Origin of the sequence: Pseudomonas sp. S49 (genome assembly GCF_009866785.1) — a bacterium.
GTDB lineage: Bacteria > Pseudomonadota > Gammaproteobacteria > Pseudomonadales > Pseudomonadaceae > Aquipseudomonas.
Genome location: NZ_CP019432.1, coordinates 1,222,604 through 1,280,274 on the forward strand (window position 1 = coordinate 1,222,604; position 57,671 = coordinate 1,280,274).

49 protein-coding genes and 3 pseudogenes (2 of these 52 running past the window's edge) are annotated in these 57,671 nt (G+C 59.0%); 29 read left to right on the forward strand and 23 right to left on the reverse strand.

Annotation, left to right across the window (positions count from 1 at the left end; all coding sequences use genetic code 11):
* The 3 genes in view from PspS49_RS05230 to PspS49_RS05240 are tightly spaced (at most 11 nt apart) and all read left to right on the forward strand, a layout consistent with a single transcriptional unit that may run on beyond the window.
* On the forward strand, window positions 1-126 hold the final stretch of the coding sequence (locus tag PspS49_RS05230) for an amino acid ABC transporter permease (protein WP_150749501.1). It extends 1,056 nt beyond the left edge of the window; only the last 126 of its 1,182 coding nucleotides appear in the window; its start codon lies beyond the left edge, outside the window; its stop codon occupies window positions 124-126.
* A gap of 10 nt (window positions 127-136) precedes the next feature.
* Window positions 137-1,231: an amino acid ABC transporter permease gene (locus tag PspS49_RS05235; RefSeq protein ID WP_007949911.1), complete on the forward strand. Its 1,095-nt coding sequence runs from the start codon at window positions 137-139 to the stop codon at window positions 1,229-1,231.
* Between the two features lie 11 nt (window positions 1,232-1,242).
* Window positions 1,243-2,007: an amino acid ABC transporter ATP-binding protein gene (locus PspS49_RS05240; RefSeq protein WP_038357653.1), complete on the forward strand. Its 765-nt coding sequence runs from the start codon at window positions 1,243-1,245 to the stop codon at window positions 2,005-2,007.
* Between the two features lie 53 nt (window positions 2,008-2,060).
* Here PspS49_RS05240 and PspS49_RS05245 read toward each other — a convergent pair whose 3' ends face one another.
* Window positions 2,061-2,549 (reverse strand): type II toxin-antitoxin system MqsA family antitoxin, encoded by a 489-nt coding sequence (locus tag PspS49_RS05245; protein ID WP_034154577.1) that lies wholly within the window; start codon window positions 2,547-2,549, stop codon window positions 2,061-2,063.
* Entirely contained in the window at window positions 2,546-2,857 is a 312-nt protein-coding gene (locus PspS49_RS05250) for a type II toxin-antitoxin system MqsR family toxin (protein ID WP_127925922.1), read from the reverse strand. Before PspS49_RS05250 ends, PspS49_RS05245 begins: the two co-directional genes overlap by 4 nt.
* 145 nt (window positions 2,858-3,002) lie before the next feature.
* Here PspS49_RS05250 and PspS49_RS05255 point away from each other — a divergent pair, with 145 nt between their 5' ends.
* The 7 genes and pseudogenes from PspS49_RS05255 (at window position 3,003) to PspS49_RS05280 (ending at window position 7,038) form a co-directional block, all read left to right on the forward strand.
* On the forward strand, window positions 3,003-3,683 hold the full coding sequence (locus tag PspS49_RS05255) for a FadR/GntR family transcriptional regulator (RefSeq protein WP_160038404.1): 681 nt from the start codon (window positions 3,003-3,005) through the stop codon (window positions 3,681-3,683).
* Window positions 3,673-4,977, forward strand: coding sequence for a CynX/NimT family MFS transporter (locus PspS49_RS05260; RefSeq protein ID WP_077571231.1), 1,305 nt, complete (start codon window positions 3,673-3,675; stop codon window positions 4,975-4,977). The genes PspS49_RS05255 and PspS49_RS05260 overlap by 11 nt, the downstream gene beginning before the upstream one ends.
* Before the next feature lie 209 nt (window positions 4,978-5,186).
* On the forward strand, window positions 5,187-5,657 hold the full coding sequence (locus PspS49_RS05265; RefSeq protein WP_007909058.1) for a nuclear transport factor 2 family protein: 471 nt from the start codon (window positions 5,187-5,189) through the stop codon (window positions 5,655-5,657).
* Window positions 5,658-5,696: 39 nt separating this feature from the next.
* The gene (locus PspS49_RS05270; RefSeq protein ID WP_008083651.1) at window positions 5,697-5,999 is read left to right on the forward strand and encodes a GIY-YIG nuclease family protein; all 303 of its coding nucleotides are present in this window, start codon (window positions 5,697-5,699) and stop codon (window positions 5,997-5,999) included.
* Between the two features lie 8 nt (window positions 6,000-6,007).
* Window positions 6,008-6,235: pseudogene (locus PspS49_RS29775) on the forward strand (phage portal protein); the annotation flags it as partial.
* Window positions 6,236-6,393: 158 nt separating this feature from the next.
* Window positions 6,394-6,621, forward strand: a complete 228-nt coding sequence (locus PspS49_RS05275) for a hypothetical protein (RefSeq protein ID WP_160038406.1) — start codon at window positions 6,394-6,396, stop codon at window positions 6,619-6,621.
* Window positions 6,622-6,780: 159 nt separating this feature from the next.
* A pseudogene (locus PspS49_RS05280) lies at window positions 6,781-7,038 on the forward strand (ogr/Delta-like zinc finger family protein).
* Between the two features lie 33 nt (window positions 7,039-7,071).
* Here the strand turns inward: PspS49_RS05280 and PspS49_RS05285 are convergent.
* Window positions 7,072-7,455 (reverse strand): hypothetical protein, encoded by a 384-nt coding sequence (locus PspS49_RS05285; protein ID WP_127925926.1) that lies wholly within the window; start codon window positions 7,453-7,455, stop codon window positions 7,072-7,074.
* A 533-nt stretch (window positions 7,456-7,988) separates the two neighbouring features.
* Here PspS49_RS05285 and PspS49_RS05290 point away from each other — a divergent pair.
* Entirely contained in the window at window positions 7,989-8,924 is a 936-nt protein-coding gene (locus PspS49_RS05290) for a glutathione S-transferase family protein (protein WP_123451880.1), read from the forward strand.
* A 102-nt stretch (window positions 8,925-9,026) separates the two neighbouring features.
* On the opposite strand, the gene PspS49_RS05295 is transcribed toward PspS49_RS05290, so the two are convergent.
* Together PspS49_RS05295 and yejK are read right to left on the reverse strand one after the other, a co-directional pair.
* Window positions 9,027-9,377: a glutaredoxin family protein gene (locus PspS49_RS05295; protein WP_160038408.1), complete on the reverse strand. Its 351-nt coding sequence runs from the start codon at window positions 9,375-9,377 to the stop codon at window positions 9,027-9,029.
* Window positions 9,377-10,381 carry a nucleoid-associated protein YejK gene (gene yejK, locus PspS49_RS05300; RefSeq protein ID WP_150749497.1) on the reverse strand — a complete coding sequence of 335 codons (1,005 nt, stop codon included), beginning with the start codon at window positions 10,379-10,381 and terminating at the stop codon, window positions 9,377-9,379. Before yejK ends, PspS49_RS05295 begins: the two co-directional genes overlap by 1 nt.
* A gap of 395 nt (window positions 10,382-10,776) precedes the next feature.
* On the opposite strand from yejK, the gene PspS49_RS05305 reads away from it, so the two are divergent.
* Window positions 10,777-11,058, forward strand: a complete 282-nt coding sequence (locus tag PspS49_RS05305) for an HU family DNA-binding protein (RefSeq protein WP_003221909.1) — start codon at window positions 10,777-10,779, stop codon at window positions 11,056-11,058.
* A 192-nt stretch (window positions 11,059-11,250) separates the two neighbouring features.
* Here PspS49_RS05305 and rlmF read toward each other — a convergent pair whose 3' ends face one another.
* Window positions 11,251-12,270 carry a 23S rRNA (adenine(1618)-N(6))-methyltransferase RlmF gene (gene rlmF, locus PspS49_RS05310; protein WP_160038410.1) on the reverse strand — a complete coding sequence of 340 codons (1,020 nt, stop codon included), beginning with the start codon at window positions 12,268-12,270 and terminating at the stop codon, window positions 11,251-11,253.
* A gap of 210 nt (window positions 12,271-12,480) precedes the next feature.
* On the opposite strand from rlmF, the gene PspS49_RS05315 reads away from it, so the two are divergent.
* Both PspS49_RS05315 and PspS49_RS29780 read left to right on the forward strand, forming a co-directional pair.
* Window positions 12,481-12,888, forward strand: coding sequence for a hypothetical protein (locus tag PspS49_RS05315; protein ID WP_127925930.1), 408 nt, complete (start codon window positions 12,481-12,483; stop codon window positions 12,886-12,888).
* A gap of 273 nt (window positions 12,889-13,161) precedes the next feature.
* A pseudogene (locus PspS49_RS29780) lies at window positions 13,162-13,383 on the forward strand (IS4 family transposase); the annotation flags it as partial.
* 217 nt (window positions 13,384-13,600) lie between these two features.
* Here PspS49_RS29780 and PspS49_RS05325 read toward each other — a convergent pair.
* The 4 genes from PspS49_RS05325 to PspS49_RS05340 all read right to left on the reverse strand — a co-directional run bounded on the left by PspS49_RS05325 (window position 13,601) and on the right by PspS49_RS05340 (window position 19,021).
* Entirely contained in the window at window positions 13,601-16,447 is a 2,847-nt protein-coding gene (locus tag PspS49_RS05325; protein ID WP_160038414.1) for a valine--tRNA ligase, read from the reverse strand.
* 193 nt (window positions 16,448-16,640) lie between these two features.
* Window positions 16,641-17,036: a DNA polymerase III subunit chi gene (locus PspS49_RS05330; RefSeq protein WP_102900610.1), complete on the reverse strand. Its 396-nt coding sequence runs from the start codon at window positions 17,034-17,036 to the stop codon at window positions 16,641-16,643.
* 8 nt (window positions 17,037-17,044) lie between these two features.
* A complete protein-coding gene (locus PspS49_RS05335) occupies window positions 17,045-17,473 on the reverse strand; it encodes a DNA polymerase III subunit chi (RefSeq protein ID WP_127925935.1) in 429 nt (142 codons plus the stop codon).
* A 57-nt stretch (window positions 17,474-17,530) separates the two neighbouring features.
* Window positions 17,531-19,021 (reverse strand): leucyl aminopeptidase, encoded by a 1,491-nt coding sequence (locus tag PspS49_RS05340; RefSeq protein ID WP_077571238.1) that lies wholly within the window; start codon window positions 19,019-19,021, stop codon window positions 17,531-17,533.
* Window positions 19,022-19,597: 576 nt separating this feature from the next.
* On the opposite strand from PspS49_RS05340, the gene lptF reads away from it, so the two are divergent.
* The 8 genes from lptF to pdxJ all read left to right on the forward strand — a co-directional run bounded on the left by lptF (window position 19,598) and on the right by pdxJ (window position 28,007).
* The gene (gene lptF / locus PspS49_RS05345; protein WP_095050952.1) at window positions 19,598-20,719 is read left to right on the forward strand and encodes an LPS export ABC transporter permease LptF; all 1,122 of its coding nucleotides are present in this window, start codon (window positions 19,598-19,600) and stop codon (window positions 20,717-20,719) included.
* Complete coding sequence (lptG, locus tag PspS49_RS05350) at window positions 20,712-21,773, forward strand: LPS export ABC transporter permease LptG (protein ID WP_122843205.1); 1,062 nt, start codon at window positions 20,712-20,714, stop codon at window positions 21,771-21,773. Before lptF ends, lptG begins: the two co-directional genes overlap by 8 nt.
* Window positions 21,774-21,945: 172 nt before the next feature.
* The gene (gene lepA, locus PspS49_RS05355; protein ID WP_038357686.1) at window positions 21,946-23,745 is read left to right on the forward strand and encodes a translation elongation factor 4; all 1,800 of its coding nucleotides are present in this window, start codon (window positions 21,946-21,948) and stop codon (window positions 23,743-23,745) included.
* Window positions 23,746-23,750: 5 nt separating this feature from the next.
* Window positions 23,751-24,605: a signal peptidase I gene (gene lepB, locus PspS49_RS05360; protein WP_127925937.1), complete on the forward strand. Its 855-nt coding sequence runs from the start codon at window positions 23,751-23,753 to the stop codon at window positions 24,603-24,605.
* A gap of 169 nt (window positions 24,606-24,774) precedes the next feature.
* A complete protein-coding gene (gene rnc / locus PspS49_RS05365; RefSeq protein WP_016986099.1) occupies window positions 24,775-25,464 on the forward strand; it encodes a ribonuclease III in 690 nt (229 codons plus the stop codon).
* Window positions 25,457-26,359, forward strand: coding sequence for a GTPase Era (gene era / locus PspS49_RS05370; RefSeq protein ID WP_016771562.1), 903 nt, complete (start codon window positions 25,457-25,459; stop codon window positions 26,357-26,359). Before rnc ends, era begins: the two co-directional genes overlap by 8 nt.
* Before the next feature lie 166 nt (window positions 26,360-26,525).
* Window positions 26,526-27,215, forward strand: a complete 690-nt coding sequence (gene recO, locus PspS49_RS05375) for a DNA repair protein RecO (protein ID WP_160038416.1) — start codon at window positions 26,526-26,528, stop codon at window positions 27,213-27,215.
* 48 nt (window positions 27,216-27,263) lie between these two features.
* Window positions 27,264-28,007 carry a pyridoxine 5'-phosphate synthase gene (pdxJ, locus tag PspS49_RS05380; RefSeq protein ID WP_160038418.1) on the forward strand — a complete coding sequence of 248 codons (744 nt, stop codon included), beginning with the start codon at window positions 27,264-27,266 and terminating at the stop codon, window positions 28,005-28,007.
* A 124-nt stretch (window positions 28,008-28,131) separates the two neighbouring features.
* Here pdxJ and mltF read toward each other — a convergent pair whose 3' ends face one another.
* Complete coding sequence (gene mltF, locus PspS49_RS05385; protein ID WP_127925939.1) at window positions 28,132-29,592, reverse strand: membrane-bound lytic murein transglycosylase MltF; 1,461 nt, start codon at window positions 29,590-29,592, stop codon at window positions 28,132-28,134.
* A gap of 285 nt (window positions 29,593-29,877) precedes the next feature.
* Between mltF and purL the strand changes: the two genes are divergently transcribed.
* Both purL and PspS49_RS05395 read left to right on the forward strand, forming a co-directional pair.
* Complete coding sequence (gene purL / locus PspS49_RS05390; RefSeq protein ID WP_160038420.1) at window positions 29,878-33,774, forward strand: phosphoribosylformylglycinamidine synthase; 3,897 nt, start codon at window positions 29,878-29,880, stop codon at window positions 33,772-33,774.
* A gap of 5 nt (window positions 33,775-33,779) precedes the next feature.
* Window positions 33,780-34,091 carry a YqfO family protein gene (locus PspS49_RS05395; protein WP_042607740.1) on the forward strand — a complete coding sequence of 104 codons (312 nt, stop codon included), beginning with the start codon at window positions 33,780-33,782 and terminating at the stop codon, window positions 34,089-34,091.
* A gap of 477 nt (window positions 34,092-34,568) precedes the next feature.
* On the opposite strand, the gene PspS49_RS05400 is transcribed toward PspS49_RS05395, so the two are convergent.
* The 9 genes from PspS49_RS05400 to PspS49_RS05440 form a co-directional block, all read right to left on the reverse strand.
* Window positions 34,569-35,585, reverse strand: a complete 1,017-nt coding sequence (locus PspS49_RS05400; protein WP_160038422.1) for an IS110 family transposase — start codon at window positions 35,583-35,585, stop codon at window positions 34,569-34,571.
* Window positions 35,586-35,930: 345 nt separating this feature from the next.
* A complete protein-coding gene (locus PspS49_RS05405; RefSeq protein ID WP_160038424.1) occupies window positions 35,931-41,681 on the reverse strand; it encodes a membrane-targeted effector domain-containing toxin in 5,751 nt (1,916 codons plus the stop codon).
* A gap of 233 nt (window positions 41,682-41,914) precedes the next feature.
* Window positions 41,915-43,630 carry an N-acetylglucosamine-specific PTS transporter subunit IIBC gene (gene nagE, locus PspS49_RS05410; RefSeq protein ID WP_160038426.1) on the reverse strand — a complete coding sequence of 572 codons (1,716 nt, stop codon included), beginning with the start codon at window positions 43,628-43,630 and terminating at the stop codon, window positions 41,915-41,917.
* A gap of 23 nt (window positions 43,631-43,653) precedes the next feature.
* Window positions 43,654-46,167 carry a phosphoenolpyruvate--protein phosphotransferase gene (ptsP, locus tag PspS49_RS05415; RefSeq protein ID WP_160038428.1) on the reverse strand — a complete coding sequence of 838 codons (2,514 nt, stop codon included), beginning with the start codon at window positions 46,165-46,167 and terminating at the stop codon, window positions 43,654-43,656.
* Between the two features lie 135 nt (window positions 46,168-46,302).
* Window positions 46,303-47,325, reverse strand: a complete 1,023-nt coding sequence (locus tag PspS49_RS05420; RefSeq protein ID WP_150749489.1) for an SIS domain-containing protein — start codon at window positions 47,323-47,325, stop codon at window positions 46,303-46,305.
* Window positions 47,306-48,412, reverse strand: coding sequence for an N-acetylglucosamine-6-phosphate deacetylase (gene nagA / locus PspS49_RS05425; RefSeq protein ID WP_160038430.1), 1,107 nt, complete (start codon window positions 48,410-48,412; stop codon window positions 47,306-47,308). Before nagA ends, PspS49_RS05420 begins: the two co-directional genes overlap by 20 nt.
* Before the next feature lie 22 nt (window positions 48,413-48,434).
* On the reverse strand, window positions 48,435-49,166 hold the full coding sequence (locus tag PspS49_RS05430) for a GntR family transcriptional regulator (protein WP_127925946.1): 732 nt from the start codon (window positions 49,164-49,166) through the stop codon (window positions 48,435-48,437).
* A gap of 283 nt (window positions 49,167-49,449) precedes the next feature.
* Window positions 49,450-49,965 (reverse strand): L,D-transpeptidase family protein, encoded by a 516-nt coding sequence (locus PspS49_RS05435; protein ID WP_127925947.1) that lies wholly within the window; start codon window positions 49,963-49,965, stop codon window positions 49,450-49,452.
* Between the two features lie 87 nt (window positions 49,966-50,052).
* A complete protein-coding gene (locus PspS49_RS05440; protein ID WP_127925948.1) occupies window positions 50,053-50,604 on the reverse strand; it encodes an NUDIX hydrolase in 552 nt (183 codons plus the stop codon).
* A gap of 147 nt (window positions 50,605-50,751) precedes the next feature.
* On the opposite strand from PspS49_RS05440, the gene PspS49_RS05445 reads away from it, so the two are divergent.
* From PspS49_RS05445 to purT, 5 genes are all read left to right on the forward strand, one after another.
* Window positions 50,752-51,351 carry a CoA pyrophosphatase gene (locus PspS49_RS05445; RefSeq protein WP_034154815.1) on the forward strand — a complete coding sequence of 200 codons (600 nt, stop codon included), beginning with the start codon at window positions 50,752-50,754 and terminating at the stop codon, window positions 51,349-51,351.
* 47 nt (window positions 51,352-51,398) lie between these two features.
* The gene (locus PspS49_RS05450; protein WP_007954617.1) at window positions 51,399-51,923 is read left to right on the forward strand and encodes a gamma carbonic anhydrase family protein; all 525 of its coding nucleotides are present in this window, start codon (window positions 51,399-51,401) and stop codon (window positions 51,921-51,923) included.
* On the forward strand, window positions 51,920-52,132 hold the full coding sequence (locus PspS49_RS05455) for a DUF1289 domain-containing protein (RefSeq protein ID WP_160038432.1): 213 nt from the start codon (window positions 51,920-51,922) through the stop codon (window positions 52,130-52,132). The genes PspS49_RS05450 and PspS49_RS05455 overlap by 4 nt, the downstream gene beginning before the upstream one ends.
* Window positions 52,133-52,470: 338 nt before the next feature.
* Entirely contained in the window at window positions 52,471-52,938 is a 468-nt protein-coding gene (locus PspS49_RS05460) for a VUT family protein (RefSeq protein ID WP_016986366.1), read from the forward strand.
* A gap of 100 nt (window positions 52,939-53,038) precedes the next feature.
* On the forward strand, window positions 53,039-54,220 hold the full coding sequence (purT, locus tag PspS49_RS05465; protein WP_016986367.1) for a formate-dependent phosphoribosylglycinamide formyltransferase: 1,182 nt from the start codon (window positions 53,039-53,041) through the stop codon (window positions 54,218-54,220).
* A 120-nt stretch (window positions 54,221-54,340) separates the two neighbouring features.
* Here the strand turns inward: purT and PspS49_RS05470 are convergent, their stop codons facing one another.
* The 3 genes from PspS49_RS05470 to ccsA all read right to left on the reverse strand — a co-directional run.
* Window positions 54,341-55,657, reverse strand: a complete 1,317-nt coding sequence (locus PspS49_RS05470; protein WP_160038434.1) for an MFS transporter — start codon at window positions 55,655-55,657, stop codon at window positions 54,341-54,343.
* A 303-nt stretch (window positions 55,658-55,960) separates the two neighbouring features.
* Complete coding sequence (locus PspS49_RS05475) at window positions 55,961-57,202, reverse strand: transporter associated domain-containing protein (RefSeq protein WP_160038445.1); 1,242 nt, start codon at window positions 57,200-57,202, stop codon at window positions 55,961-55,963.
* Window positions 57,203-57,214: 12 nt separating this feature from the next.
* On the reverse strand, window positions 57,215-57,671 hold the 3' portion of the coding sequence (gene ccsA / locus PspS49_RS05480; protein WP_150749483.1) for a cytochrome c biogenesis protein CcsA. Its footprint extends 356 nt past the window's final position; 457 of the gene's 813 nt are visible here — the last part of the coding sequence; its start codon lies off the right edge, out of view; its stop codon occupies window positions 57,215-57,217.

A 57,671-nucleotide genomic window follows, 5' to 3' on the forward strand; every position in this document is an offset into this window, starting at 1 on the left:
CTTAACCAGACCGGTCAGGCGATCGAAGTGATTGCCATCACCATGAGCGTGTACCTGGCGATCAGTATCAGCATTTCCCTGCTGATGAACTGGTACAACAAGCGCATTGCGCTGATCGAGCGGTAAGGAAAAGCGCATGAGTACTCATACTTTCAAACCCGACATGCCCCCACCGAACAGCAGCATCGGCGTGGTGGCGTGGATGCGCGCGAACATGTTCTCCAGCTGGCTCAACACCCTGCTGACGCTGTTTGCGTTTTACCTGATCTACCTGGTGGTGCCACCGATCCTCAGTTGGGCGATTGTCGATGCCAACTGGGTCGGCACCACCCGCGCCGACTGCACCAAGGAGGGCGCCTGCTGGGTGTTCATTCAGCAGCGTTTCGGCCAGTTCATGTACGGCTATTACCCGACGGAACTGCGCTGGCGCGTCGACCTGACCGTGTGGCTGGCGGTGATCGGCGCGGCGCCATTGTTCATCTCGCGTGTGCCGCGTAAAGCGATCTACGGGCTGAGCTTCCTGGTGTTGTACCCGATCATTGCTTTCACCCTGCTGCACGGCGGTTTCGGTCTGACCCCGGTGGCGACCAGCCAGTGGGGCGGCCTGATGCTGACTCTGGTGATCGCCACAGTCGGTATTGCCGGTGCGTTGCCGCTGGGGATTGTGCTGGCGCTGGGTCGACGCTCGAACATGCCGGCGATTCGTGTGGTCTGCGTGACCTTCATCGAATTCTGGCGCGGCGTGCCGTTGATCACGGTGCTGTTCATGTCTTCGGTGATGCTGCCGCTGTTCCTGCCGGAAGGCATGAACTTCGACAAGCTGCTGCGGGCACTGATCGGCGTGATCCTGTTCCAGTCGGCCTATGTCGCCGAAGTGGTGCGCGGCGGTCTGCAAGCGATTCCCAAAGGTCAGTACGAAGCGGCTGCGGCGATGGGCCTCGGTTACTGGCGCTCGATGGGCCTGGTGATTCTGCCGCAAGCCCTGAAGCTGGTGATTCCCGGCATCGTCAACACCTTCATTGCGCTGTTCAAGGACACCAGTCTGGTGATCATCATCGGCCTCTTTGACCTGCTCAACAGCGTCAAGCAAGCCGCTGCCGATCCGAAATGGCTGGGCATGGCCACCGAAGGCTACGTGTTCGCCGCCCTGGTGTTCTGGATTTTCTGTTTTGGTATGTCGCGCTATTCCATGCATCTGGAACGCAAGCTCGACACTGGCCACAAGCGTTAGGAGTTGTGTAAATGAGTGAAGCAATCAAAAAGCCTGCAGGTCCTGAAGGCATTATTCAGATGCAGGGCGTCAACAAGTGGTACGGCCAGTTCCACGTGCTCAAAGACATCAACCTCAACGTCAAACAGGGCGAGCGTATCGTCCTGTGCGGGCCGTCGGGTTCCGGCAAGTCGACCACGATTCGTTGCCTCAATCGTCTGGAAGAACACCAGCAGGGCCGCATCGTCGTCGACGGCGTGGAACTGACCAACGACCTCAAGCAGATCGAAGCGATCCGCCGCGAAGTCGGCATGGTGTTCCAGCACTTCAACCTGTTCCCGCACCTGACCATTTTGCAGAACTGCACCCTGGCACCGATGTGGGTACGCAAGATGCCCAAGCGCAAGGCCGAGGAAATCGCCATGCATTACCTGGAACGCGTACGCATTCCAGAGCAGGCGCATAAATTCCCGGGGCAATTGTCCGGCGGTCAGCAACAGCGTGTGGCAATCGCCCGTGCCCTGTGCATGAAGCCGAAAATCATGCTGTTCGATGAACCGACTTCAGCGCTCGATCCGGAGATGGTGAAGGAAGTGCTCGACACCATGATCGGTCTGGCTGAAGACGGCATGACCATGCTTTGCGTGACTCACGAAATGGGCTTTGCCCGGACTGTGGCGAACCGTGTGATCTTCATGGACAAGGGTGAGATCGTTGAACAGGCGGCGCCGAATGACTTCTTCGATAACCCGCAGAATGAGCGGACGAAGTTGTTCTTGAGTCAGATTTTGCATTGATGGTTTGTGTGTAAATCAAACCCGGCCTTGTGCCGGGTTTGTTTTTTTGTGGGTCAGGAAACGGTGAGGGTTTCGTGTTCCTTGTGTACGGTGTGCGTGAAACCTCGCAGGTCTGCGCCTTCAGCCAAGGTCTGGATATCGACGAGCATGTAGGGATGACGATCCAATAGACGCATCAGCAGCACCAATGCTTTGGGTGGAAGTAACTCGCCGCGTTCGTAGCGAGAGAATGCGTTATGCCCGCCACCAGAGAGCAGTTGCACCGTCTCTTTCTGCGTCAGGTGCAATTTGCGTCGAATACGTTTCATCTCGGCGCCGATCATTTGTCTGCCAGCGAGAACCAGCTCGTCACCGGCATCACAATAACGCTCAGCACTATCGGTGTCGAAATCCCATTCCACTTCACCGCACTTCTGGCACTCCCAACCAGATAAATCGTCTACTCGGCGCTCCATGCCTTTGACACTCAGGGTTTCTCCGCGACCCTGGAAATGCCTCATTCCCTCACGTGCACCGCAGCTGACACATTGCTGGGTTTTCATGGGTTTTTCTCCTTGAAGGAGATTACCGGTGGGCTGCCGCCGGGGCGGTAGGTCACCTTGATGTAAATCTCCTGATCTCGTGAATTGATGTGATACCCGTCTTGCCAGATTCGATGATCGTCATAAGTAGTCATCGATTTGTACAACATCCTGGTTTGTAGCTCGAAAACGATCTCTAGCATTTCGCTGAGGTTGAAGCCGAGCTTCTCCGCTGATTTGACCGAAGCTTTGGTGAAAGCTTTTTGACCCAACCGCCTCACCTCAGCCTTGATCACCGCCAGCTCATAATGGGGTGTGTTCTTTTCCATAAGAAACCAAAACCCTGTCCCTGAAATTACCCTTAAAGGGTAATTTTCACCAATCGAAAATACCGCTTCATGTGTCTCCGATTGACCCTAGGTGGTTGCCGTCCTACACGAGTCTGACTAACATGTCAGAAAATTCATCCTATGATTGGATGAAAGGGCGAATCCTACGTCAGACATTTCTCCACTCATCAAACGATCCCTGGTCGATCAGGCCCTGGATCAGCTTCGTCAGCGCATCAACAGCGGTGCCTGGCAGGTCGGCGAGCGATTGCCGACAGAGCCCGAGCTCTGCGCCGAGTTGGGCATCAGCCGCAACACCGTGCGCGAAGCCATGCGCGTGCTGGCGTTTTCCGGACTGATCGAGATTCGTCAGGGCGATGGCAGTTACCTGCGCGCAGTGGTCGATCCGATGGATACCCTGAAAGCGCTGTCGCAATGCTCGCTGGAACAGGCACGGGAAACCCGCCACATCCTCGAAGTCGAGGCCATCGGCCTGGCGGCGTTACGTCGTACTGAAGAAGACCTCGTCGCATTGCGCGAGGCGCTCGGCACCAGCGGCAGCCACTACCACGGCGACCTCGACACCTATATTGCCTGCGATCTGGTGTTCCACCGCCGGCTGGTCGACGCCGCGCACAACCCGACCCTCAGCGAGCTGTATCGCTATTTCTCCAGCATCGTCGGTGCGCAATTGCGCCAGACCCTGAACATCGTCCCGCGCCGTCAGGAAGTGTTCGACCTGCACATCGCGTTGCTCGATGCGGTCGAGCAAAGCGACCCGGAACGGGCCAAAGCCCTGTCGAGGCAGTTGATCAATGAACCTTGAAACCGAGAAATCCATGTCCCGCAACGAGATATCCACAACCCCCAAGCGCACGGCAGAACTTGAAGAACTGCTGATCGACGCCGAGGCCGATGACGAACAAGTGCAACAAAGCCATCCGCTGGTGCGCCGGCCGTGGTTGTTGCTGCTGGGTCTGATTCTGGTGGCGCTGAATTTGCGCCCGGCGCTGTCGAGCATGGCGCCGCTGCTCAGCGACGTATCCAAAAGCCTCGGCTTGTCGGCGGCTCAGGCCGGTCTGCTGACCACGTTGCCGGTGCTCTGCCTCGGTTTGTTTGCACCCTTGGCGCCTATTCTGGCGCGACGTTTTGGTGCCGAGCGGGTGGTGTTGGGGATTCTGCTGACACTGGCTGGCGGGATCATTTTGCGCAGCAACTTTGGCGAGATCGGCTTGTTCGCCGGCAGCGTATTGGGTGGCGCGAGCATCGGCATCATCGGTGTTCTGTTGCCGGGAATCGTCAAGCGCGACTTCGCCAAACACGCCGGCACTATGACGGGCGTCTACACCATGGCGTTGTGTCTGGGCGCGGCGATGGCGGCCGGTTCCAGCGTGCCGTTGAGTGAGCATTTTGGTGGCAGTTGGGCGATGGGCCTGGGCTTCTGGGTGATTCCGGCGTTGGTTGCAGCGGTGTTCTGGCTGCCGCAAGTCGGGCAGAAACATGGCGCGCACAATGTCGCCTATCGCGTGCGCGGTCTGCTGCGTGATCCGCTGGCCTGGCAGGTGACCTTGTACATGGGCCTGCAATCGTCGCTGGCCTACATCGTCTTCGGCTGGTTGCCGTCGATTCTGATTGGGCGTGGACTGACACCGACTCAGGCCGGTCTGGTGTTGTCCGGTTCGGTGATCATTCAACTGGCCAGCTCGTTGGCCGCGCCATGGCTGGCCACGCGTGGCAAGGATCAGCGTCTGGCAATCGTGGTGGTTATGGCACTGACCCTCGGCGGTCTGTTCGGTTGCCTGTATGCGCCGATCGAAGGCCTGTGGGGCTGGGCGATTCTGCTGGGTCTGGGGCAGGGCGGTACGTTCAGTCTGGCGTTGACGTTGATCGTGCTGCGTTCGCGGGATTCCCATGTCGCGGCGAACCTGTCGAGCATGTCTCAGGGCTTCGGTTACACCCTCGCGTCCATGGGGCCGTTTGCGGTCGGCGTGGTGCATGACTGGACCGGCGGTTGGAATGCGGTGGGCTGGATCTTTGGCATCATCGGTACTGGTGCGATCATCGCCGGGCTTGGCGCCGGGCGTGCGCTGTACGTGCAAGTGCAAAGCGAAAAAATCTGAATGCACTGATTTTAAATGTGGGAGCGAGCCTGCTCGCGAAGGCGATTTTACATTCAATATCTGTGTCGACTGACACGCCGCTTTCGCGAGCAGGCTCGCTCCCACATGGGTTTTGCGTGCTGCAGGTATTCGGTGTGCGAATGCCGATAGTGTTTCTGCGCATTGCGGATTATCGTGCTGGCAATCTGTACCTATTTTGGAGATTGCCCATGAGCGAAGCCCACGCCGCGTTGATCACCCGCTTCTACCAGGCCTTCCAGCGCCTCGATGCCGAAGCCATGGCCGCCTGCTACACCGATGACGTAGTGTTCAGCGACCCGGCCTTCGGCGAACTGCGCGGGCGCGATGCCGGCGACATGTGGCGCATGCTCACCACCCGCGCCAAGGATTTCTCGCTGACCTTCGACAATGTCCGCGCCGATGAGCGCAGCGGCGGCGCGCATTGGGTCGCGACCTACCTGTTCAGCCAGACCGGCAACGTCGTGGTCAACGATATCCAGGCCCGCTTCGTGTTCCGTGACGGCAAGATCTGCGAGCACCACGATCACTTCGACCTGTGGCGCTGGTCGCGTCAGGCGCTGGGTTTCAAGGGCCTGCTGCTGGGCTGGACGCCGTTGGTGCGCAACGCCGTGCGTGCACAGGCATTGAAGGGACTGAAGGCATTTCAGGCCGGTCGCTGATAAGATCGCCGCCTGTTTCCTACACGTCTTGATCCCGAAGTGACCAGTCTTAGCGAAAAATCTGTCGATGTCGCCGAACCGGTGAGCAAGTCCTGGTTCGTCTACCTCGTTCGCGCCGCCAATGGTTCGTTGTACTGCGGGATCAGCGATGATCCGGTGCGCCGTTTCGCCAAGCATCAAAGCGGCAAAGGCGCGCGGTTCTTCCTCTCCAGCCCGGCAATGGCGCTGGTCTATACCGAGTTGTGTCGCGATAAAAGCGATGCGCTGCGCCAGGAGCGGCTGATCAAAAAGCTGCGCAAGAGCGCCAAGGAATGTCTGGTCGCGTCTTATCAGTCTGACTGATTGCAACAAAAGACGAGTTCGAGCGCATCAAGAACATCACGCGCAATGACGTGATCGCGGCGTGGCGAATGAACGCAGCGCTGGGGGGGATGCCAGAGAATGCGGCGGGGTTTGGTGATATCGAGAAAATAGATCGGGTTTATATAAATAATTAGATACGACCGATTAGCCAGTTGTTCAAGCAGATGAACAGATCTCTGCGACATGACAGGCAAATTTATTGGTCGGATTTATAGTAAATCAATTATATTAATAGAAATTTAAATCGCAAAATCAACTAAAGACCTGTCAGGTTTGACAGTGGTTTTGATCTTCTTTTAATGACAGGCTAAAGGCTCCAGTCTTACCAATACTAAGACTTTAATTTAACTGGCTAGTGCTTAGGAGCTTCAAAATGTCGAAGACAGCAGAGTTTCCGATCGTGAAAACAGTTGATACGGAGGTGTCCGTTAGGGATAAGTTTGCGAAAGACTATGGGGTGTCTACTCCAATAGTTGAGGTTCGTCTCGACTGGGCGCGAAACATGGCCACGGTTGTTTATGATGATATTCAGCTTAGCGCGCGTGGAGTTGGAACTTACAGCGCGTCCTCAATAGAAAAAACGAAAACTATCAAAAGATGATTGTATTCTTATCTTTTAGTGTTGGTTTGTCGGTGGGTGCAGAGTTTGCATTTATCAATTAGCGTGTGCTGCTGTTTTTAAAGGCTTTAGGGGTAAGTTGACGAGGAGTGGATTTAATGGTGTTAGAATTTAGGTTTGGTCACGTCTGAGTCGGTCTAAATGATGGTGAACTGCAAAGCCTGTGATGAGAAAGGTCGGATTGTTTCTCGAGAAGAGCTTTCATTGGAGTTCGCTCGACTTTACTGTCAGTGCGGTTCGACTGCATGTGGGCATACTTGGGTCACTAATCTTACATTTTTACGCACACACTCAATCCGCCTGCTCAAGCAGTTGATCGCCTACTGTTCGACCGACTACGAGCTTTACCACGCGAAAAAACAACATGATTTATTTGAGCAACTTAGGTCTTTACTATAGTGGCGAGAGTACACCTCTCGCCACTAATTTCATTTACTCAGTGGGTACTAATTTATCCACAACCTGATTGACTGCCATCTCGGCCACCATGACGATTTGCGCTATGCCTTGCAGTGTTTTACGGCGGGGCCCTTCTAACTGGCCGGCAAAATCATTGAGCATCACACTCGCCGATCCCAAGGTTTCGCACGCGTCGACCAACAGGGATTCGGCGTCCGATTGCGGGTTGGCCATGTAGAGGCGGTTGGGTTGATAGGGGGTGTCCATGATCCGGGCCGTGGGTGGACCTAAATAATGGTCGAGTGCGCGTTCGGCGGCTTCGTTGAGTTTTCTCGAATCGGGGGATTCGTATGGCGACGTCGGATGGGTGATGGTTGCCGAGTCTATGACCGGTGGGTTTGGCGTTACTTTAAACATGGTGACTAACCTCTTTGAGGCCGCAAGCCCTAAGCCGCTAAGCGAAAGGGTGGCGGCTATGCGCAAGTTAGCGGACCGGTAGTCACCAAAACCCGGCGCACCCGAAGGTGCCATGCGCACAGCCACCATCAAGTGCAGGCGAATGCCCGACTGGATAGACATGTGCAACCGTAGTGACTAGCTGAGCCGCTAAGCTCGATCACTGGAAATCAGTGACGGTTCCAAGTTACGCAGCCAGTCCAAGGCGCACAAGCCGGCGGATTCTGGCGTACGCGTAGGCAGCGGCGCAAGAATTTGTGGGCCTTTGCGCGTAACACTGAGTGTCTTTAAACGAATTATAAAAATAGCGTGTAATTACCGACGAGTTCCAAGACTTTATCTGTCAGGCAATGCCCTGATGCCATGTCTCGGTACCGCGATCACGGCAGAGCTCTTATCAATCTGACTGATCAGTTCCCATCAGGCAGATCTGTAGGCTGCTAAGCAAATGCACGCTAAGCTGCTGGCTCACTATCTGAGCGGCGGAGCCGAGCATGTCCGAGTTGATTCTGCATCATTACCCGACCTCTCCATTTGCCGAGAAGGCCCGCCTGCTGCTGGGCTTCAAAGGCTTGTCGTGGCGCTCGGTGCATATTTCGCCGGTGATGCCGAAACCGGATCTGACCGCCCTGACCGGTGGCTATCGCAAGACCCCGGTGCTGCAGATTGGCGCTGATATCTATTGCGACACCTCGCTGATCGCCCGTCGTCTGGAGCAGGAAAAGGCGTTGCCGGCGTTCTTCCCCGAAGGTCAGGAGTTTACCGCCGCCAGTTTTGCCACATGGGCTGACTCGGTGGTGTTTCAACATGCGGTGAGCCTGGTGTTTCAACCGGAATCGGTGGCGGTGCGCTTCGCCAAGTTGCCGCCGGAAGCGATCAAAGCTTTTATTGCCGACCGCGCTGGTCTGTTCAGTGGTGGCAGCGCCACGCGTTTGTCTGCTGAACAAGCCAAGCACCAGTGGCCGACGATCATGGCGCGGCTGGAGCAGCAGTTGCAGCGCGAGCAGGGCGACTTCCTGTTCGGCGAACCGTCGATTGCCGACTTTGCACTGGCGCATCCCATGTGGTTCCTGAAGGCCACGCATGTCACGGCTCCGCTGGTGGATGAGTATCCGGCGGTTGCAGCCTGGTTGGGCCGAGTGCTGGGCTTTGGCCATGGCGCAGCCAGTGCGATGACGTCGGAAGAGGCGCTTGAGGTAGCGCGTAACGCGACGCCAGCGGCATTGCCGGATGAGCAGTTCGTTGATCCGAACGGCTTCAAGGCTGGGCAGCAGGTGGCAATCGCCGCGACCGATTACGGAGTTGATCCGGTGGTGGGTGAGTTGCTGTTTGCCGGTAGCGAAGAGTTGATCATTCGTCGCGAAGACGAGCGTGGCGGTGTGGTGCATGTGCACTTTCCGCGTTTTGGTTTCCGCATCGAAGCCCGCTAAAGCTCCATTGTGGGAGCGAGCCTGCTCGCGAAAGCGGTATGTCGGACAACAACAGTGTTGAATGATCAGCCGTCTTCGCGAGCAGGCTCGCTCCCACATTGGTTACTTCAGGGCGGCGAGGATTTCGTCCGGGTCAAATCCGCGAATCAACGTACCGTTCACATCAATCAACGGAATCCCGCGCCCACCCAATGCCTCGTACGCCTTGCGCGCCTCGGCATCCTTCTCGATGTCGAACTCCTTGAAGGGAATGCCCTTGCTGTCGAGAAAGCGTTTGGTCTGCTTGCAGTAGCCGCACCAGTCGGTGGCGTAGAGCACGACGTTGGCTTGGGCCCGCGTCTGCTCTGCAACCATCTGCGACGGATTGAACACCCGCTCGATCTTGCCCCAGTTCTGATAGACCACGACCACCAGCAGAACCAGCGCAACCTTCTTCAGCACTTTGCCGAGCATCAGTTACGGCGCTTCAGCTGATCGGTGAGCGACGTTGGCAGGCCTTTGATCACCAGCGTGCCCGCCTCTTCGTCGTACTCGATCTTCGAACCCAGCAGGTGCGCTTCAAAGCTGATCGACAGGCCTTCGGCGCGGCCGGTGAAGCGGCGGAATTGATTCAGGGTGCGTTTGTCCGCCGGAATCTCGGGCGACAGGCCGTAATCCTTGTTGCGGATGTGATCGTAGAAGGCTTTCGGGCGTTCTTCGTCGATCAGCTCGGACAACTCTTCCAGACCCATCGGTTCGCCGAGTTTGGCCTGGCTGCTGGCGTAATCGACCAGGGTTTTGGTCTTCTCGCGAGCGGATTCTTCCGGCAGGTCTTCGCTCTCGACGAAGTCGCTGAACGCCTTGAGCAGCGTGCGCGTCTCGCCCGGGCCGTCGACACCTTCCTGGCAGCCAATGAAGTCGCGGAAGTATTCCGACACCTTCTTACCGTTCTTGCCCTTGATGAACGAGATGTACTGCTTGGACTGCTTGTTGTTCTGCCACTCGGAGACGTTGATCCGCGCCGCGAGATGCAATTGGCCGAGGTCGAGGTGGCGCGACGGGGTCACGTCCAGCTCGTCGGTCACCGCCACGCCTTCGCTGTGGTGCAGCAGGGCGATGGCGAGGTAATCGGTCATGCCTTGCTGATAGTGGGCGAACAGCACGTGGCCGCCGACTGACAGGTTCGACTCTTCCATGAGCTTCTGCAGGTGTTCGACCGCGACTTTGCTGAACGCGGTGAAGTCCTTGCCGCCGTCCATGTATTCCTTCAGCCAGCCGCTGAACGGGAACGCACCGGATTCCGGATGGAACAGACCCCAGGCTTTGCCCTGTTTGGCGTTATAGCTCTCGTTGAGGTCGGCGAGCATGTTTTCGATGGCTGCAGACTCGGCCAGTTCCGTGTCACGGGCGTGTAGAACTGCGGGCGTGCCGTCGGGTTTTTTGTCGATCAGGTGGACGATGCAATGACGGATCGGCATGGGCTTCTCGGCTGTTGGAAGGGAGGAGGGCAGGCTCCCCCGAAAAAGCGCTCAGTGTACCGCAACCACTGGTTTTGGCGCGGGTTGTAGGGCAAAACCGGGGCGCGCACTGGCGCTTATGCAGTTTTTTACCGATTTAGCGCAATAAAGCTGACCAAATGGGTAGCTAGAGGCGGATATTTCCCCGGCTCTGTGCTAGTTTTGCCCGGTCTTACGCGAAGTCACTGCGTTAAGCGTGCAATCAGCATTTGTCAGGTCGAACCAAACCCTGATTTCGGTATCTATAACCCGACTCGTCGTGGTTATCGCCGAGGGTGCCAGATCCAGAAGATCGGGCTCGATGGCTGACACTGCACTCTGCAATCCATATGAATTTGATAGGGAAGGAACACTACATGGCTCTTACTAAAGACCAACTGATCGCCGACATCGCTGAAGCTATCGACGCGCCGAAAACCACCGCGCGTAACGCTCTGGACCAACTGGGCCAAATCGTTGCCGATCAGCTGGAAAACGGCGGCGAAATCACCTTGCCAGGTATCGGCAAGCTGAAAGTGACCGAGCGTCCTGCCCGCACTGGCCGTAACCCTTCGACTGGCGCTGCCATCGAAATCCCTGCAAAGAAAGTGATCAAGCTGGTTGTGGCCAAAGGCCTGACCGACGCTGTGAACAAGTAAGACGCAGCGATAAAAAACCGTGCTCCGGAGCGATCCGGGCACGGTTTTTTTGTGTCTGCGATTTGATGGCTGAATCGCAGGGCCAATGTGGGAGCGAGCCTGCTCGCGAATGCAGTGGTTCAGTCTCCTTCAATATCGACTGCTATACCGCCTTCGCGAGCAGGCTCGCTCCCACAGGGGATCTTCGGTTTCTTAGCGAACCCAGCGCTCGCGGCGCCAGATCTGCTGTTCGGACTTGGTCTGGAACGTCCAGGCGACGAAACGGCTTTGCTTCTGACCTTGGGACATCTCCACCACTTGGCTTTCCAGCACGCCGGCCTTTTTCAGCGCGGTTTCGATGGCTGGCAAATTCGAAGCCTTCGACACCAGCGTACTGAACCACAGCACCTTGTGCTGGAAGTTCGCGCTCTCGGCGATCAGTTGCGTCACGAAACGCGCTTCACCGCCTTCACACCACAGCTCAGCCGATTGGCCACCGAAGTTCAGCACCGGCAGTTTGCGTTTCGGGTCGGCCTTGCCCAGTGCGCGCCATTTGCGCTCGCTGCCCTTGGTCGCTTCGTCCATCGAAGCGTGGAACGGCGGGTTGCACATGGTCAGGTCAAAGCGCTCACCCGGCTCCAGCAAGCCGATCAGGATGTGCTTGCGGTTTTCCTGCTGACGCAGCTGGATGACTTTATTCAGGTCGTTGGACTGAACGATGGCGCGGGCAGCGGCCACGGCGGTCGGGTCGATCTCCGAACCGAGGAAGTGCCAGCGGTATTCACTGTTACCGATCAGCGGATACACGCAGTTGGCGCCCATGCCGATGTCCAGCACGTTGACGATCGCGCCGCGTGGCACCTTGCCGTCGTTCATGCTGGCCAGCAAATCCGCAAGGAAGTGCACGTAATCGGCACGGCCCGGCACCGGCGGGCAGAGGTAGTCTGCCGGGATGTCCCAGTGTTGAATGCCATAAAACGACTTGAGCAGCGCCCGGTTGAACACTCGCACCGCATCGGGACTAGCGAAGTCGATGCTTTCCTTGCCGTAAGGGTTGGTGATCACAAACTTCGCCAGTTCCGGCGTGGTCTTGATCAGCGCCGGGAAGTCGTAACGACCCTGATGGCGATTGCGCGGGTGCAGGCTGGCCTTTTCACGCGGCTCGGCGGTCTTGGCCGGGGTCGCGGTGTCAGGCTTCTTGCGCGCAGGTTTGGGTGTGCGGGGGGCGTTCATGGGCGTGGTCGATTCGGGTATGGCTGAAAGTGGCGGGTATTGTCCCACATCTAATAACAAGCCAGTCCGTAATGTTGGTGGATGTTCTTTTATATAGCTAAATCATATGAATAACTGTCATTTCTGACAGTTGTAAGGCGCTTTCGCTCCTTGTTTACTGAATTTGCACAAACCAGTGCAAATAAAATCCAATGACACAAGGAAGCTATCATGACTGGCGCAATCACATTTCCGGATGCAGATCTCGACGTTGACCCTAATCAGCCATATCTCAATTGCAACTCGAATCCCATGCAGGGATTAAAAGTTGCAATCGGCCCCCTCAGAGATGTACAGGTCGGCGCGGTATTGAATATTTCCTGGGAGGGGTTCGAAGACAAAGAGTCAACGAAACCTGTTAAGGGAACATTGAATTCCGTGACTCATTTCGTAACCGAAGATGATCGCGAGAAAGGATTTGTCGTGAAGATAGGCGATTATTTTCAGCACCTGAAACCTATCCGGAGTGGCTGGGGGAAGGCCTCCTATACGATTAATGGTGCTGGAATTATTGACGCAAGTCTTAGGGTTTACTTGATATACCCGTCAGGTGATTTCTGTGATGAGGTAACAGATTGAGAAAGAAGCAGGCCATCAGGCCTGATGCCGATCAGTTAAGCCTCTTTGCTTGACCTTTGGCCGCAAGAAATCAAAATCCGATGCCTGTAACCGGCATTGGATTTTTTTATGCGTCTCGCTCGGGCATTGGAACTGACCCACAACATCGCCTCTACCCCTAGCGCCATTGAGGGGTGGATTCTTTGCTCGATCCTGCACTGGTCGAGCAGGCACTGGAACAGGCCGGCTTAGCAACCCTGCGCAAGCGGCTGTTGCCCTTGGAAAGGCACTGAGCGGCATTGGCTGATGCCGTTACGCAAAGGGACGCAGTACGAAGTTATTCAGCGTTTGGGACGTCAGGATGCGGTGGTCTCGTTAAGCACTTCGCCGCAGGCCCGCAAGCAATGGCCGGGATTACCAGAACGCCTGACCGCAAGACTCCTGAGCAAAACCGTCAAGGGCAAGGTCTGTCAGATTTTGACGTCGATGGCCGATCCACTGCATTTCCCATCCGATGGGCGTCTCCGTCGACCGCTCCGGGAACATTGCCAATAATTTTGGCCGAACGGCATGCTTCAGCGCCGCACTACGTGCTGCCGCATCGACGTGAGGAGCGCGCATATCCTCGGGCGATTCGGCTGAAATCACCGAAGTATCCGATCAAAAAAATGCCAGTCAGCTTAACTGACTGGCATTAGGCCGTTGTAGCCGCCCTTTTTAAAGCGATTTGCCGTTACAGGCTGGCAATCCGCGCGTGTTGCTCGGCCAGTTTGCCCAGGGCTTGTTCAGCCTCGGCCAGTTTGGCGCGTTCCTTCTCGATGACTTCGGCCGGGGCCTTGTCGACGAAACCGGCATTGGACAGTTTGCCGCCAACCCGCTGGACCTCGCCCTGCAGACGCAGGATTTCCTTGTCCAGGCGTGCCAGCTCGGCGCCCTTGTCGATCAGACCGGCCATCGGCACCAGCACTTCCATCTCGCCAACCAGCGCGGTGGCGGACAGCGGTGCTTCTTCACCAGCCTGTAGAACGGTGATCGATTCCAGACGCGCCAGTTTCTTCAGCAGCGCTTCGTTCTCGGTCAGGCGGCGCTGGTCTTCAGCGCTGACGTTCTTCAGGTAGATCGGCAGTGGCTTGCCCGGGCCGATGTTCATTTCGCCACGGATGTTACGCGTGCCGAGCATCAGTTCCTTGAGCCATTCGATATCGTCTTCGGCGGCCGGATCAATGCGCTCTTCGTTGGCCACTGGCCACGCTTGCAGCATGATCGTCTTGCCCTGAATGCCGGCCAGCGGCGCGATGCGCTGCCAGATTTCTTCGGTGATGAACGGCATGAACGGGTGCGCCAGACGCAGCGCCACTTCCAGTACGCGTACCAGCGTACGGCGAGTACCGCGCTGACGTTCAACCGGCGCATTCTCGTCCCACAGCACTGGCTTGGACAGTTCCAGGTACCAGTCGCAGTACTGGTTCCAGATGAACTCGTACAGCGCTTGCGCCGCCAGGTCGAAACGGAACTGATCGAGTTGACGGGTCACTTCGGCTTCGGTGCGTTGCAACTGCGAGATGATCCAGCGATCCGCCAGCGACAGCTCGTAGGCTTCGCCGTTCTGGCCGCAGTCTTCGCCCTTGTCCAGAACATAACGCGCGGCGTTCCAGATCTTGTTGCAGAAGTTGCGATAGCCTTCAACACGGCCCATGTCGAATTTGATGTCGCGACCGGTCGAGGCCAGCGAGCAGAAGGTGAAGCGCAGGGCGTCGGTGCCGTAGCTGGCGATGCCATCGGCGAACTCGTCGCGGGTCTGCTTCTCGATCTTCTTCGCCAGTTTCGGCTGCATCAGGCCGGAGGTGCGCTTCTGCACCAGGTCTTCCAGCTCGATACCGTCGATGATGTCCAGCGGGTCCAGGACGTTGCCCTTGGACTTGGACATCTTCTGGCCCTGGCCATCACGCACCAGACCGTGCACATAAACGGTCTTGAACGGAACTTGCGGCGTGCCGTCTTCGTTCTTGATCAGGTGCATGGTCAGCATGATCATCCGGGCAACCCAGAAGAAAATGATGTCGAAGCCCGTCACCAGTACGTCGGTGGAGTGGAATTTCTTCAGGAACTCGGTCTGCTCAGGCCAGCCCAGGGTGGAGAACGTCCACAGACCAGAACTGAACCAGGTGTCGAGTACGTCGTTGTCCTGTTGCAGTGCAACGTCCGGACCCAGGTTGTGCTTGGCACGCACTTCGGCTTCGTCGCGACCTACATAGACCTTGCCCGACTCGTCGTACCAGGCTGGAATCCGGTGGCCCCACCACAGCTGGCGGCTGATGCACCAGTCCTGGATGTCGCGCATCCACGAGAAGTACATGTTTTCGTACTGCTTCGGTACGAACTGGATGCGACCGTCTTCAACGGCGGCAATTGCAGGCTCGGCCAAAGGCTTGGTCGACACGTACCACTGGTCGGTCAACCACGGCTCGATGATGGTGCCGGAGCGGTCGCCTTTCGGTACTTTCAGGCCGTGGTCGTTGACGCTGACCAGCAGGCCGGCGGCGTCGAACGCAGCAACGATTTGCTTACGCGCTTCAAAACGCTCAAGACCGGCGTATTCAGCCGGAATCGCGCCGTCGATGCTGTCGTTCAGCGTGCCATCAAGGTTGAACACCTGCGCTGCCGGCAGCACGTTGGCGTTCTTGTCGAAGATGTTCAGCAGCGGCAGGTTGTGGCGCTTGCCGACTTCGTAGTCGTTGAAATCGTGGGCCGGGGTGATTTTCACGCAACCGGTGCCGAATTCAGGATCGCAGTAATCGTCGGCGATGATCGGGATGCGGCGGCCAACCAGTGGCAGCTCGACAAACTTGCCGATCAGGGCCTGGTAGCGCTCGTCGTTCGGGTTCACCGCAACGGCGGAGTCGCCGAGCATGGTTTCCGGACGGGTGGTCGCGACAATCAGGAAATCGTTGCCATCAGCGGTTTTCGCGCCGTCGGCCAACGGGTACTTCAGGTTCCACAGGAAACCTTTCTCGTCGTGGTTTTCCACTTCGAGGTCGGAAATCGCCGTGTGCAGTTTGGTGTCCCAGTTGACCAGGCGCTTGCCGCGATAGATCAGGCCGTCTTCGTGCAGGCGTACGAAGGCTTCTTTAACCGCTTCCGAGAGGCCGTCGTCCATGGTGAAGCGCTCGCGGCTCCAGTCAACGGACGAGCCGAGGCGGCGGATCTGACGGCTGATGTTGCCGCCGGACTGATCCTTCCATTCCCAGACTTTCTCGAGGAATTTTTCACGGCCCAGATCATGGCGATTCTGGCCCTGGGCTTCGAGTTGACGCTCCACCAGCATCTGCGTGGCGATACCGGCGTGGTCGGTGCCCGGCTGCCACAGGGTGTTACGACCCTGCATGCGGCGGAAACGGATCAGGGCGTCCATGATCGCGTTGTTGAAACCGTGACCCATGTGCAGGCTGCCGGTGACGTTCGGCGGCGGGATCATGATGGTGTAGGAGTCGCCCGCGCCTTGCGGGGCGAAGTAGTTCTCGGACTCCCAGGTGTTGTACCAGGAAGTTTCAATGGCGTGCGGCTGGTAGGTCTTATCCATGCGCGGCGGGACCCTATTGGCATTAATTCAGGAAAAGCCGACGAGTATAGCGGGGCATGGGGCCGAGGGCGAGCGGGGCGGGCCCGGAGGGGAGCTAAATGTAGGAGCTGCCGAAGGCTGCAATCCCTTGACTTCGGTTTTTAAAAACAAGATCAAAAGATCGCAGCCTGCGGCAGCTCCTACACGGGGCGCGTTATTCGTACTGGCTGAGGAGCCGTTCCATGCGCGCATCGAGACGGCGTTTGATTTCGGTTTCGATGTGCGGCGCGAAGTCGTCGATCACGTCTTGCATGATCAATTGCGCGGCGGCGCGCAGTTCGCTGTCGAGGTGGAGCAGGGCGTCCGGGCCTTTATCCACAGGTGCCGCCGGTTGTACGGCGGGTGTCGGAGCTGGCGCGGGTGGTGGTTCGACAGCGGCCGGCTCGTTGCCAACCGAATCGAACAGCATCGGAATCTGTTCCTGTTCACCGTCATCGACCGTATCGGTCAGCAGCGGTGGTTGCAGGTTGTCATCGCCGAGCAACTGGCGGATCGATTCGAGATCGTCCAGCAGATGTGCGGACTTTTGCTGCGGTTTCGGAGTGTCCATTGGAATGCTCAGAGTCGCTGTAAACGGTGATCTTGCAGAGGATAGCCCTGTTCGCGGTAGAAACGGAAACTCTCCCGCGCGGCCGCTCGAATCGTCGGATCTTCCACTACCACTTCCGCCACTCGGGCGAATTTGCTGGCGAAGCCCGGGACTTTCAGGTCGAGATTGACCAGCAAATCCTGATGCTGACCGCAGTCCTCACCCAATCCCAACACAATCAAACCGTCCGGTTCGCTGTCGGCCGGGCCATGCGGCACGAAGGTTTCGCCCTTGAATGCCCACAGGCGCGCATCAAGATCGTCACGCTGAGCCGCGTCGCTGCAATGCAGGTAGATGCGGTGGCCCATGCGCCAGGCTTTCTCGGTGAGCTTGCAGGCAAAGTCCAGACGAGCCGAAGGGTCAGCGCTGGGCAGGATATAGAAGTCGACTTTGGTCATTGCGGTTCCAGAGCAGCAAGCGGCGTCACCCGAAAGTGACGCCGCGCGTCAGCGGGTTCAGGCTTTGGCGCGATCCAGCAGGTACTGGGTCAGCAGAGGCACCGGACGGCCGGTTGCACCTTTGTCCTTGCCGCCGCTGGTCCATGCGGTGCCCGCGATGTCCAGGTGCGCCCAGTTGAGGTTCTTGGTGAAGCGCGACAGGAAGCACGCGGCGGTGATGGTGCCGGCTTTCGGCCCGCCAATGTTGGCGATGTCGGCAAACGGGCTGTCCAGTTGCTCTTGGTACTCGTCGAACAGCGGCAGTTGCCAGGCGCGGTCGTCAGCGGCTTTGCCGGCGCTGAGCAGTTGGTCGATCAGTTCGTCGTTGTTGCCCAGCAGGCCCGAGGTGTGGGCGCCCAAGGCAACGACGCAAGCGCCGGTCAGGGTGGCAATGTCGATCACTGCCTGCGGCTTGAAGCGCTCGGAATAGGTCAGCGCGTCGCACAGCACCAGACGGCCTTCGGCGTCGGTGTTGAGGATTTCCACGGTCTGGCCGCTCATGGTGGTGACGATGTCGCCCGGACGGGTTGCATTGCCGCTCGGCATGTTCTCGGCGCAGGCGAGGATGCACACCAGGTTGATCGGCAGTTTCAGTTCAAGTACGGCACGCAGGGTACCGAACACGGACGCCGCGCCGCCCATGTCGTACTTCATTTCGTCCATGCCGGCGCCTGGTTTCAGGCTGATACCGCCGGTGTCGAAGGTGATGCCTTTGCCGACGAGGGCGTACGGCTTCTCGGATTTCTTGCCACCGTTGTATTGCATCACGATCAGGCGCGGCGGTTGCTCGCTGCCTTGGCCGACGGCGTAGAACGAGCCCATACCGAGGGATTTGATCTTCTTCTCGTCGAGGACTTCGACTTTCAGATCCTTGAATTCTTTGCCCAGATTCTTGGCTTGTTCACCGAGGAACGTCGGGTGGCAGATGTTCGGCGGCAGGTTGCCCAGGTCGCGGGTGAAGGCCATGCCATTGGCGATCGCGGTGGCGTGGTTCACGGCGCGCTGCACTTCGGCTTGCGCGGCCTTGATGGTCAGCAGGGTGATTTTCTTCAGCGCGCGCGGTTCGGCTTTCTGGCTCTTGAACTGGTCGAAGGTGTATTCGCCGTCCACCAGAGTTTCCGCCAGCAGGCGGGTTTTGCCGTAGCTGTCACGATTTTTGACAATGACTTCATCCAGCGCCAGCACGGCGTCGCTGCCACCCAGACCCTTGAGGGTGTTGAGGATGCCGGCAACGATTTTGCGGAACGGACGGTCGCCCAGTTCTTCATCCTTGCCCACGCCGACCAGCAGCACGCGCTCGGCTTTGAGGTTCGGCAGGCTGTGCAGCAACAGGCTCTGGCCAACCTTGCCGGCCAGATCGCCACGCTTGAGCACGGCGCTGATCGCGCCACCGCTGAGTTCGTCGACCTGTTTGGCGGCGACGCCGAGTTTGCGGCCTTCGCCGACGGCAACCACCAGGGTGGCGGTTTTCAACGTTTCTGGGCTAACGCTTTTTACAACCAGTTCCATGTCCGGATCCCTGAATGAATGGTCAACACGCAGGCGTTCGACGGTGTCCGCAGTCGCCTGCTTATAGATAGAAGAGGCGCAGGCCAAAGCCTGCGACAAGGGCCGCAGTTTGAACCCCGCTCCCCGCACCTGACAACCCTAGGGGGCGTTCTCAATTAGTTTCCACGCCGCGTTGTCGCCTTAAAGTCAGCCAGGCAAGGCGCAGGCCGCTGGGAATGGTTGTTCCCTTTCCAAGGCCTGCAACGCAGACTGGCCGGCTTTAAGGCACAACCCGAAGGGCCGGGCCTGCTGTTGTGCAGGGCTGCGTTGCTCGAAGCTTATTTGGAATGACCAAACCACGCTTCTCGCGCCTTGCCCTGCACAACAGCAGACCCGGCGCGGTGTGAAAACTAATTGAGAACGCCCCCTAGGTTGTACGATCTGCAAAGGATTACAACGATGGATGAGTGTGCGCAGTGACAGGCGCCCCCAATCACAGGATAATGCCGCATCTTTTTTCGACGGCTCTGCGTTGCGGGCCGGTCGATGTGTTTGCTTGTTTGGCCGCCTTAGCCTGACAACCCTGGAGTGTCTGGTTTGATCGTCTTCCGTTATCTGTCCCGCGAAGTCCTGTTGACCCTCAGCGCCGTGAGTGCCGTGCTGCTGGTCATCATCATGAGCGGTCGCTTCATCAAATACCTGGCGCAGGCCGCTGCCGGCCAGCTCGATCCGGGCTCGTTGTTCCTGATCATGGGCTTTCGTCTGCCGGGTTTCCTGCAACTGATTCTGCCGCTGGGCCTGTTTCTCGGCATCCTGCTGGCGTACGGTCGCCTGTATCTTGAAAGCGAAATGACCGTGCTGTCGGCCACCGGCATGAGCCAGCAGAAGCTGTTTCGCATGACCCTGTTTCCGGCGACGCTGGTTGCATTGGTCGTGGCATGGCTGAGCCTGGGCCTGGCCCCGCAAGGCGCCAATCAGTTTCAGTTACTCCTGAACAAGCAGGATGCACTGACTGAATTCGATACCCTTGAACCGGGGCGTTTCCAGGCGCTGCGTGACGGCACTCGGGTGACTTACACCGAAACCCTGAGCGACGATCGCGTCAATCTGGGCAGTGTATTCATTTCGCAGAAGAATCTCGGAGCCGATCAAAAGGATCGCGGGATTTCCGTGCTGGTGGCCGAAAGTGGTCGCCAGGAAGTGCGCCCCGACGGCAACCGCTATCTGATCCTCGATAACGGCTACCGCTACGACGGCAGCCCGGGTCAGGCCGATTACCGTGCCATTCATTACGAAACCTACGGCGTGCTGCTGCCCAAGCCGGACGTCAGCGAAGAAGTCACCGACCGTGACGCCATGCCGACCTCGTCTCTGCTGGGCAGCGATGACATCCGCTCCAAAACCGAACTGCAATGGCGTTTGTCCCTGCCGCTGCTGGTGTTTATCGTGACCCTGATGGCGGTGCCGCTGTCGCGAGTCAATCCGCGCCAAGGGCGTTTCCTCAAGCTGCTGCCGGCGATTCTTCTTTATATGGCTTATCTGACCATCCTGATTGCCGCGCGCGGCGCCCTTGAAAAAGGCAAGATTCCACCGGCCCTTGGCCTGTGGTGGGTGCACGCGATCTTCCTGTTCATCGGTCTCGGCCTGCTCTATTGGGAGCCGCTGCGTCTGAAAATGGCCAGCCGTCGCGCCGCTGCGCTGGAGGTGGCCCGTGGTTAAACTCGACCGCTACATCGGCAGCAGCGTGTTCATGGCGATCATCGCCGTGCTGGCAATCATCCTCGGTCTGGCAACGCTTTTCGCGTTCATCGATGAGATGGGTGATGTCAGCGACACCTACACCCTCGTTGATGTTCTCAGCTTCGTGTTGCTGACCGCGCCACGCCGTCTCTACGAAATGTTGCCAATGGCCGCGTTGATCGGTTGCCTGATCGGCCTCGGCAGTCTGGCCAGCAGCAGTGAGCTGACCGTCATGCGCGCCGCTGGCGTGTCCATCGGCCGGATCGTCTGGGCGGTGATGAAGCCAATGCTGGTGCTGATGCTGGCTGGCGTGCTGATCGGCGAATACGTTGCTCCGGCGACCGAAAGCATGGCGCAGGCCAACCGGTCGCTGGCGCAAGGCAGCGGCGACGCGCAAAGCGCCAAGCACGGTATGTGGCACCGTCAGGGTGAAGAGTTCATCCACATCAACGCCGTGCAACCGAACGGCTTGCTGTATGGCGTGACCCGTTATCACTTCGACAAGGAACGCCATCTGCTCAGTTCGAGCTTCGCCAAAAAGGCTGAGTTCGATGGCAATCACTGGCAGCTCACCGATGTGGCGACGACCAAATTCAATGAGCGCAGCACTGAAGTGGTGAATATGCCGACCGAGCGCTGGGACGTGTCCCTGAGCCCGCAATTGCTGAGCACCGTGGTCATGGCCCCGGAATCGCTGTCGATCAGCGGCCTGTGGGGTTACATCCACTATCTGTCCGAGCAAGGTTTGAGTAACGGCCGTTACTGGCTGGCATTTTGGGTCAAGGTGTTGCAGCCGCTGGTGACCGCCGCGCTGGTACTGATGGCGATCTCCTTCATCTTCGGTCCGCTGCGTTCGGTGACCCTCGGTCAGCGGGTGTTCACCGGCGTGCTGGTCGGTTTCACCTTCCGCATCGTCCAGGATTTGCTGGGCCCGTCGAGCTTGGTGTTCGGTTTCTCGCCGCTGTTCGCGGTACTGGTGCCGGCCGGGGTTTGTGCGCTGGCGGGTGTCTGGCTGCTGCGAAGAGCCGGTTGATCGGCACTTTTCTGCCAATGTTTCAGCTTTGAGAACGCCTCGGTCGACAGATCGAGGCGTTTTTGCATGCAATCCGGGTGACAGGTGAACGTGACGCTTGCGCCGTGTATCAGGTACAATTCCCGGCTATTTTTCGGCGGGCCATGCCTGCAGCCTTTTTGAGTGTTGATCCGTGAGTGATTTGAGTCATATCCGCAATTTCTCCATCATCGCCCACATTGACCATGGCAAGTCGACGCTGGCTGACCGTTTCATCCAGATGTGTGGCGGCCTGGCCGAGCGTGAAATGGAAGCCCAGGTACTGGATTCCATGGATCTGGAGCGTGAACGCGGGATCACCATCAAGGCCCACAGCGTCACCCTTTATTACACGGCCAAAGACGGCATCAAGTACCAGCTGAACTTCATTGACACCCCGGGCCACGTCGACTTCACCTACGAAGTCAGCCGTTCCCTGGCCGCGTGTGAAGGTGCGTTGCTGGTGGTCGATGCCGGTCAAGGTGTTGAAGCCCAGTCCGTGGCCAACTGCTACACCGCGATCGAGCAGGGCCTTGAGGTCATGCCGGTACTGAACAAGATCGACCTGCCGCAGGCCGATCCTGATCGCGTCAAGGACGAGATCGAGAAGATCATCGGCATCGACGCCACCGACGCCGTCACCTGCAGCGCCAAGACTGGCCTGGGTGTCGACGAAGTGCTTGAGCGTCTGGTGCACACCATTCCTGCGCCGACCGGCAACATCGAAGATCCGCTGCAAGCGTTGATCATCGACTCCTGGTTCGACAACTATCTGGGCGTTGTCTCCCTGGTGCGCGTGCGTCATGGCCGCGTGAAGAAGGGCGACAAGATCCTCGTCAAGTCCACCGGCAAGATCCATCTGGTCGACAGCGTTGGCGTGTTCAACCCGAAGCACACCGCCACGTCTGACCTGAAGGCCGGCGAAGTGGGCTTCATCATCGCCAGCATCAAGGACATTCACGGTGCACCGGTCGGTGACACCCTGACCCTGAGCTCGACCCCGGACGTTGAAGTGCTGCCCGGCTTCAAACGCATCCAGCCACAGGTTTACGCCGGTCTGTTCCCGGTCAGCTCCGACGACTTCGAAGATTTCCGCGAAGCGCTGCAGAAGCTGACCCTCAACGACTCGTCGCTGCAGTACACCCCGGAAAGCTCCGACGCACTGGGCTTCGGCTTCCGTTGCGGCTTCCTTGGCATGCTGCACATGGAGATCATTCAGGAGCGCCTGGAGCGCGAGTACGACCTGGACCTGATCACCACCGCGCCAACCGTAATCTTCGAGCTGGTACTGAAAACCGGTGAAACGATTTACGTCGACAACCCATCCAAGCTTCCGGATGTCTCGTCGATCGAAGACATGCGCGAGCCGATCGTGCGCGCCAATATTCTGGTGCCGCAGGAACACCTGGGCAACGTCATCACCCTGTGCATCGAGAAGCGCGGCGTTCAAGTCGACATGCTGTTCCTCGGCAATCAGGTGCAAGTCACTTACGACCTGCCGATGAACGAAGTGGTCCTGGACTTCTTCGACCGTCTCAAATCCACCAGTCGCGGCTATGCTTCGCTGGATTACCATTTCGACCGTTACCAATCGGCTAATCTGGTGAAACTGGACGTGTTGATCAACGGCGACAAGGTCGATGCCCTCGCATTGATCGTGCACCGTGACAACTCGCACTACAAAGGTCGCCAGTTGACCGAGAAGATGAAAGAACTGATTCCTCGTCAGATGTTCGACGTGGCGATTCAAGCTGCCATTGGTGGTCAGATCGTTGCCCGGACAACCGTCAAGGCACTCAGAAAGAACGTATTGGCCAAATGCTACGGTGGTGACGTCAGCCGTAAGAAGAAACTGCTCGAGAAGCAAAAGGCCGGTAAGAAACGCATGAAGCAGGTCGGCAACGTGGAAATTCCACAAGAAGCCTTCCTTGCCGTGCTCAGGTTGGATAGTTAGGTCCTATGTCACTAAATTTCCCGCTGTTGCTGGTCATCGCCGTGTTCGTCTGCGGCCTGTTGGCGTTGCTTGATCTGTTGATCCTGGCACCGCGTCGGCGTGCTGCCATTGCCTCTTATCAAGGCAGCGTCAGCCAGCCTGACGGGGTGGTCGTTGAAAAACTGAATAAAGAACCGCTGCTGGTTGAATACGGCAAGTCGTTCTTCCCGGTGTTGTTCATCGTTCTGGTGCTGCGTTCGTTCCTCGTGGAGCCGTTCCAGATTCCTTCGGGCTCGATGAAGCCAACCCTGGACGTCGGCGACTTCATTCTGGTGAACAAGTTTTCTTACGGGATCCGCCTGCCGGTGGTCGACAAGAAAATCATCGAAGTCGGTGATCCGCAGCGCGGCGATGTGATGGTGTTCCGCTACCCGAGCGATCCGAACGTCAACTACATCAAACGTGTGGTCGGTCTGCCGGGTGACACGGTGCGCTACACCGCCGACAAGCGTCTGTTCGTCAACGGCGAGTCGATTGCCGAGCAGATGGTCGGCGCCGAGCCGGGCACGCTGGGCAGTGCCGAACTGTACAAAGAGAAACTGGGCGCCGCCGAGCATCTGATCCGCAAGGAAATGAGCCGCTACCGCGCCACGCCGGACCGCTCGTGGACAGTGCCTGCCGGGCACTACTTCATGATGGGCGACAACCGCGACAACTCGAACGACAGTCGCTATTGGGATGATCCGAACATTCCCAAGGATCTGCTGGGCATGGTTCCCGACCAGAATATCGTCGGCAAGGCCTTCGCGGTCTGGATGAGCTGGCCGGAACCGAAACTCAGTCACCTGCCGAATTTCTCGCGGGTTGGCCTGATCAAGTAATCACACACGGCGCTGTTGACCACAGCGCCGAATGCATTTCTGGAGCCGGCACAATCGGCTTCGCAATCGCCAGGATTTAATTTTTGAACACAGCGTTAATTGTCCCAGGCCTGCGCCGCATCCCGGCGATGGCAGTGGAATCCAGCCACGAACTCAGCGTGGGTAAACCGTGAGCGTTTCTCTAAGCCGTCTCGAGCGTCAGCTCGGTTACACCTTCAAGGATCAGGAGCTGATGCTGCTGGCCCTCACGCACCGCAGTTTTGCCGGGCGTAACAACGAACGCCTGGAATTCCTCGGCGATGCCATCCTCAACTTCGTTGCCGGCGAGGCACTCTTCGATCGCTTCCCGCTGGCCCGTGAAGGCCAGTTGTCGCGTTTGCGCGCACGCTTGGTAAAAGGTGAGACGCTGGCCGTACTGGCGCGCGGTTTCGACCTTGGCGATTACCTGCGACTGGGTTCCGGTGAGTTGAAAAGCGGCGGCTTCCGTCGCGAATCGATTCTGGCCGACGCCCTCGAAGCCTTGATCGGTGCGATCTATCTTGATGCCGGCATGGACATGGCGCGTGAGCGCGTGCTGGCCTGGCTGGCCGGCGAGTTCGAAGGCCTGACGCTGGTCGACACCAACAAGGATCCGAAGACCCGCCTGCAGGAACACCTGCAATCGCGCGGTTGCGATCTGCCACGCTATGAAGTGGTGGATATCCAGGGCGAGCCGCACTGCCGAACCTTCTTCGTCGAGTGCGAAGTTGTCTTACTGAATGAAAAAAGCCGAGGTCAGGGTGTGAGCCGTCGTATTGCCGAACAGGTAGCGGCCGCTGCAGCACTGATTGCCCTGGGCGTGGAGAATGGCAATGACTGATACAAATGCAACTCGCTGTGGCTATGTTGCCATCGTCGGCCGTCCCAACGTCGGTAAGTCGACGCTGCTGAACCACATCCTTGGCCAGAAACTCGCGATTACCTCTCGCAAGCCGCAGACCACCCGCCACAACATGCTCGGGATCAAAACCGAAGGTGACGTGCAAGCGATCTACGTCGACACCCCCGGCATGCACAAGGGTGGCGAAAAGGCTCTGAACCGTTACATGAACAAAACCGCTTCGGCGGCGTTGAAAGACGTCGATGTGGTGATTTTCGTCGTTGACCGCACCAAGTGGACCGACGAAGACCAGATGGTTCTCGAGCGCGTGCAGTACGTGACCGGCCCGCTGATCGTCGCGCTGAACAAGACCGACCGCATCGAAGACAAAGCCGAGCTGATGCCGCACCTCAGCTGGTTGCAGGAACAGCTGCCGAACGCGCAGATCATTCCGATTTCCGCGCAGCACGGGCACAACCTCGAAGCGCTGGAAAAAGTGATTGCCGATCATCTGCCGGAGAACGATCACTTCTTCCCGGAAGACCAGATCACTGACCGCAGCAGCCGTTTCCTCGCTGCTGAACTGGTGCGCGAGAAAATCATGCGCCAGATGGGCGCCGAGCTGCCGTACCAGATCACCGTCGAAATCGAAGAGTTCAAGCAGCAGGGCAAAACACTGCACATCCACGCTTTGATCCTCGTTGAACGTGACGGCCAGAAGAAGATCATCATTGGCGACAAGGGCGAGCGCATCAAGCGCATCGGCACCGAAGCGCGCAAGGACATGGAGCTGCTGTTCGACTCCAAGATCATGCTCAACCTGTGGGTCAAGGTGAAGGGCGGCTGGTCTGACGACGAGCGTGCGCTGCGTTCGCTGGGTTACGGCGACCTGTAATCACCGTTCCAGAGAACACCGATACCCACTGTGGGAGCGAGCCTGCTCGCGAAGGGATGTAACATTCAGCATTGATGTTGACTGTCACTCCGCTTTCGCGAGCAGGCTCGCTCCCACAGTGGTTTTTGGGTTGTGTGTAAATCTGCGTTTCTTCATCGAGAACTCAATGTCGCAAAACCCGCCTCCCGCCCAACCTGCCTACGTCCTGCACAGTCGCGCCTATCGCGAAACCAGTGCGTTGGTGGATTTCCTCACGCCGCAAGGGCGGCTGCGGGCGGTGTTGCGCAGTGCGCGGGGCAAGGCCGGGACATTGGCGCGGCCGTTCGTGTCGCTGGAAGTCGAATTCCGTGGCAAGGGGGAGCTGAAGAATGTCGGACGTATGGAGAGTTCTGGCACTTCGGCGTGGCTCAATGGCGAGGCGCTGTTCAGTGGTCTCTATCTCAATGAGCTGCTGATCCGTCTGCTGCCCGCTGAAGATCCGCACCCGGGTGTATTCGATCACTACGCCGCGACCTTGCTGGCACTGGCTGAAGGCCGTCCGCTGGAGCCGTTGCTACGTTCGTTCGAATGGCGACTGCTGGACGATCTCGGTTATGGCTTCTCGCTGAACACCGATATCCACGGCGAGCCCGTCGCGGCAGATGGTCTCTATCGTCTGCAAGTGGATGCGGGACTTGAGCGAGTCTTCCTGCTGCAACCCGGCCTGTTCAACGGCGTCGAATTACTGGCCATGGCCGAAGCCGACTGGAGCGCTCCCGGCGCGTTGTCCGCCGCCAAGCGCTTGATGAGGCAGGCCTTGGCCGTTCATTTGGGCGGTCGCCCTCTCGTCAGTCGCGAGCTGTTTCGCAAGCCCTAGCCCCGTGTATGCTGTGCGCCGAATCTTTTCCTTCAGGAGCGCGCATCCGTGACCACCAGCAATCGCATTCTTCTTGGCGTGAACATCGACCACGTCGCCACCCTGCGTCAGGCCCGTGGCACGCGCTACCCGGATCCGGTCAAGGCTGCGCTGGACGCGGAAGAGGCGGGTGCCGACGGCATCACCGTGCACCTGCGTGAAGACCGTCGGCACATTCAGGAGCGCGACGTTCTGCTGCTCAAGGACGTGCTGCAAACCCGCATGAACTTCGAAATGGGCGTCACCGAAGAAATGATGGCGTTCGCCGAGCGTATTCGCCCGGCACACATCTGTCTGGTTCCGGAAACCCGTCAGGAACTGACCACTGAAGGTGGTCTGGATGTCGCGGGGCAGGAAGAGCGGATCAAGGCCGCGGTCGAGCGTCTGTCGAAGATCGGCAGCGAAGTGTCGTTGTTCATCGATGCGGACGAGCGTCAGATCGCTGCGTCGAAGCGCGTCGGTGCGCCTGCAATTGAACTGCACACCGGGCGCTACGCCGATGCCGAAACCCCGACCGAAGTGGCTGAAGAACTAAAGCGCGTTGCCGAAGGCGTGGCGTTTGGTTTGGCCCAAGGCTTGATCGTTAACGCGGGTCACGGCTTGCATTACCACAACGTTGAAGCCGTCGCGGCGATCAAGGGCATCAACGAACTGAACATCGGCCATGCGCTGGTGGCACATGCGTTGTTCGTCGGCTTCAAGTCTGCCGTATCGGAAATGAAGGCGCTGATTCTGGCTGCTGCCAAGTCCTGATCAACAACACAAACCCCCTGTAGGAGTGAGCCTGCTCGCGATAGCGGTGTGTCAGACAAAATTAATTGCCTGACCCACCGCTATCGCGAGCAGGCTCACTCCTACATTTGATTTGGGGTGTTGGTTAGAGCGGGGCAGGTTCTTGAGTGGGCTTTGATTTGTCGATGCCGGGCACATGCAGATTGCCCTCAGCGACTTGATCGCCCTCAAGCTGCGGCTGCGTCACCCAGGTCAAAATGTCGTAATAGCGACGAATGTTCGCCACAAAATGCACCGGCTCGCCGCCCCGGGCGTAGCCATAACGCGTCTTGCTGTACCACTGCTTCTGCGACAGGCGCGGCAGGATCTTCTTAACGTCCAGCCATTTGTCCGGGTTCAACCCTTCCTTGGCCGTCAGCTTGCGCGCGTCATCCAGATGGCCGCTGCCGACGTTGTACGCCGCCAGGGCAAACCAGGTGCGATCCGGTTCCTTGATCGAATCGTCGAGCTGATCCTTCATATAAGCCAGGTACTTGGCGCCACCCATGATGCTCTGCTTGGGGTCGAGGCGGTTGGACACGCCCATCGCCTGCGCGGTGTTCTGGGTCAGCATCATCAGCCCGCGCACGCCGGTCTTCGAGGTAACCGTCGGCTGCCACAGCGATTCCTGATAACCGATCGCTGCCAGAAGGCGCCAGTCGACTTTCTCTTTCTTCGCATAATTCTTGAAGTGCTGTTCGTATTTCGGCAGGCGCTGCTGCAAGTGCTGGGCGAAGGTCGTGGCGCCCATGTAACCGAGGACATCGACGTGGCCGTAGTAGCGATCCTTCAGGCGTTGCAGGGTGCCGTTCTTCTGCACCTTGTCCAGATACGCGTTGATTTCGTTGAGCAGGCTGTTGTCTTCGCCCGGGCCAACCGCCCAACTCTGACTGCGCGCATCGCCGAGGTCGAAGGCCACACGAATGTTGGTGAAGTACACCTGATTCATCGCCACTTCGTTGGAGTCGACCAGGGTCAGGTCAATCTGCCCTTCATCGACCATGCGCAACAGATCGACCACTTCAACCGCGTCGGACTCTTCATATTCAATGCCGGGGAATTTCTTTTTCAGTTCGGCCAGTTGTTCGGCATGGGTGCTGCCCTTGAGCACCATGATCTTTTTGCCGACCAGATCGCCGGGATCGGTTGGCCGCGACTGGCCGTTGCGGTAGATGATCTGCGGGGTGACTTCGAGATAGGAGTGCGAGAAGCGCACCTGCTTCTTGCGCTGTTCGCTGCTGACCAGACCGGCGGCGGCCAGCACTGGGCCGTTCGGCTTGCCGATCTGGTCGAACAGGTCGTCGAGGTTGTCGGCGGTCTCGATCTTCAGCTCGACACCCAAATCGTCGGCGAAGCGCTTCACCAGCTCGTATTCGAAGCCGGTTTCACCGCTGCGATCCTGAAAGTAGGTGGCGGGGCTGTTACGGGTAATCACCCGCAGCACACCATCCTCCTTTACGCGCTCGAGTGTGTTGGGTTTATCAACACAGCCACCGAGCATCAGGAAGAGTCCGGTTGCGATCAGCCATTTGGCGTACCGCGGACGCAAAGCCGTTGGGAAAAACATCTGCGCAGTATACGCAAACGGCCGCGGGCGCCATATCTCGACAGTGCAGGGCGAGTCTGCTAGCGATCACAAAACCGAGCGAAACCCCGCAGAAACGGGCCTTTACGGCTTTTTGTTACAGTAAAAATAAGCGGCCTCCGAATAGCTGATTTACCTGACTCTGAAGTCGGAAACACAGATTGATACTCGAGTGCAACCGTGCGTAGCGTTTCGGGTGATGTTGAGGGCGGTTTAGGCTAGAATGCACGGCCTCAAAGCACACCCCTTCCCGAGGCTGTCCCGAAGATGTTGATCCTGCGCGGCGCTCCTGCCCTTTCTGCCTTTCGCCACAGCAAACTCCTTGAGCAACTGAGCCAGAAGGTTCCAGCTGTCAGTGGCCTGTATGCTGAATTCGCTCACTTCGCCGAAGTCACCGGCGTCCTGACCGGCGACGAACAGCAGGTGCTAGCGCGCCTTCTGAAGTACGGTCCAAGTGTTCCGGTTCAAGAGCCGACCGGCCGTCTGTTTCTGGTGTTGCCGCGTTTCGGCACCATCTCGCCATGGTCGAGCAAGGCCAGCGATATCGCTCGCAACTGCGGTCTGAGCAAGATCCAGCGTCTGGAGCGCGGTATCGCCTTCTACGTGGCCGGTCAGTTCAGCGAAGCCGAAGCCCAGCAGATTGCCGACGTGCTGCATGACCGCATGACCCAGATCGTGCTGGCCAACCTCGAGCAGGCCGCCGGTCTGTTCAGCCACGCCGAGCCGAAGCCGCTGACTGCAATCGACATCCTCGGTGGTGGTCGCGCCGCGCTGGAAAAAGCCAATACCGAGCTGGGCCTGGCCCTCGCCGAAGACGAAATCGACTATCTGGTCGACGCCTTCAACGGTCTCAAGCGCAACCCGCACGACATCGAACTGATGATGTTCGCCCAGGCCAACTCCGAGCACTGCCGTCACAAGATCTTCAACGCCAGTTGGGATATTGATGGCGAGAACCAGGAAAAAAGCCTGTTCGGCATGATCAAGAACACCTACGTGATGCACAGCGAAGGCGTTCTGTCGGCTTATAAGGACAACGCCTCGGTGATCGTCGGCAACGTTGCCGGCCGTTTCTTCCCGGATCCTGAGACCCGCCAGTACAGCGCGGTGCAGGAGCCGGTGCACATCCTGATGAAGGTTGAAACCCACAACCACCCGACCGCGATCGCTCCGTTCCCGGGCGCGTCGACCGGTTCCGGCGGCGAGATCCGTGACGAAGGTGCAACCGGCCGTGGCGCCAAGCCTAAGGCTGGCCTGACCGGTTTCACTGTATCCAACCTGCAGATCCCGGGCTTCGAACAGCCGTGGGAAGTGCCGTACGGCAAGCCTGAGCGCATCGTCACCGCGCTGGACATCATGATCGAAGGCCCGCTCGGCGGCGCCGCGTTCAACAACGAATTCGGTCGTCCGGCCCTGACTGGCTACTTCCGTACCTTCGAACAATCGATCACCACCCCGCACGGTGACGAAGTTCGCGGTTACCACAAGCCGATCATGCTCGCTGGTGGCATGGGCAACATCCGCGAAGAACACGTCAAGAAAGGCGAGATCGTGGTCGGCTCCAAGCTGATCGTCCTCGGCGGCCCGGCGATGTTGATCGGTCTGGGCGGCGGCGCCGCTTCCTCGATGGCCACCGGCACCAGCTCGGCGGATCTCGACTTTGCTTCCGTTCAGCGTGAAAACCCTGAAATGGAGCGTCGTTGCCAGGAAGTCATCGACCGTTGCTGGCAACTGGGTGACAAGAACCCGATCAGCTTCATCCACGACGTGGGTGCGGGCGGTCTGTCCAACGCCTTCCCGGAACTGGTCAACGACGGCGACCGCGGTGGCCGTTTCGAACTGCGCAACATTCCTAACGACGAGCCGGGCATGGCCCCGCACGAAATCTGGTCCAACGAATCCCAGGAACGTTACGTTCTGGCGGTCGGCCCGGAAGATTTCGAGCGCTTCCAGGCGATCTGCGAACGTGAGCGTTGCCCGTTTGCCGTAGTCGGTGAAGCCACCGCCGAGCCGCAACTGACCGTGACCGACAGCCACTTCGGCAACAATCCGGTGGACATGCCGCTGGAAGTGTTGCTGGGCAAGGCTCCACGCATGCACCGTTCGGTGGTTCGTGAAGCTGAACTGGGCGATGACTTCGATCCGTCGAACCTCGACATCAGCGAATCCATCGAGCGCGTTCTGCATCACCCGGCCGTGGCGAGCAAGAGCTTCCTGATCACCATCGGCGACCGCACCATCACCGGCCTCGTGGCCCGTGACCAAATGGTCGGCCCATGGCAGGTTCCAGTGGCTGACGTTGCCGTCACCGCGACCAGTTTCGACGTCTACACCGGTGAAGCGATGGCGATGGGCGAGCGCACTCCGCTGGCATTGCTGGACGCTCCGGCGTCGGGCCGCATGGCCATCGGCGAAACCCTGACCAACATCGCGGCTTCGCGCATCAACAAGATCTCCGACATCAAACTGTCGGCGAACTGGATGTCGGCGGCCGGCCACCCGGGCGAAGACGCGCGTCTGTACGACACCGTGAAAGCGGTCGGTATGGAACTGTGCCCTGAGCTGGGCATCACCATTCCGGTGGGCAAGGACTCGATGTCCATGGCCACTCGCTGGAATGACAACGGCGAAGAAAAAACCGTGACCTCGCCGATGTCGCTGATCGTGACCGGTTTCGCGCCAGTGGCTGACATCCGTCAGACCCTGACCCCGGAACTGCGCATGGACAAGGGCACCACCGACCTGATCCTGATCGACCTCGGTCGCGGGCAGAACCGTATGGGCGCTTCGATCCTTGCTCAGACACACGGCAAGCTCGGCAAACACGCGCCGGACGTCGATGACGCCGAAGACCTGAAAGCCTTCTTCGCGGTGATCCAGGGCTTGAACGCCGACGGTCACTTGCTGGCTTACCACGACCGTTCCGACGGTGGTCTGCTGACCTCCGTGGTGGAAATGGCCTTCGCCGGTCATTGCGGTCTGAGCCTGAACCTCGACAGCGTTGCCGAGTCCTCGGCGGAAATCGCTGCGATCCTGTTCAACGAAGAACTGGGTGCGGTGATCCAGGTCCGTCAGGACGCCACGCCAGACATCCTCGCGCAATTCAGTGCGGCCGGTCTGGGCGACTGCGTGTCGGTGATCGGTCAGCCGATCAACAATGGTCAGATCAACATCACCTTCAACGGTGACACCGTGTTCGAAGGCCAGCGTCGTCTGCTGCAACGTCAGTGGGCCGAGACCAGCTACCAGATCCAGCGTCTGCGCGACAACGCCGACTGCGCCGAGCAAGAGTTCGACGTGCTGCTGGAAGAAGACAATCCGGGTTTGAGCGTCAAGCTGAGCTATGACGTCAACCAGGACATCGCCGCGCCTTACATCAAGAAAGGCATCCGCCCACAGGTTGCCGTGCTGCGTGAGCAGGGCGTCAACGGTCAGGTGGAAATGGCGGCGGCGTTCGACCGCGCCGGTTTCAACGCGATCGACGTGCACATGAGCGACATTCTCGCCGGCCGTGTTGACCTGAACGAGTTCAAAGGTCTGGTGGCGTGTGGTGGTTTCTCCTACGGTGACGTGCTCGGCGCCGGTGAAGGCTGGGCCAAGTCGGCACTGTTCAACAGCCGTGCCCGCGATGCGTTCCAGGGTTTCTTCGAGCGCAACGACAGCTTCACCCTCGGCGTGTGCAACGGTTGCCAGATGATGTCCAACCTGCACGAGCTGATCCCGGGCAGCGAATTCTGGCCGCACTTCGTGCGCAACCGCTCCGAGCAGTTCGAAGCGCGCGTGGCGATGGTGCAGATTCAGGAGTCGAACTCGATCTTCCTGCAGGGCATGGCCGGTTCGCGTATGCCGATCGCCATTGCTCACGGCGAAGGTCATGCCGAGTTCTCCAGCGAAGAGGCACTGCTGGAAGCCGATCTGTCGGGTTGCGTGGCGATGCGTTTCGTCGACAACCACGGCAAGGTCACCGAGCGTTACCCGGCCAACCCGAACGGTTCGCCACGCGGGATTACCGGTCTCACCAGCCGTGATGGCCGCGTGACGATCATGATGCCGCACCCGGAGCGGGTGTTCCGCGCGGTGCAGAACTCGTGGCGTTCGGAAGACTGGAACGAAGATGCACCGTGGATGCGTATGTTCCGTAACGCGCGCGTCTGGGTGAACTGAGCCCTGTGTACAAGCTCGCCTTTTTTGTTCCCGACAGTCATGTCGAAGTGGTCAAAGGCGCTGTGTTCGCTGCCGGTGGTGGGCGGATCGGTGATTATGATCACTGTGCGTGGCAGGTGCTCGGTCTGGGCCAGTTTCGACCGTTGGACGGCAGTCAGCCGTTTATTGGCGAGGCTGGGCAGGTCGAGCGGGTTGAGGAATGGAAGGTTGAGCTTGTAGTGGCGGATGAGCTGATCGTTGCTGTTGTGGCGGCGTTGAAGCTCAGTCATCCGTACGAGACACCGGCTTATGAAGTGTGGCGGCTGGAAGATTTCTGATAGCCGCTTAAACAGGAAACCCGCAGATGAGTGATTGTCTGCGGGTTTTTTGTTGCCCCCCCGATTTTCCGGGCGATGGGAATCCAATGTGGGAGCGAGCCTGCTCGCGAAGGCGCCGGCTCAGGCAATAATGTTCTGACTGACCGAGTACATATCCATTGCTGCGGTAACGGCTTCTTAGGGTTCCGCCCTTACGGCGGGTCACCTTTTCCAAACGCCGAAAAAGTAACCAAATGTATGGTCAGCCCATCTTCTGCCACTCAGCAGCGATTAACGGTAAATCGAGCTTGCGCTAATGTATCCGGGCTCAGTGTGAGCACGGATAGCGCTCGGCCCTTGATGAGTAGTCGCTCCTGCCTGTCCTTAAAAAGGCTTCAGCTTCCAAAGCTTTTTGGGTTATCAGGTTTTCAGTCAGGATGTCTGCCGTTTATCGTCATCAGTACTGACGTCGCAAAAGCCGTTGGTGAAGCGTACAGATCAAGCTAAGAGCGTTGAGTTGAAGGTGCCGCCCTTGGTTAACAACACCCAGACGATTCTTGCCATTTTGTTCGCGAGGGCGCAGGCCACTTTGTTTGGATGTTTGCGTGCTAGTAAGTTTTTGGCCCAGACACCGAGGGCATCCGTTCGCTTATCGACGCGACACAAAACGGCGTGAGCGCCCTGCATCAGCAAACTCCTTAAATACTTGTCCCCTCGCTTGCTGATGCCGAGCAATGTCGTTTCCCCACCCGTTGAGTACTGGCGCGGCACCAGCCCCAACGACGCTGCAAAATCGCGAGATGACTTGAAAATCGAAGCGTCGCCGACATCGGCCACCAGCGCGCTAGCGATGAGAGGGCCGATACCGGGGATGCTCTGCAGGCGTTGGCCGGCATCGTTTTGCGTCAGCTGTTGTTTGATTTCGACGTCGAGTTTTTTGATCTCATGTGTCAGCTGCCGAATGTCTTCAAGCATGCGTTCGATAGCACTTATCAAGCGAGTGGGCAGTTCACGGCTCTCCATCAGACCTGAGAGCCGATCCAGTGCGGCGTATCCAACGGGAAAAACGACGCCGAACTCCAGGAGAAATCCATGCACTTGATTGATGACGGCGGTGCGTCGATTTACTAAAGACTTGCGCAGTCGGTGTTCTGTGGACAGTACCTGCTGTTCTACGGTTTTGACTTGAACCGAGCGGGTTCTGGGGCGCGAGGCCGCTTCACAAATGGCCTCGGCATCAATGAAATCGTTTTTATTTCCGGTGACGTAGGCCTTCACATGTTGGGGGGCAATCAACTGCACGTGATGCCCCTGTTCCATGATTTTTCGGGCGAGCCATTGAGACCCGCCGCAGGATTCCATGGCGATTTTGCAGATCGAGATCTGCGCCAGAAAGGGGAGTAATTGGTTTCGGTTGAGTTTTTTACGCAGTACCTGATGGCCTCTGGCGTCTTGGCCATGCAGGTGGAAAGTGTGTTTGCCGATGTCGATACCCAAGAGCGTGATGGTATTCATGAGAAATCCTCCTTCAGTAAAAAGAGAGCCTCGGCAAGTTTAGACCCGCCGAGGATCTCACCGGGCTGACCATCTCATTAAGGCTTGCCCCAACGTTCGGCCCACTCGCTAAAGCTCGGGGTTCCTTCGCTCCGGGATCCATCCGCTCAGCCTGCCGACGAGGCTGGTGGATCAAGATCAAAAACTGCAGCCGAGCTAACGCTCATCCTGTTGAGTCGGGCGGCTTCGCTGCGGGTATGTTCGCAAATCGAAGTTGTGGGGGCTGGCCCCAAAAACGGCGAGAAGAAAACCACTGGGCCGTCAAGTCCAGTGGTTTTCAGCGTGATTACGCCCTCTCGAAGGCGTTCAACTGACAGCCGAAAGTTTGACTTGGTCGACAAGCATTTCGATCAATTCGGGCAAGTATTGGAACCGCTGCTCCTTCCTGTTCCAGCGGTCAATGAAGAACAACCCTTTGTCATCCACCTGGATTGGCGTGCTGACAATGTCCCCCGTTGCGGACTTATGCACCAGATTGATTTCGCTCGGGTCAGGACGTTCGATCAGAAAGTGTCCGGCCTGGGTGAGTCTGGTCCGACTGACAGACGGAATGGGTGGCAGTTTTTTTGCTCGGGAAACCGCGATGTCCAGATTGAAATCGCTGCGCAGTGCGAACACGCCGGAATTGACTTCCGAGTTCACCACTTCCCAGGTGCCTTGATAGACACCTTTGGCCAGTTCTTGCGGGGTGTCGCGCACATGAAGGCTGGCAGCACCAAGCGTATCGGTCAGCCCCGGTACGCCCAGATTATAGTGGGTGTTCGTTCTGTCGATCAGCGCCACCCACTTATGCGGTCCGTGTGCCAGTTGGTCAGCCTCGATCAGCTGGGTAGCGAAGTAACTGAACATCTGGTTTCGCGAAATATTCTTGTCAGCCAAGCCGTCCAGGTAATAGCTCACCGTGCAATCGAGCGCCCTGATGCGGATGTTGTTTTTCGCCGCCGCGTGGACCAGTTCGGTGTAGAGAGCGACACCGCCCGAACGCCCCATGAGTGAGGAGTCGAGTATCCGCAAGTAGCTTCTGAGGCGGTCGGGCATGCGTTGGGTTTGAAAAAAAATGTCCAGCTCGGCCTGATGCAGGTCGGTCAGCAGATGTTGCATATACAACGTGTCGTAGCCTGACGACTTGAGTGTTTCCATGTGTTTTTTCAGCAGTGTTTTGCTCGACACTGTGAGTCTTGATTCGCCGATCAGCAGGCTCAGACGACTGTCGACCAGTTGGCTCAAAAATGTTTCGAATGAGCTATCGGCAGCGATGTCTGGAAGGGTCGCAGCGGGGGCCGGGGTGTAGTCGGTAAAGGCGTCTCGGGCCTTTTTCTCGAGGCGGTTGCGTTGAGCAATAAACGCGTCATAGGCAGCCTGCGCGTCGCGGCCGGCCTGACCACGCAAGGAGGTAAAGGGGAAGCGAGAGTCCAGTGCTCGGGGGCGGAATTGCATGCGAGCAATTTCGTCACGGAACGCCGTCGGAACATCGAACTCGTCGAAATGTTGAACGCCCGGACTCGCCGTCGCCGGAGGCTGAGCCGGTACTTGGGGCGCTTTGTAGGATGTCGGCAATGCCACGAGGTAATCGCCCTTGGCCGCTGCGTCACCGGGTATCGCGCCGGGTGAGTCCACGCCGATGCGCGTCGGTTGACCCACAGCCACGTCGTCGATGCGCAGCGCAACGGCTTCGTGCAGGTCGGCCAGACCAGGCGTCTTGTCGAACGTGCTCATGCGTGAAGCGTCCGTCAGGGCTATCCAGCGCTCGGCGGGCGCCTCAATGGCATCGGCGGCAATGGCCTTGAGCGAGTAGAAATTTCTGATGCTGTTGCTGCGGGGCGTCAGCGGCGAAACATCGGCCATCACCAGGGCTCCGTCCAGCTTATAGCTGGTGGAGGCGTCCAGCGCGTGGATTTTCAGACCCTTTTCCCGAGCCGTGCGAACCAGCGCAAGGTACGAGAACGGCGCGTCGGGTCCGTGGCCAAAGGCTTTGTCGACGGCTTTCAAATGTCGTTTGATACCGCGCCATGATTCACCCCGGTTGAATTTTGCCAGCTTGATATGGAAGACGTCAGCCGGCAGATATTCCATATAAAGGTGTTTGAAACCACTCTTGAGCAACGCGTCCATATAAGTGATCAGCGCCTGTTTACTGGCGATGGAGCCAGGCTGGGCGCCGATGACCAGATTCTTGCCGGCCAACGCGTCGCTGGCGATCAGTTGCGTAAATGACGTGTCGGCGGCGATGGCCGGCACTTCGATGCGCGCAGGCAAAGGGGCCAGTTCGGCAAAATGACGGGTCGCGTCCGTGGTCAGCTTTTCGACCTGTTGCAGGTAGGCAGTGCGTGTGGAAGCCAGTTGGTCGGCAGCGGCGAAGAGGCTGGAGTGAGCGTAGGACGTTCCCATGTAGTCCTGGCTGCGCAAAATGAGTTCCTCTCGGGACTCTGGATTGATCACCATTGCAATCCTGTCCCGATATTTGGACGGCACGCCGTAGTCTTTGTGCGGGCCGGGTGTATCCGGCAAGGCGTCGTATTTCGGCGCGCCGCCGGCCACGCCGCTGCGCACCATCACACCTTCGCCATTGGGCACGGCCAGAATCCCGGTCGACAGAAGCCTGTCGGTGTCAGGGTCAAGGCGATGCAGCAGGTATCGGCCAATAACGTCGGGCGTATTCGCTGCCCACAGGGTCTGGCCCTTGTAGTTCACCGGCCGCATGTCCGCCGGGGGTACGCTGGGTTCCAGTTGCTCAATCAGAGCCATGACGCGTTGCTGCTCGCTGGCGCTGCTGACGGCGGCCTGGCGCAGGGGACGGCTGACTGGCTGAAGTGAGCGCAGGGCTGGACGCAGGTCGGTCAATAGCGCACCGCTACTGTTGAGCATGTAGCCCAGCAAATGGTTGAGCGCTTCGGCGTTGTTACCCTGCCGATAGGCGTGCAGGGCGAGCATGCCATCCTTGAATGCCAACAGCAGCCCGGTGCTCAGACTCAACAGTGGAAACGGTGCGGTGGCAATGGCGGTGATCCATTCGACGCATGTCCAGATCAGGCCGGCAATCATCTGGGCGCGGCTGCTGGTAGTCGCGTGGACGTCGTCGATCTTGCGCTGCAGCTTCATGTCATACAGCGCGTCGCGCATGTCGCTGATCGGGGCTTTCTGCTGTGTCGAGTCGTAGCGTGCCGGGCTGGACGTGGTTTTGTCGATGTCTTTGGGCAGCTGCTTTTTGGCGGTTTCAAGGAATTTGCGCACCCGGGTCTGCGATTGAATGCCTACCCGCCGGGTGAAGTATTCGATCATGCCGGGCTGCTGTTTCAGCAGGTAATTGAACAGCCGTGCTTCGCGAAAACTCACGCCGTCAGGCGCGTCGGGGGTGTAGAGCAGCACCGGGTTTTTGTCGTGGCCGAACAGCCAGTTGTCGAGCACCCACTCACCCTCAATCATCAGTCGATGGACCGGGTATTTTTTTTGCCGTGGCGCCGATGTGTCCTCCATGCTGTCGATGCTCTGCTCAAGCCATTGCCGGTCACTGCTGGCGATATGGCCCTGCAACTGGCATTCCAGCGCTGCGCATTTCATCTGGCGTTGAGTAATGGCCAGGATTGTATTGCGCCTGAAGGCGTAACCCTCACTCGCGTCACTTTGCAGTTCTTGTCTGACCTTGTCGGTGTAGCGTTTGCCTATCCACACACCGGTAATCGAGCGCGCGACAGTCTCTGCGCTCAGGTTGCTGATATCGATGTCTGGCGGCCCTTTGAAGTGTGCCGAACGAGAGAATTTTTCGTCGAGGAAGCCGACGCCGTCGGCATACCCGTCGCGATACAGCCGTGTGTACGTTAACGGTTTTGGTGTCAGGGCCGGAATGACCGACATGGGCGAGTAAGCGATGACAGTATCCGGGTCGACGTCATTTGCCGGGCGTTTGAGCAACTGGTTCAGTTGTTTTTTCGCCTGCTCGTGCACGTAATCGTCGAACGCCGGAAAGCGGCTGCCCGAAAGTTGATGTCGGTCGAAGCCTTGCAATGCACCTTCGGCGTCTTCGCTCAGCGTCGACAGTTTTCTGCGGTTTTCGTCGGTGGTTGTGCGATACCACAGCGGGGTGCCGAAATCGTAGTCGTCGATTCGCGTGGCCAACACGTGTTCGGCCATGACTTGCAGGCAATCGAGGTGCTTGCCGATGTTCTCGAAGGTGACTTTTCTGTGCTCCTGATCCTCAAGCTTGAAACTGAGGCTGGAGAGCACTTTGCGCAGGCTTGAACGAAAACGCAGAGGTGCACGGCTGATCAGGTAGCCGGTCATGGTATTGACGTCTTCGCTGTGCGTGGCCCAGCCAAGCAGGTGGGTCTGACATTCAAGCTCACTGGCGAAGACCTGGAACTGCTGCTCTCGCGGCGCTTGTGGCGTGCACAGCAACATGCGTTTGAGGACGCCCTCGGCGTCGCTCTGGCGCAACACCCAGAGATCCTGCAGTTGCGCACCGTGCACTGACAGGGTCGCGGCGCGCAGGTGTGGATCGCTGTCGCTGCGCAAGCGCTGGATCAGTTGCAGGTCACTCTCGAGCAGATGGCCTTGCAGCACTGCCGTATGAGCCAGCGCGACGATCCGTTGATCGAGCATGTCCTCGATCGCGGGTTTGATGGCTGGGCCGGCATGCATGTCTTTCTGCAAACGGTCGAATTCGATACGCGGCTTGAGGCTCAACCCTTGCTTGACCAGCCACTGCGGTGTCAGGTCTGCGTAGTCATCGGCCAAAGGCGCATCGTCATAGGTGAGGGTGGTATATCGAAGAAACTCCGAGTCCGGCAATTCGTCTCCCGTGTGCGGGCCACGCAAGGACAGATCGAGCAAATTGCGCTGATGCTCATACACACCGTATCCGGGCACCCGACGTTGCGTGGTGATTTGCAGCTTCTGCGGTTCCAGATCATCAATCTCCAGATCTTCGCTCAGACGCTCCAGCCATTGATGCCGGGCGAGGGCCAGAAGACTGGCAGACGGCCCCATCAGGTCGAGCAGTTTTTGCCGCGCCTTGTGGTAGATACCGACCTGTTGCGCCAGCTCGGTCTGCCTGGCGGCGCTGGCGCTGCGGTACCACGGCGGTGCACTGTCGCGCAGGTGGCGTTCGAACAAGGTTTGCGCCTGCAGTTCCAGGCGCGGGGCGAGATCCGGCAGGGCTCCTGCAATGGCCCGGTCGAGGGCCGCGAGCAACTGCGCCGAGTCTTGTTGCGGGTTGTCGTCGTAGCTCCAGGCGCGATCGATGTCTTGTGTGCGCTTGTCGATCAGGGCATCGCAGATATGTTCGAACAGCGGTTGGCTATCGATCAGCGAACACTGCAACGGCCAGATCCCCGCTGCACTCAAGTCGTGATAGCGCGCCGGCAACATCTGCATGAATTCAGTGTGGCTGGCGGGATGTTGCAGGTATTGCAGCAAATGGACGTCGAGAGCCGCTGCTGAATCGAAGTACTCGATGCCCCGGCTCGGGGTGAACAACAGGACGTAACCACCGTCCCTGGCCGTCGACAGATCGGTGAGCGCGGACTTGTTCTTTTCCGTGACGACAAAGGCGCCAGCCAGCTCAACGGTGTGTTCCTGAAAGCTGAACTGCAGCGCGTAGGCGGCCGGACGTAGCGTCGGCCCCAGCGTCAGCTGTTCCAGGAGCGCAGCGGCTTGGGGATGCAGCAGGCGATCCTTGATGGCCTGTCGCGCCTCGTGGCCGATCGCGGTGAAACCGGCTTCGTAGGTCAGAAAGGTTCTGGCCGATTTGTTATCGATCAGATCGCGCAGATCCATGTCGAGCAACGCCGTGTCGAGCTTGGCTTTGGTGGTCGCGAGCAGTTTTTTGCCCTGGTCACTGTGCAGGTCGCTGTTTTCCAGGATCTGGTAGATCGCCCGACTTTTTTGCAAGAACTGCTCGCGGTGAGCTTTGAGCAGGCTGTTCAGCCGTTTGAGGTAAACCTGCTCCGCTGTCGGTGCCTGTTCGGCAAGCAACGGGGTATCGATGTTGAAAAGATGCTGGGCGATCTGGTTGAGATCGCTCCTGATCTCTTCAACCGTGGGGGCGGTGGGAGTGCTCATCGGCACAGTCTCCATGCTGGTGGGAAGAGCCTTCAGCATGGCGAGGGTGATTCGATCGAAGGTGGTACATATGTAGTGGGTGTGCAGTGCAGGTCAGGCGGAGGCGTGAAAGGCTCGACTCGATCCACATACCGGAGAATTGCAGCATCGTTGATCGCCAGCAGGGCATGTGAAATGCATTCCTCTACGGGAACGAGCCTGCCAGCGATACAGTCGACTCAAACACTATTGCTTCAAACCTTCGCGCTGACCTCGCTGCGATTCACCAGGCTCTCCAGCGCTCCACTCAAACTCGCGGCCTTATCCCCCACCAGCAAATGCCAGACCCCGCCATCCAACTGGCTGACGCCATGACACCCCAACGCCTTCAACTGCGCTTCCGACAGCGCCTTGCCATCCGCCAATTGCAGGCGAATCCGCGTCATCGCGATGCAGTCCAGTTGCAGTACGTTGCCGCCACCGCCCAAGGCATTCAGCCATTGCTGCGCCTCGGAGCCGGCGACCACCGGCGCTTTCGGTTCCTCGACAGCCACAGCATTTTCAAGCAGAACCGCATGGCCGAGAGAAGGCATTGCCAGGCGAATCTCGTCAGCAATGCTGTCCGCCATCGGCCCGACCACAACCTGCAAACTGCCACCTTTACCCGGACGCACAACCGCCATTGCGCCCAGCGCTTTCAGATCGGCATCCGAAGCCTTGTTGCGATCGACCATCTCCAGTCGCAGGCGCGTGGTGCAAGCGCCAACAGTCAGCAGATTTTCGGCGCCGCCCAAGGCCTTTATGTAAGCGCTGGCACGTTCGTTTTCTGTGAGCACTGCTTTCTCAGCAGAAGCCACATCCTCGCGCCCCGGCGTCTTCAGATTGAAGCGACGAATGCAGAAATCAAATACGGCGTAATAGATAACCGCGTAGGCGAGGCCCACCGGAATCACCAGCCAACCATTGGTCGAGCGCCCCCAACCCAGCACCATGTCGATAAAGCCGCCGGAGAAGGTAAAGCCCAAATGAATATTCAAGCCATTGGTAATCGCCATCGATAACCCGGTCAGCAACGCATGCAGCAGATACAACAGCGGTGCGAGGAACATAAAGGCAAATTCGATCGGCTCGGTCACCCCGGTCAGAAACGAGGTCAGCGCCATCGACAGAAAAATCCCGCCCATGACTTTGCGGCGCTCCGGCAGGGCGTTGCGGTACATCGCCAGACATGCCGCCGGCAGGCCGAAGATCATCATCGGGAACATGCCGGTCATGAACTGGCCGCCCTTCGGATCGCCAGCGAAGTAGCGCGACAGATCGCCCGTCACCAATGCGCCGGTGGTTGGATCGGTGAAGTTGCCGAAGACGAACCACGCCATGTTGTTGAGGATGTGGTGCAGGCCGGTGACGATCAGCAGGCGGTTGAACACGCCAAAGACGAAGGCGCCGATGCTGCCGCTCTCCATCATCAGGGTGCCGAACGCGTTGATGCCGTGCTGGATCGGCGGCCAGATATAACCGAACACCACGCCCAGACCGACCGCCGCAAACCCGGTGACAATCGGCACAAACCGTCGGCCACCAAAGAATGCGAGGTACTCCGGCAGCTTGATGTCCTTGAAACGGTTGTACAGCGCGCCGGCCATCAGGCCGCTGACGATCCCGGCGAGCATGCCCATGTTGATGGTTGAATCGAGCACCTTGAGCGTGGAGATCATCACCAGATAACCGATTACCCCGGCCAGACCGGCAGTACCGTTGTTGTCCTTGGCAAAACCGACCGCGATACCGATGGCGAAGATCATCGCCAGGTTGGCGAAGATCACCTGGCCGGCGTCGTGGATGATCGCGATGTTCAGCAGGTCGGTGTCACCCAGACGCAGCAACAGGCCGGCAATCGGCAGAATTGCGATCGGCAGCATCAGCGCACGGCCGAGGCGTTGCAGGCCTTCGATGAAGAGTTGGTACATGGCGTTTGTCCTTGTTGTTTTTGTTAGCGCAGAGGCCAATGTTGATGACAGGCGTGACGCACGGCGGCGGCGCTGCTCAGTTTGAGCAGGTCGCGGCTGAGACGCTGGCACTCGGCCTCGTGCACCTGGCGCGCGCGATCCTTGATTTCGCCGATCTGCACCGGGCTGACCGACAGTTCGGTGACGCCCAGACCGATCAACACCGGTGTGGCCAGCGGATCAGAGGCGAGGGCGCCGCAGACACCGACCCAACGTTTGTGCACCGCCGCGCCTTCGCAGGTCATGGCGATCAATCGCAGCAGCGCCGGATGCAGAGCGTCGACGCGAGCGGCCAAACCAGCGTGGTCGCGATCCATGGCCAAGGTGTATTGCGAGAGATCGTTAGTACCGATCGAGAGGAAATCGGCGTGTTCGGCCAGTTGTTCGGCTTGCAGCGCGGCGGCAGGGACTTCGATCATCACGCCGATTTCCGGGCGCTGGCTCACGCCCAGTTCGACGCACAACGCATCGACGCGTTGGCGAATCTGCAGCAGCTCATCGACTTCGGTGACCATCGGCAACAGGATCCGGCAACGACGCAACGGGCTGACTTGCAGCAGCGCACGCAGTTGCTGATCGAGGATTTCCGGACGCGCCTGAGCCAGGCGAATGCCGCGCAGACCGAGTACCGGGTTGGCCTCGATGGGCAGTGGCAGGTAGTCGAGTTGCTTGTCGCCGCCGACGTCGATGGTGCGGATGATCACGGATTTATCGCCCATGGCATCAATCACCGCCTGGTAAGCACTGCGCTGCTCTTCGACGTCCGGAGCGGTCTGGCGATCGACGAACAAAAACTCGGTTCGTAACAGGCCTACACCGTCGGCACCGTTGGCGAAGGCGTCCGCCGCTTCAGCGCTGGAGGCGACATTGGCGACGACTTCGATGTGCACGCCATTACGTGTTTCGGCGGGCAGATGAGCTTTGGCTTGTTGCGCGTCGCGGCGCTGCTGCCGGTCGATTTGCGCTTGCCGAACTTCGGCCAGACGTTCAGCGTTGGGCGTCAGTTCGAGACGACCGCCATCGGCATCGAGGACCACCGATTGACCTTGCGGCTGATCAAGCAGCGCCGAACCCAACGCCACCATGCACGGCAGACCTTTACCGCGAGCGAGAATCGCCACGTGCGAAGTCGCGCCACCCTCGGCCATGCACAACCCGGCGACACCTTGCGCGCTGAGTTGCAGCAGATCCGACGGCGTCAGTTCATGTGCCGCGACGATGGCGCCGGCCGGCACGTCGTAGTGCCAGGCCTCGCCGAGCACTGCACGCAACACGCGTTGCTTGAGGTCGCGCAGATCATTGGCGCGTTCGGCCAGCAGCGCGCTGCCGGTGTGTTGCAGGACTTCGCACTGCACATCGATCGACTGGCTCCAGGCATGAGTCGCCGCAGTGCCTTGTTCGATGGCTTGCTGCGCAGCATCGAGCAGTGCCGGATCTTCCAGCAGTGCCAAGTGCGCGGCAAAGATCGCTTCTTCATCGGCATTTTTGTGTTTTTTCGCTTGGGCGAGGGTGCCGTCGATTTCACTGCGCACCTGATTCAGTGCAGTGTCGAGCGCCTGCAGTTGTTGCAGCGGATCATGATTGCCCGTATCCACCGGCAAACTGATCGCGTTCAAGCGAAACAGTGGCCCGCCGACCAATCCCGGTGCAGCGCACACACCGTGCAACACGCCAGCCTCGGCCGGGCGTTTAACCGATGCGACACTCACCGGCGCCGCAGCGTGACAATCATCCGGCAGCGCTGTGGCCAACGCGGTGAGCAACGCTTGCAGCGCCGCTTCGGCATCCGGCCCCTGACAGCTGACCTGCACCTGATCCTGCTCGCCAACCGCCAGCCCCATCAGGCCGATCAGGCTGTTGCACGGCGCCGATTTGCCGGCGAAGTGCAGTTGCGACCGGCTTTTGAAACCTTGCGCGGTCTGCCGAATCAGTGCCGCAGGGCGCGCATGCAATCCGCCGCGATGCGCCACCAGAACATGGCCATGAACCTCTGGCCCGCTCACGTCTGCAACATTCGCCGTCGAACTGTTGCGCGCAACAATGTGCAGTAACGGCTCGCCGACTTTCACCGCTTTGAGCGTGATCGGACGCACCTGAAAATCCTGGCTGTTGGTCAGGATCAACAAGCTGACGAGGCTTTTGCACTGCTGACCGACCTTGTCGAGGTCATAGCGCAACAACGGCTGGCCCTTGCTGACACGCGTGCCATCCTTGACCAGCATCGAGAAGCCTTCGCCGTTCAGTTCAACGGTATCCAGGCCCAGATGCAGAAGAATCTCCGCGCCGTTATCGGCACGCACAGTGAGTGCGTGGCCGGTGCGCGCGACGTGAATGATCACCCCGGCGCATGGCGAGTACAGGGTGTCGTTGATCGGGTCGATGGCAATGCCGTCGCCCATCGCGCCGCTGGCGAACACTGCGTCCGGGACTTTGGCGAGCGTGAGCACCGGGCCGCTGAGCGGGGCGCTGAGGGTCAGCTCTTTATTGTTGTTGTGCATGGCTCGGTCTCATCGGTTAAATCTCGGTTCGATGTCCCCTGTAGGAGCTGCCGCAGGCTGCGATCTTTTGATCTTGTTTTTTGGATCAAAATCAAAAGATCGCAGCCTTCGGCAGCTCCTACAGGTTTGCTTCAATTAGTGCGTGCGGGTCACTTTGCTCAGGTGGCGCGGCTGATCCGGGTCCATGCCACGGGCCACGGCCAGACCTGCGGCCATCACGTAGAAGCTCTGGATCGCCAGGATTGGATCGAGGGCCGGATGTTCGGCGCGGGTCAGGGTGAGATCACGTTCGCTGACGTCATCCGGTGCGGCCAGCAACACACGGGCGCCGCGTTGACGCATCTCTGCTGCCAGACTCAACAGGCCAGCCTGTTCAGCTCCGCGCGGTGCGAAAACCAGCAACGGATAATGTTCATCGATCAGCGCCATCGGGCCGTGACGGACTTCCGCGCTGCTGAACGCTTCGGCCTGAATCGCCGAGGTTTCCTTGAATTTCAGTGCTGCCTCCTGAGCGATGGCGAAACCAGCACCACGACCGATCACCATCAAACGCTCGCAATCGCGCAGCGCTTCGATGGCCACGCTCCAGTCCTGCTTCGCCGCTTCGCGCAGGCCTTCGGGCAAGGCATTGCCAGCCTCGAGCAATTCGCTGTCCTCTTTCCAATGCGCGATCAAACGAGCGCTGGCGCTGAGGGTGGCGATAAAACTTTTGGTTGCAGCAACGCTGCTTTCAGTCCCGGCGAGCAGCGGCACGCTGAATTCACAGGCAGCTTCCAGCGGCGAGTCGGCGGCGTTAACCATCGACACGCTCAACGCGCCACGCTTGCGCAACAGACGCAGGCTGTTGACCAGATCCGGGCTCTGCCCCGACTGCGAAAAGGCGAACGCGACCTGACCGCTGACCTTCAATGGCGCCTGCTGCATGGTCACCACCGACATCGGCAACGACGCCACCGGCACACCGAGTTGCTGCATGGTCAGGTAGGCGAAGTAGCTCGCCGCGTGGTCGGAGCTGCCGCGCGCCACCGTCATCGCCACTTGCGGTGGCTGACGGCGCAGGCGCCCGGCGATCTCGATCATTGGCGCGTCGAGCTGTTGCAGTTGGGCTTGCACGGCCTCGAACGAGGACAGCGCCTCTTCAAGCATTTTTGAAGTCAATGTCTTCTCCTTCGACCATGACGGCGGTCAGTGTGAGTGAGCGATCCAGCCGCACGCAGTCGGCCCAGGCACCTGGTTGCAGGCGCCCGCGTTCGGTGATGCCGAGGTAGTCGGCGGGGAATTGCGACAGGCGCTGCGAGGCCTCGGCGATCGGCAAACCGATCTTCACCAGGTTGCGCAGGGCCTGATCCATGGTCAGGGTGCTGCCGGCCAAGGTGCCATCGGGCAGGCGCACGCCGCCCAGGCATTTGGTCACGGTGTGGCTGCCGAGCTTGTATTCACCGTCGGGCATGCCGGCGGCAGCGGTCGAATCGGTCACGCAATACAGGCACGGGATCGAGCGCAGGGCCACGCGAATGGCGCCGGGATGCACATGCAGCAAGTCGGGAATCAGCTCGGCGAATTTGGCGTGGGCCAGTGCGGCGCCGACGATGCCCGGCTCGCGGTGATGCAGCGGGCTCATGGCGTTGTAGAGGTGGGTGAAACTGGTCGCGCCGGCATCAAGTGCGGCGACGCCTTCTTCGTAACTGCCGAGGGTGTGGCCGATCTGCATGCGCACGCCACGGCTGCTCAGTTCACGAATCAAACCGTCGTGGCCGGCGATTTCCGGGGCGATGGTGATCACCCGGATCGGCGCCAGTGCCAGATATTCTTCGACTTCGGCCATCAACGCGGTGTGGGCGAAGTTCGGTTGCGCGCCGAGTTTGCCGGGGTTGATGTACGGGCCTTCGAGGTGGACGCCGAGGACGCGCGCGGCGCCTTTCGGACGCTGCTCGCAGAACTCTCCGACTTCCTTCAAAACCTTAGAGATCTCGGCACTCGGCGCGGTCATGGTGGTGGCCAGCAGCGAGGTGGTGCCGAACCGCACGTGGGTTCTGGTAATGGTCTCGAAGGCGCTGGCGCCTTCCATGATGTCTTTGCCGCCACCGCCATGAACGTGCAGGTCGATGAAGCCCGGCAGCAGATACCGCAGGTCATTGCTCGCCGGATCGCAGGGTGCGCCTTCGATCGACACGACTTTGCCGTGTTCGTGGATCAGCCGGCCGCGAACCCAGCCGCTGGCGGTGAGGATGTTGTCTTCGGACATTTTGGTTCTCGCTTTGGGCCGCCTAGCGGCGCAGCTCTGCAACAAAGTCGTAGTAGTCGTTGCGGCAATAGGTGTCGGTGACTTCGATCGGTGTGTTGTCTTCCAGGTAGCCGACCCGGGTCATCAGCAGCATGGCGGTGCCGGGGGCGATGCCGACCAGCGCGGCGAACTCGTCCGAGGCGTTGATCGCCTGAATGTGCTGCAAGGCACGGACGATCGGTTTGCCGATGCCGTCGAGGTATTCGTAGAGCGAATCGCCGACCAATTGCGGCTTGGGCATGATCGAGGCGGGCAGGGTGCTCATTTCGATGGCCATGACCGTGTCATCGGCTTTGCGCAGACGCTTCATGCGCGCGACCTTGTCGTTCGGCGACAGGCTGAGGCGGATCAGTTCTTCATGAGTCGGCAGGGTGATTTCACGTTCCAGCCATTGCGAACTGGGTACGAAGCCTTTGAGGCGGAGCATTTCGCTGAAGCCCGAGAGGCGCGACAGCGGCTGTTCGAGGCGTGGGGTGATGAAGGTACCGGAGCCTTGCAGGCGGCGGATCAGGCCTTGATCGAGGAGCACTTCCAGCGCTTTACGCGCGGTAACCCGGGAGATACCGAGCATTTCACTGAGATTGCGCTCGGACGGCATCGCCTGCTCGGACTTCCACTGCCCGGCATGAATCGCTGCTTCCAGATTGCGCGCCAGTTGCAGGTACAGCGGCGTCGGCTGGGAGTCGTCTGGGCGTAGGGCCTGGAAGTCGTTCATGTAGGTCATTTCCGACGCGAGTATAGGATTGTTGTGGCTCGCTTGTGGGGCGGAAATTAATACCACTTGAATACCATGTCAACGCGCTGAAATGGGCTTTGGCCCAGTAGGATGGCGGGTTTAAGGGGGTGTGGTTTCAAGTGGTATTAGTGTCGGCCTATAAAAAGCAAAAGATCGCAGCCTGCGGCAGCTCCTACAGTTGAGAGTGGTATCACCTCTGTAGGCGCTGCCGCAGGCTGCGATCTTTTGATTTATTTTTTTGCGGGTGACCAGCGGTCGCTGGTTAAGGGCGGATTTCGACCATCGTGCCGTCCGGCACCAGATTCCACACTTCACGCATATCAACGTTGCGCATGGCGACGCAGCCGTCAGTCCAGTCCAGGGTGTGGAACAGGTCTTCCGGGGTTTCTTCCGAATCTGGCGTGCCGTGGATCATGATCATCCCGCCGGGCTCGACACCTTCACGCCGGGCGCGGGCCGAGTCGCTGATGTTCGGGTAGGAAATGTGCATCGACAGATTGAATTTGTCGCTGGTCTTGCGCCAGTCGATCCAATAGAAACCTTCCGGCGTGCGTTTGTCGCCTTCGATCAGTTTCGGGCCCTTTTTCGCGCCCTTGCCCAAGGAAATGCGATAGGTCTTCAGCGGCTTGCCATCGGCGATCAGTTGCAGTTGATGCGCTGACTTGAGCACCAGGACTTTTTCGATGAGCGGGGTATTCGCAGGCGCCACGGTGGTCACGAATGACGCTTGGGAGACGGTAACGAACGACAGGCAGAACAGGGCAAGCAACCAGCGCATTGAAACGATTCCCCAGGAATGACGCAGATACATGATTTATAGGTGTTGTGCAGACGTGCTCGGGTTATCGGCTGGCCGGCGACGAAATCAAGTAATGGCAGGTTGAGCAAGCGGCGGAATCGATTCCGAACGCACTGGATACGTCTCGACGCGCCGATCAGCGAAGAAGCATTCTAAGGTACGCCCCACTGTGCGGAAAGCCAGCTCGTCCCAGGGAATGTCGGCTTCGTCGAATAGTTGCACTTCGAGGCTCTCGGGGCCGGCGGCAAAGTCCAGATCCACCAGTTCGGCGCGGAAGAACACATGCACCTGACTGATGTGCGGCACGTCGATCAGCGTATAGATGCTCAGGTTACGCACCCGGGCGCAGGCTTCTTCGGCAGTTTCGCGCACGGCGGCCTGTTCGATGGTCTCGCCGTTCTCCATGAATCCGGCGGGCAACGTCCAGTAACCGAGACGCGGCTCGATGGCACGACGGCAGAGCAACACTTTCGTGCCCCAGGTCGGCACGCAGCCGGCGACAATATTGGGGTTTTGATAGTGAATGGTCTGACAGCTGTCACAGACAAATCGCAGCCGCGAATCGCCTTCGGGAATGCGCTGGGTGACCGGGTTACCGCAGTGGCTGCAAAATTTCATGCTGGGCTTCCTGAATGCTGCGCCTATCTTGGCGTGCAGCGGTGCCGGTCGGCAAGTTGTCGTTTCGCGACATGGCGAGATTCGGGGGCTTGGGCGGCTGCATTGATTGGTGCATGATGCAGGGTAAGGCACAGATCGAGAACACTCATGCTGGACGAGCTACTGCATAGGGTAAGCAACCACACACCGCGCACGCTGGAGACCGACACACGTTTCCCCGAGGCTGCCGTTCTGGTGCCGATCACCCGCAGTGATGAGCCGGAACTGGTGCTGACCCTGCGCGCCAGCGGGCTCTCGACCCACGGCGGCGAAGTGGCTTTTCCTGGTGGTCGCCGCGATCCGGAAGACCCGGATCTGATCTTCACGGCGCTGCGCGAAGCCGAAGAAGAAATCGGTTTGCCACCCGGACTGGTCGAAGTCATCGGTCCGCTCAGCCCACTGATTTCCCTGCACGGCATCAAGGTCACGCCTTATGTCGGCGTCATCCCCGATTTTGTCGAATACCGCGCCAACGATGCCGAAATCGCAGCCGTCTTCAGCGTTCCGCTGGAATTCTTCCGCAAGGACCCTCGCGAGCATACCCATCGCATCGACTATCAGGGGCGCAGTTGGTACGTGCCGAGTTATCGATTTGGTGAGTACAAGATCTGGGGCCTCACGGCGATCATGATTGTCGAGTTGATCAACCTGCTCTATGACGCGAAAATCAGTCTGCATGAGCCGCCGAAAAGCTTTATCAACACCTGAAGCCGTCGTTCGAGCGGCCATTCACCGTGAGCCCTGAGGAAAACAAGATGAAATACCGCTTGGGCGACGCCCGTGTCGAGACCCATCCACAGAGCTGGGTCGCCCCCAATGCCGTGCTGGTGGGCAAGGTCAAACTGGAAGAGGGCGCCAACGTCTGGTTCAACGCCGTGCTGCGTGGCGATAACGAACTGATCCTGATCGGCAAGAACAGCAACGTCCAGGACGGCACCGTGATGCACACCGACATGGGCTATCCGCTGACCATCGGCACCGGCGTGACCATTGGCCATAACGCCATGCTGCATGGCTGCACGGTCGGCGATTACAGCCTGATCGGCATCAACGCGGTGATTCTCAACGGCGCGAAGATCGGCAAGAACTGCATCATCGGCGCCAATTCGCTGATCGGCGAGGGCAAGGAAATTCCCGATGGTTCGCTGGTGATGGGCTCGCCGGGCAAGGTTGTGCGCGAGCTGACCGAGCCGCAGAAGAAGATGCTTGAAGCCAGCGCCGCCCACTATGTGCATAACTCGCAGCGTTATGCGCGCGATCTGGTTGAGCAGGAAGAATGACTACGCTCGAAAGACCGGTCGCCTCGCCGTGCGTGAATATTTGTGCGCTGGATGAGGCTGACATCTGCACGGGCTGCCAGCGTACGGTCGAGGAGATCACCCGCTGGGGCCGGATGACCAATGACGAGCGTCGGGTAGTGTTGGGGTTGTGTCATGAGCGGGCTAAGGCGAGTGGGTTGGTTTGGATGATGCCGTCGTCGAAGACGTGATCGGCTTGGGACGGCCCTCACCCTAACCCTCTCCCGGAGGGAGAGGGGACTGACCGAGTTGATGGTTCGAGTTACATCGACCTGAGCTACCGAGTCGAACTCAGGTTTTGAAAAGCCTCCGATCGGCTCGCTTTCCCTTCGTTTGAAGGGGGAGGGAGCGACCGGGTTGATTGTTCGGGTCGCACCGACCTGGGTTATCGAGTCGAACTCGGGAGTCGATTCAACGAAGATCTGCTCCCTTTCCCCCTCGCCCCCCTTGGGGGATAGGGCTGGGGTGAGGGGGTGGCTCTTGATCTGCGGGTCCAGTAATCTGTGCGCCAATCTGCCAGGTCGCCTCCATGATTTTCCTCATCGCCTACATCAGCAGCGTCGTGCTGATCAACTTCGCCTTCTCCACCGCGCCGCATCTGGACATCATCTGGTCGGCCTGGGGTGGTCTGGTGTTCGTGCTGCGCGACATGGTGCAAACCCGCTTTGGTCACGGCGCGATCGTCGCGATGCTGGCGGCGCTGGTGCTGTCTTACGTCACCTCCGATCCTTCCATTGCACTGGCCAGCGCTACGGCGTTCGCGGTCTCCGAGTGCATTGACTGGCTGGTGTTCAGCATCACCAAGCGCCCGTTGCGCGACCGCTTGTGGATCAGTTCGGCGCTGAGCATTCCTCTCGATACCTTCATCTTCTTCGGCATGATCGACTTGCTGACGCCGCCGGTGATCATCACCGCGCTGGCCTCGAAATTTGCCGGCGTCACTGCCGTCTGGCTGATCATGGCCTGGCGTGAGCGCAAACAGGCCGTCGCCGGCTGAAGCCAAAGCCTCAGGTTCATGTAAAATGCCGCGCTTTCTCCCCATGGAAAGCGCGTCAGGCGCTGCTTTCCTCGATGATCCGCTTCTTTGAGGACCTGAGATGACCCGTATCGGAACTCCATTGTCGCCAACCGCGACCCGCGTATTGCTGTGTGGCTGTGGTGAGTTGGGCAAGGAAGTGGTGATCGAGCTGCAACGCCTGGGCGTTGAAGTGATTGCCGTCGACCGTTACGCCAACGCGCCGGCCATGCAAGTCGCCCATCGCAGCCACGTGATCAACATGCTCGACGGCGCCGCCCTGCGTGCGGTGATCGAAGCTGAAAAGCCGCACTTCATCGTGCCGGAAATCGAAGCGATCGCCACTGCTACCCTGGTCGAACTGGAAGCCGAAGGCTTCACCGTGATCCCGACCGCACGCGCAGCGCAACTGACCATGAACCGTGAAGGCATCCGTCGTCTGGCCGCTGAAGAGCTGGACCTGCCGACCTCGCCGTACCACTTCGCCGACACCTTCGAGGACTACAGCAAAGCCGTTGAGGACCTGGGTTTCCCCTGCGTCGTCAAACCGGTCATGAGCTCGTCGGGCAAAGGCCAGAGCCTGCTGCGCAGCGTCGATGACGTGCAAAAAGCCTGGGATTACGCGCAAGAGGGCGGTCGCGCTGGCAAAGGTCGGGTGATCATCGAAGGTTTCATCGATTTCGACTACGAAATCACTCTGCTGACTGTGCGTCACATCGGTGGCACCACGTTCTGCGCGCCGGTCGGTCACCGTCAGGAGAAGGGCGACTACCAGGAGTCGTGGCAGCCACAAGCCATGAGCCCGATTGCTTTGGCTGAATCCGAGCGCGTTGCCAAAGCGGTGACTGAAGCGTTGGGTGGTCGCGGTCTGTTCGGCGTTGAGCTGTTCATCAAGGGTGATCAGGTGTGGTTCAGCGAAGTTTCGCCGCGCCCGCATGACACCGGTCTGGTAACGCTGATTTCGCAGGATCTGTCGCAGTTCGCCCTGCACGCTCGCGCAATTCTGGGCCTGCCGGTACCGCTGATCCGTCAGTTCGGGCCATCGGCTTCGGCGGTGATTCTGGTGGAAGGGCAGTCGACTCAGACCGCTTTCGCCAACCTCGGCGCGGCGTTGAGCGAGCCGGACACGGCGTTGCGTCTGTTTGGTAAGCCAGAGGTGAATGGTCAGCGCCGCATGGGCGTGGCGCTGGCGCGGGATGAATCGATCGAGGCCGCACGCGCCAAGGCGACCCGCGCTGCTCAAGCTGTTGTCGTAGAGCTCTAAATCGAGTTGCGACATTCGCGAGCAGGCTCGCTCCCACATGGCATTGGGTGAACACAGAATCTGTGACCAACCCCAAAACCCTGTGGGAGCGAGCCTGCTCGCGAAGCTTTTGATCTTCTGTCAGGCAACCTGATTCAGATCGTTATTCTTCGTTTCCTTCAGGCACAGCACTGCAATCAAACTCAGCACCGCCGCCGCCGACACATACCCGCCGACGTAACTCAACCCCCCCATCGCCACCAGTTTTTGCGCAAAGAACGGCGCCGCCGAGGCCCCGACAATGCCGCCCAGGTTATACGCCGCCGAAGCACCGGTATAACGCACGTGGGTCGGAAACAGCTCAGGCAACAATGCGCCCATCGGTGCAAACGTCACGCCCATCAAAAACAGCTCGATGCACAGAAACAGCGCCACACCCCAGGTCGAGCCCTGAGTCAGCAACGGCTCCATCAGAAAACCGGAAAGAACCGCCAGCACACCACCGATGATCAGCACCGGTTTGCGCCCGTAACGGTCGCTGGCCCAAGCGGACAACGGTGTAGCGGCCGCCATGAACAGCACTGCAAAACACAGCAGCCCGAGGAACGTTTCGCGGCTATAGCCGAGCGTGGAAACCCCGTAGCTCAGGGAGAATACTGTCGAGATATAGAACAGTGCATAGCACACCACCATCGCTGCCGCGCCCAGCAACGTCGGTGCCCAGTACTGGCTGAACAGCTCGACCAGCGGTACTTTTACGCGCTCCTGACGAGCGATGGCGTTGGCGAACACCGGGGTTTCATGCAGTTTCAACCGTACATACAGGCCGACCATCACCAGAGCCGCGCTGAGCAGAAACGGAATCCGCCAGCCCCAGCTGCGGAACTGCTCGTCATTGAGGGTCATGGCCAGTGTCAGGAACAAGCCGTTGGCCGCGAGAAAACCAATCGAAGGCCCAAGCTGCGGGAACATGCCGAACCACGCACGTTTGCCTTTCGGCGCGTTTTCCGTGGCGAGCAGGGCGGCACCGCCCCATTCACCACCCAATCCCAAACCTTGGCCGAAACGCAGCACACACAGCAGAATCGGTGCCCAGGCGCCAATGCTGTCATAACCCGGCAGCACGCCAATCAGTGTCGTGCACACGCCCATCAAGAGTAAGGAGGCGACCAGCGTCGATTTGCGCCCGATGCGGTCACCAAAGTGGCCGAACAACGCCGAGCCCAGTGGCCTCGCCAGAAATGCGATACCAAAGGTAAGGAACGCCGAAAGCATCTGCGCGGTGCCGGAGGTCTGTGGAAAGAACACTGGCCCGATCACCAGCGCAGCCGCGGTGGCGTAAACATAGAAGTCATAGAACTCGATCGCGGTGCCGATAAAACTCGCCGTCGCCACGCGGGTGGCGGAATTGGTCGGTTGGGCAGGCGCGGTGTCGCTGATAGCGGTACTGGTTGTCATGCGGTGATCCCTGACAGTCATGAGCTCCGTTGGAGCGAATTATTATGGTCGAACACCCAGGGATGTGGGATGAGGCGCGGTCGCTGCTTCAGGTAGGAACAGTCGCCGGAGTACAGCGCAAATGGCCGAAACCTGGTGTGTGCGGGGTAAGCACAAGGTTCGGCGGGGCTTGGGTAAGCGTTCCGATTATAGGAAGGGGGCTAACAATCAAACAAGAGCAAAAAATCGCAGCCTTCGGCAGGTCCTGCATTTGGAATGCGTTGCCCTGTAGGAGCTGCCGAAGGCTGCGATCTTTTGATCTTTCTATCGGGCAGGCACCAAAGCAGGCACAGAAGAGGTATGCCAAATCAGCACTTTGCTAACCCGGTTCTCTTCAGTCTCGAGAATCTCCAGACGATAACGCCCGATCTTCAAGCAAACCGCACTTTCCGGAATAGTCTCCAACGCCTCAGTCACCAGACCATTCAGCGTTTTCGGACCATCGCTCGGCAAATGCCAGCCCAGGCACTTGTTCAATTCGCGGATCGACGCGGCACCGTCAATGACCATGCGGCCATCGTCCTGCGGATGAATATGCGGATTATCCAGGCTGTGCTCGCTTTCAAACTCGCCGACAATTTCTTCGAGAATGTCTTCCAGCGTGACGATGCCGAGTACTTCACCGTACTCGTCGACCACCATGCCCAGTCGGCGCTGCTGCTTGTGAAAATTCAGCAACTGCAGTTGCAGCGGTGTGCTTTCTGGCACGAAGTAAGGCTCGTAACTCGCCGCCAGCAGCGCCTCGCGGGTCAAATCACCATTGTTCAGCAAATGTCGGATCTGCCGGGTGTTGAGCACTGCTTCAACCTGATTGATGTCGCTGTGGAACACCGGCAGGCGCGTGCGCTTGTTGTGGCGTAGCTGTTCGATGATCTCGTCGATCGAATCGTCGAGGTTGATGCCGTCGACGTCACTGCGCGGCACCAGAATGTCATTGACCGTAATGTTGTCCAGCGCATGAATACCTGAGACCGGGTGCGCGCGCACTGGATGCTCTGGGTCGTCGTAGCGATCGGCGGGCGAGTCATCTTCGCTTTGCTGCACGACCTGAACTTTGCGAGCAAACGGACTCATCAGCAAGCCGCTGATACGGCTGAACAGCCAGGCAAGCGGATAAACAATCTTCAGCGGCACGGCCAGCAATGTATTGCCGAACGCCAGCACCGCATCGGGGGAACGCTGGGCGACGGTACGTGGAAAATAATCGGCAAACACCAGCAGGATTGCGCCAGCACCGAGGCATGCCGCCCACGGGCCGTTTTCTTCGCAGAGAAAAATCGCCAGCAGCGTCGCAATCACCACGGCGAGCGCACGACACAAGGTGTTGCAGAGGATCAGGCTATCGAGCGGAAAGCTCAGCTTCGCCAGCGGTTTGTCGCTGGCGCGCGAGGCGGTGCGCTGCGCAAGCAGGTGCTGCTGCGCGATTTCGACGGCGGTAAACAGCCCTGACCACAAAATCAGCAGGACAAACACCGCGAGCATCGGCCCTAAGGGCAAACCGTCCATTTATGCCGCCCGTCAGATGTGCAGGATGTATTCACGAACCAGTTTGCTGCCGAAATACGCCAACATCAGCAGGCAGAAACCGGCGAGGGTCCAGCGAATCGCCTTGTGACCGCGCCAGCCGAGACGGTTGCGGCCCCACAGCAGCACGCTGAACACGATCCACGCCAGGCAGGCCAGCAGGGTCTTGTGTACCAGATGCTGGGCGAACAGGTTCTCGACGAACAGCCAGCCGGAAATCAGCGACAGCGACAGCAGCGTCCAGCCAGCCCAAAGGAAGCCGAACAGTAGGCTTTCCATGGTTTGCAGCGGCGGGAAATTCTTGATCAGCCCGGACGGATGCTTGTGCTTGAGCTGGTGGTCTTGCACCAAAAGCAGCAAAGCCTGGAACACCGCGATGGTGAACATGCCGTAGGCGAGGATCGACAACAGAATGTGCGCAAGGATGCCTGGCTCTTCATCGATGATCTGC

What these genes read in the sequence shown, in the direction of transcription:
- PspS49_RS05330 (WP_102900610.1), bottom strand. Translation starts at nt 17,036, where the DNA reads ATGGACACTCCGAAACCGCAGCAAAAGTCCGCACATCTGCTGGACGAT.
- PspS49_RS05470 (WP_160038434.1), bottom strand. Translation starts at nt 55,657, where the DNA reads ATGACAACCAGTACCGCTATCAGCGACACCGCGCCTGCCCAACCGACC.
- PspS49_RS05235 (WP_007949911.1), top strand. Translation starts at nt 137, where the DNA reads ATGAGTACTCATACTTTCAAACCCGACATGCCCCCACCGAACAGCAGC.
- PspS49_RS05475 (WP_160038445.1), bottom strand. Translation starts at nt 57,202, where the DNA reads ATGGACGGTTTGCCCTTAGGGCCGATGCTCGCGGTGTTTGTCCTGCTG.
- PspS49_RS05265 (WP_007909058.1), top strand. Translation starts at nt 5,187, where the DNA reads ATGAGCGAAGCCCACGCCGCGTTGATCACCCGCTTCTACCAGGCCTTC.
- PspS49_RS05450 (WP_007954617.1), top strand. Translation starts at nt 51,399, where the DNA reads ATGAAATACCGCTTGGGCGACGCCCGTGTCGAGACCCATCCACAGAGC.
- PspS49_RS05240 (WP_038357653.1), top strand. Translation starts at nt 1,243, where the DNA reads ATGAGTGAAGCAATCAAAAAGCCTGCAGGTCCTGAAGGCATTATTCAG.
- nagE (WP_160038426.1), bottom strand. Translation starts at nt 43,630, where the DNA reads ATGTACCAACTCTTCATCGAAGGCCTGCAACGCCTCGGCCGTGCGCTG.
- PspS49_RS05445 (WP_034154815.1), top strand. Translation starts at nt 50,752, where the DNA reads ATGCTGGACGAGCTACTGCATAGGGTAAGCAACCACACACCGCGCACG.
- yejK (WP_150749497.1), bottom strand. Translation starts at nt 10,381, where the DNA reads ATGCCGATCCGTCATTGCATCGTCCACCTGATCGACAAAAAACCCGAC.
- PspS49_RS05285 (WP_127925926.1), bottom strand. Translation starts at nt 7,455, where the DNA reads ATGTTTAAAGTAACGCCAAACCCACCGGTCATAGACTCGGCAACCATC.
- PspS49_RS05290 (WP_123451880.1), top strand. Translation starts at nt 7,989, where the DNA reads ATGTCCGAGTTGATTCTGCATCATTACCCGACCTCTCCATTTGCCGAG.
- PspS49_RS05460 (WP_016986366.1), top strand. Translation starts at nt 52,471, where the DNA reads ATGATTTTCCTCATCGCCTACATCAGCAGCGTCGTGCTGATCAACTTC.
- PspS49_RS05315 (WP_127925930.1), top strand. Translation starts at nt 12,481, where the DNA reads ATGACTGGCGCAATCACATTTCCGGATGCAGATCTCGACGTTGACCCT.
- purL (WP_160038420.1), top strand. Translation starts at nt 29,878, where the DNA reads ATGTTGATCCTGCGCGGCGCTCCTGCCCTTTCTGCCTTTCGCCACAGC.
- PspS49_RS05440 (WP_127925948.1), bottom strand. Translation starts at nt 50,604, where the DNA reads ATGAAATTTTGCAGCCACTGCGGTAACCCGGTCACCCAGCGCATTCCC.
- PspS49_RS05455 (WP_160038432.1), top strand. Translation starts at nt 51,920, where the DNA reads ATGACTACGCTCGAAAGACCGGTCGCCTCGCCGTGCGTGAATATTTGT.
- PspS49_RS05325 (WP_160038414.1), bottom strand. Translation starts at nt 16,447, where the DNA reads ATGGATAAGACCTACCAGCCGCACGCCATTGAAACTTCCTGGTACAAC.
- PspS49_RS05260 (WP_077571231.1), top strand. Translation starts at nt 3,673, where the DNA reads ATGAACCTTGAAACCGAGAAATCCATGTCCCGCAACGAGATATCCACA.
- lepB (WP_127925937.1), top strand. Translation starts at nt 23,751, where the DNA reads ATGTCACTAAATTTCCCGCTGTTGCTGGTCATCGCCGTGTTCGTCTGC.
- PspS49_RS05340 (WP_077571238.1), bottom strand. Translation starts at nt 19,021, where the DNA reads ATGGAACTGGTTGTAAAAAGCGTTAGCCCAGAAACGTTGAAAACCGCC.
- PspS49_RS05305 (WP_003221909.1), top strand. Translation starts at nt 10,777, where the DNA reads ATGGCTCTTACTAAAGACCAACTGATCGCCGACATCGCTGAAGCTATC.
- PspS49_RS05245 (WP_034154577.1), bottom strand. Translation starts at nt 2,549, where the DNA reads ATGAAAACCCAGCAATGTGTCAGCTGCGGTGCACGTGAGGGAATGAGG.
- PspS49_RS05335 (WP_127925935.1), bottom strand. Translation starts at nt 17,473, where the DNA reads ATGACCAAAGTCGACTTCTATATCCTGCCCAGCGCTGACCCTTCGGCT.
- PspS49_RS05405 (WP_160038424.1), bottom strand. Translation starts at nt 41,681, where the DNA reads ATGAGCACTCCCACCGCCCCCACGGTTGAAGAGATCAGGAGCGATCTC.
- recO (WP_160038416.1), top strand. Translation starts at nt 26,526, where the DNA reads ATGTCGCAAAACCCGCCTCCCGCCCAACCTGCCTACGTCCTGCACAGT.
- mltF (WP_127925939.1), bottom strand. Translation starts at nt 29,592, where the DNA reads ATGTTTTTCCCAACGGCTTTGCGTCCGCGGTACGCCAAATGGCTGATC.
- PspS49_RS05435 (WP_127925947.1), bottom strand. Translation starts at nt 49,965, where the DNA reads ATGCGCTGGTTGCTTGCCCTGTTCTGCCTGTCGTTCGTTACCGTCTCC.
- PspS49_RS05430 (WP_127925946.1), bottom strand. Translation starts at nt 49,166, where the DNA reads ATGAACGACTTCCAGGCCCTACGCCCAGACGACTCCCAGCCGACGCCG.
- purT (WP_016986367.1), top strand. Translation starts at nt 53,039, where the DNA reads ATGACCCGTATCGGAACTCCATTGTCGCCAACCGCGACCCGCGTATTG.
- rlmF (WP_160038410.1), bottom strand. Translation starts at nt 12,270, where the DNA reads ATGAACGCCCCCCGCACACCCAAACCTGCGCGCAAGAAGCCTGACACC.
- PspS49_RS05295 (WP_160038408.1), bottom strand. Translation starts at nt 9,377, where the DNA reads ATGCTCGGCAAAGTGCTGAAGAAGGTTGCGCTGGTTCTGCTGGTGGTC.
- ptsP (WP_160038428.1), bottom strand. Translation starts at nt 46,167, where the DNA reads ATGCACAACAACAATAAAGAGCTGACCCTCAGCGCCCCGCTCAGCGGC.
- nagA (WP_160038430.1), bottom strand. Translation starts at nt 48,412, where the DNA reads ATGTCCGAAGACAACATCCTCACCGCCAGCGGCTGGGTTCGCGGCCGG.
- era (WP_016771562.1), top strand. Translation starts at nt 25,457, where the DNA reads ATGACTGATACAAATGCAACTCGCTGTGGCTATGTTGCCATCGTCGGC.
- PspS49_RS05275 (WP_160038406.1), top strand. Translation starts at nt 6,394, where the DNA reads ATGTCGAAGACAGCAGAGTTTCCGATCGTGAAAACAGTTGATACGGAG.
- PspS49_RS05250 (WP_127925922.1), bottom strand. Translation starts at nt 2,857, where the DNA reads ATGGAAAAGAACACACCCCATTATGAGCTGGCGGTGATCAAGGCTGAG.
- PspS49_RS05400 (WP_160038422.1), bottom strand. Translation starts at nt 35,585, where the DNA reads ATGAATACCATCACGCTCTTGGGTATCGACATCGGCAAACACACTTTC.